This is a genomic window from Stenotrophomonas sp. AN71 (genome assembly GCF_050435725.1).
Lineage (GTDB): Bacteria > Pseudomonadota > Gammaproteobacteria > Xanthomonadales > Xanthomonadaceae > Stenotrophomonas.
Genome location: NZ_JBNDKU010000001.1, coordinates 169,622 through 227,292, shown reverse-complemented (window position 1 = coordinate 227,292; position 57,671 = coordinate 169,622). Strand labels below are relative to the sequence as shown.

At 67.6% G+C, this 57,671-nt stretch carries 48 protein-coding genes (2 of these 48 running past the window's edge); 12 read left to right on the top strand and 36 right to left on the bottom strand.

All coding sequences use genetic code 11. The annotated features are described in order from the left end of the window. From ABH900_RS01005 to ABH900_RS00960, 10 genes are all read right to left on the bottom strand, one after another. Positions 1-396 carry the 5' portion of an AAA family ATPase gene (locus tag ABH900_RS01005; protein WP_429620429.1) on the bottom strand. Its footprint begins 231 nt before the window's first position, so the window shows 396 of its 627 coding nt (coding positions 1-396); the start codon lies at positions 394-396; its stop codon lies beyond the left edge, outside the window. 3 nt (positions 397-399) lie between these two features. Further along, a complete protein-coding gene (locus tag ABH900_RS01000; RefSeq protein WP_429620427.1) occupies positions 400-741 on the bottom strand; it encodes a type II toxin-antitoxin system prevent-host-death family antitoxin in 342 nt (113 codons plus the stop codon). Positions 742-810: 69 nt separating this feature from the next. Continuing rightward, positions 811-2,397, bottom strand: a complete 1,587-nt coding sequence (locus ABH900_RS00995) for a sensor histidine kinase (protein ID WP_429620426.1) — start codon at positions 2,395-2,397, stop codon at positions 811-813. A 9-nt stretch (positions 2,398-2,406) separates the two neighbouring features. Then, positions 2,407-2,811, bottom strand: coding sequence for a response regulator (locus ABH900_RS00990; protein ID WP_429620424.1), 405 nt, complete (start codon positions 2,809-2,811; stop codon positions 2,407-2,409). 136 nt (positions 2,812-2,947) lie between these two features. Continuing rightward, entirely contained in the window at positions 2,948-4,402 is a 1,455-nt protein-coding gene (locus tag ABH900_RS00985) for a surface lipoprotein assembly modifier (protein ID WP_429620422.1), read from the bottom strand. Positions 4,403-4,492: 90 nt separating this feature from the next. Next, entirely contained in the window at positions 4,493-5,257 is a 765-nt protein-coding gene (locus ABH900_RS00980; protein ID WP_429620420.1) for a Slam-dependent surface lipoprotein, read from the bottom strand. A 54-nt stretch (positions 5,258-5,311) separates the two neighbouring features. Continuing rightward, positions 5,312-8,434: a TonB-dependent receptor domain-containing protein gene (locus ABH900_RS00975; RefSeq protein ID WP_429620418.1), complete on the bottom strand. Its 3,123-nt coding sequence runs from the start codon at positions 8,432-8,434 to the stop codon at positions 5,312-5,314. 183 nt (positions 8,435-8,617) lie between these two features. Beyond that, positions 8,618-9,574, bottom strand: coding sequence for a FecR family protein (locus ABH900_RS00970; RefSeq protein ID WP_429620416.1), 957 nt, complete (start codon positions 9,572-9,574; stop codon positions 8,618-8,620). An 82-nt stretch (positions 9,575-9,656) separates the two neighbouring features. Then, positions 9,657-10,160, bottom strand: a complete 504-nt coding sequence (locus ABH900_RS00965; protein WP_429620413.1) for an RNA polymerase sigma factor — start codon at positions 10,158-10,160, stop codon at positions 9,657-9,659. A 210-nt stretch (positions 10,161-10,370) separates the two neighbouring features. After that, positions 10,371-11,297 (bottom strand): LysR family transcriptional regulator, encoded by a 927-nt coding sequence (locus ABH900_RS00960; RefSeq protein ID WP_429620411.1) that lies wholly within the window; start codon positions 11,295-11,297, stop codon positions 10,371-10,373. Between the two features lie 150 nt (positions 11,298-11,447). Here ABH900_RS00960 and ABH900_RS00955 point away from each other — a divergent pair, with 150 nt between their 5' ends. The 4 genes from ABH900_RS00955 to ABH900_RS00940 all read left to right on the top strand — a co-directional run bounded on the left by ABH900_RS00955 (position 11,448) and on the right by ABH900_RS00940 (position 14,241). Continuing rightward, positions 11,448-12,314, top strand: a complete 867-nt coding sequence (locus tag ABH900_RS00955; RefSeq protein ID WP_429620409.1) for a pirin family protein — start codon at positions 11,448-11,450, stop codon at positions 12,312-12,314. Between the two features lie 72 nt (positions 12,315-12,386). Next, positions 12,387-13,067, top strand: a complete 681-nt coding sequence (locus tag ABH900_RS00950) for a hydrolase (protein ID WP_429620405.1) — start codon at positions 12,387-12,389, stop codon at positions 13,065-13,067. A gap of 52 nt (positions 13,068-13,119) precedes the next feature. Beyond that, positions 13,120-13,761, top strand: a complete 642-nt coding sequence (locus ABH900_RS00945; protein ID WP_429620403.1) for a hydrolase — start codon at positions 13,120-13,122, stop codon at positions 13,759-13,761. Between the two features lie 81 nt (positions 13,762-13,842). Then, positions 13,843-14,241 (top strand): OsmC family protein, encoded by a 399-nt coding sequence (locus ABH900_RS00940; RefSeq protein WP_429620401.1) that lies wholly within the window; start codon positions 13,843-13,845, stop codon positions 14,239-14,241. 66 nt (positions 14,242-14,307) lie between these two features. Here the strand turns inward: ABH900_RS00940 and ABH900_RS00935 are convergent, their stop codons facing one another. From ABH900_RS00935 to ABH900_RS00910, 6 genes are all read right to left on the bottom strand, one after another. After that, on the bottom strand, positions 14,308-14,637 hold the full coding sequence (locus tag ABH900_RS00935) for a hypothetical protein (protein WP_429620399.1): 330 nt from the start codon (positions 14,635-14,637) through the stop codon (positions 14,308-14,310). 98 nt (positions 14,638-14,735) lie between these two features. Continuing rightward, positions 14,736-16,481 carry a putative porin gene (locus ABH900_RS00930; RefSeq protein ID WP_429620397.1) on the bottom strand — a complete coding sequence of 582 codons (1,746 nt, stop codon included), beginning with the start codon at positions 16,479-16,481 and terminating at the stop codon, positions 14,736-14,738. 42 nt (positions 16,482-16,523) lie between these two features. Next, positions 16,524-17,189, bottom strand: a complete 666-nt coding sequence (locus ABH900_RS00925; RefSeq protein WP_429620395.1) for a TonB family protein — start codon at positions 17,187-17,189, stop codon at positions 16,524-16,526. 39 nt (positions 17,190-17,228) lie between these two features. Further along, a complete protein-coding gene (locus tag ABH900_RS00920) occupies positions 17,229-17,642 on the bottom strand; it encodes an ExbD/TolR family protein (RefSeq protein ID WP_005409874.1) in 414 nt (137 codons plus the stop codon). 10 nt (positions 17,643-17,652) lie between these two features. Beyond that, positions 17,653-19,437 carry a DUF2341 domain-containing protein gene (locus ABH900_RS00915; protein WP_429620393.1) on the bottom strand — a complete coding sequence of 595 codons (1,785 nt, stop codon included), beginning with the start codon at positions 19,435-19,437 and terminating at the stop codon, positions 17,653-17,655. Positions 19,438-19,475: 38 nt separating this feature from the next. Further along, positions 19,476-21,092 (bottom strand): ShlB/FhaC/HecB family hemolysin secretion/activation protein, encoded by a 1,617-nt coding sequence (locus tag ABH900_RS00910; protein WP_429620391.1) that lies wholly within the window; start codon positions 21,090-21,092, stop codon positions 19,476-19,478. A 201-nt stretch (positions 21,093-21,293) separates the two neighbouring features. Between ABH900_RS00910 and ABH900_RS00905 the strand changes: the two genes are divergently transcribed. Then, positions 21,294-21,629 carry a hypothetical protein gene (locus ABH900_RS00905; RefSeq protein ID WP_429620389.1) on the top strand — a complete coding sequence of 112 codons (336 nt, stop codon included), beginning with the start codon at positions 21,294-21,296 and terminating at the stop codon, positions 21,627-21,629. Between the two features lie 36 nt (positions 21,630-21,665). On the opposite strand, the gene ABH900_RS00900 is transcribed toward ABH900_RS00905, so the two are convergent. Continuing rightward, positions 21,666-22,130 carry a hypothetical protein gene (locus tag ABH900_RS00900; RefSeq protein WP_429620387.1) on the bottom strand — a complete coding sequence of 155 codons (465 nt, stop codon included), beginning with the start codon at positions 22,128-22,130 and terminating at the stop codon, positions 21,666-21,668. Between the two features lie 115 nt (positions 22,131-22,245). Here ABH900_RS00900 and gspH point away from each other — a divergent pair, with 115 nt between their 5' ends. The 3 genes from gspH to ABH900_RS00885 are packed head-to-tail and all read left to right on the top strand — an operon-like array spanning position 22,246 to position 23,662. Next, a complete protein-coding gene (gene gspH, locus ABH900_RS00895) occupies positions 22,246-22,692 on the top strand; it encodes a type II secretion system minor pseudopilin GspH (RefSeq protein ID WP_429620385.1) in 447 nt (148 codons plus the stop codon). 8 nt (positions 22,693-22,700) lie between these two features. Further along, the gene (gspI, locus tag ABH900_RS00890) at positions 22,701-23,051 is read left to right on the top strand and encodes a type II secretion system minor pseudopilin GspI (protein ID WP_429620383.1); all 351 of its coding nucleotides are present in this window, start codon (positions 22,701-22,703) and stop codon (positions 23,049-23,051) included. After that, positions 23,048-23,662 carry a prepilin-type N-terminal cleavage/methylation domain-containing protein gene (locus tag ABH900_RS00885; protein ID WP_429620381.1) on the top strand — a complete coding sequence of 205 codons (615 nt, stop codon included), beginning with the start codon at positions 23,048-23,050 and terminating at the stop codon, positions 23,660-23,662. Before gspI ends, ABH900_RS00885 begins: the two co-directional genes overlap by 4 nt. A gap of 401 nt (positions 23,663-24,063) precedes the next feature. Here ABH900_RS00885 and ABH900_RS00880 read toward each other — a convergent pair whose 3' ends face one another. The 16 genes from ABH900_RS00880 to ABH900_RS00805 all read right to left on the bottom strand — a co-directional run bounded on the left by ABH900_RS00880 (position 24,064) and on the right by ABH900_RS00805 (position 50,808). Next, entirely contained in the window at positions 24,064-36,432 is a 12,369-nt protein-coding gene (locus tag ABH900_RS00880; RefSeq protein ID WP_429620379.1) for a filamentous haemagglutinin family protein, read from the bottom strand. Positions 36,433-36,622: 190 nt separating this feature from the next. Further along, on the bottom strand, positions 36,623-36,799 hold the full coding sequence (locus ABH900_RS00875; protein WP_429620377.1) for a hypothetical protein: 177 nt from the start codon (positions 36,797-36,799) through the stop codon (positions 36,623-36,625). Between the two features lie 108 nt (positions 36,800-36,907). After that, the gene (locus tag ABH900_RS00870; protein WP_429620375.1) at positions 36,908-38,092 is read right to left on the bottom strand and encodes a PstS family phosphate ABC transporter substrate-binding protein; all 1,185 of its coding nucleotides are present in this window, start codon (positions 38,090-38,092) and stop codon (positions 36,908-36,910) included. 355 nt (positions 38,093-38,447) lie between these two features. Next, a complete protein-coding gene (gene gspF, locus ABH900_RS00865) occupies positions 38,448-39,647 on the bottom strand; it encodes a type II secretion system inner membrane protein GspF (RefSeq protein ID WP_429620373.1) in 1,200 nt (399 codons plus the stop codon). A gap of 7 nt (positions 39,648-39,654) precedes the next feature. After that, positions 39,655-41,091, bottom strand: a complete 1,437-nt coding sequence (gspE, locus tag ABH900_RS00860; protein ID WP_429620371.1) for a type II secretion system ATPase GspE — start codon at positions 41,089-41,091, stop codon at positions 39,655-39,657. Next, complete coding sequence (gene gspD / locus ABH900_RS00855; RefSeq protein ID WP_429620369.1) at positions 41,088-43,469, bottom strand: type II secretion system secretin GspD; 2,382 nt, start codon at positions 43,467-43,469, stop codon at positions 41,088-41,090. Before gspD ends, gspE begins: the two co-directional genes overlap by 4 nt. Beyond that, positions 43,466-43,993 (bottom strand): type II secretion system protein GspM, encoded by a 528-nt coding sequence (gene gspM, locus ABH900_RS00850; RefSeq protein WP_429620366.1) that lies wholly within the window; start codon positions 43,991-43,993, stop codon positions 43,466-43,468. Before gspM ends, gspD begins: the two co-directional genes overlap by 4 nt. Beyond that, positions 43,990-45,153 carry a type II secretion system protein GspL gene (gene gspL, locus ABH900_RS00845; protein ID WP_429620364.1) on the bottom strand — a complete coding sequence of 388 codons (1,164 nt, stop codon included), beginning with the start codon at positions 45,151-45,153 and terminating at the stop codon, positions 43,990-43,992. Before gspL ends, gspM begins: the two co-directional genes overlap by 4 nt. Then, complete coding sequence (gspK, locus tag ABH900_RS00840; protein ID WP_429620362.1) at positions 45,150-46,055, bottom strand: type II secretion system minor pseudopilin GspK; 906 nt, start codon at positions 46,053-46,055, stop codon at positions 45,150-45,152. Before gspK ends, gspL begins: the two co-directional genes overlap by 4 nt. A gap of 9 nt (positions 46,056-46,064) precedes the next feature. Beyond that, the gene (gspG, locus tag ABH900_RS00835) at positions 46,065-46,502 is read right to left on the bottom strand and encodes a type II secretion system major pseudopilin GspG (RefSeq protein ID WP_429620360.1); all 438 of its coding nucleotides are present in this window, start codon (positions 46,500-46,502) and stop codon (positions 46,065-46,067) included. 57 nt (positions 46,503-46,559) lie between these two features. Then, entirely contained in the window at positions 46,560-47,144 is a 585-nt protein-coding gene (locus tag ABH900_RS00830; protein WP_429620358.1) for a hypothetical protein, read from the bottom strand. 120 nt (positions 47,145-47,264) lie between these two features. Continuing rightward, positions 47,265-47,816 (bottom strand): hypothetical protein, encoded by a 552-nt coding sequence (locus ABH900_RS00825; RefSeq protein ID WP_429620356.1) that lies wholly within the window; start codon positions 47,814-47,816, stop codon positions 47,265-47,267. 58 nt (positions 47,817-47,874) lie between these two features. After that, positions 47,875-48,855, bottom strand: coding sequence for a FecR family protein (locus ABH900_RS00820; protein WP_429620354.1), 981 nt, complete (start codon positions 48,853-48,855; stop codon positions 47,875-47,877). A 69-nt stretch (positions 48,856-48,924) separates the two neighbouring features. After that, on the bottom strand, positions 48,925-49,455 hold the full coding sequence (locus tag ABH900_RS00815; RefSeq protein ID WP_429620352.1) for an RNA polymerase sigma factor: 531 nt from the start codon (positions 49,453-49,455) through the stop codon (positions 48,925-48,927). Positions 49,456-49,471: 16 nt separating this feature from the next. Next, positions 49,472-50,158 carry a TonB C-terminal domain-containing protein gene (locus ABH900_RS00810; RefSeq protein ID WP_429620350.1) on the bottom strand — a complete coding sequence of 229 codons (687 nt, stop codon included), beginning with the start codon at positions 50,156-50,158 and terminating at the stop codon, positions 49,472-49,474. Positions 50,159-50,343: 185 nt separating this feature from the next. Then, the gene (locus tag ABH900_RS00805; protein WP_005409896.1) at positions 50,344-50,808 is read right to left on the bottom strand and encodes an Lrp/AsnC family transcriptional regulator; all 465 of its coding nucleotides are present in this window, start codon (positions 50,806-50,808) and stop codon (positions 50,344-50,346) included. A 125-nt stretch (positions 50,809-50,933) separates the two neighbouring features. Between ABH900_RS00805 and ABH900_RS00800 the strand changes: the two genes are divergently transcribed. The 4 genes from ABH900_RS00800 to ABH900_RS00785 all read left to right on the top strand — a co-directional run bounded on the left by ABH900_RS00800 (position 50,934) and on the right by ABH900_RS00785 (position 54,154). After that, entirely contained in the window at positions 50,934-51,668 is a 735-nt protein-coding gene (locus tag ABH900_RS00800) for an AzlC family ABC transporter permease (protein WP_429620348.1), read from the top strand. Then, on the top strand, positions 51,665-51,979 hold the full coding sequence (locus ABH900_RS00795; RefSeq protein ID WP_100440855.1) for an AzlD family protein: 315 nt from the start codon (positions 51,665-51,667) through the stop codon (positions 51,977-51,979). The genes ABH900_RS00800 and ABH900_RS00795 overlap by 4 nt, the downstream gene beginning before the upstream one ends. Positions 51,980-52,193: 214 nt before the next feature. After that, on the top strand, positions 52,194-52,622 hold the full coding sequence (locus tag ABH900_RS00790; RefSeq protein ID WP_053512135.1) for a PAS domain-containing protein: 429 nt from the start codon (positions 52,194-52,196) through the stop codon (positions 52,620-52,622). After that, positions 52,619-54,154: a diflavin oxidoreductase gene (locus ABH900_RS00785; protein WP_429620346.1), complete on the top strand. Its 1,536-nt coding sequence runs from the start codon at positions 52,619-52,621 to the stop codon at positions 54,152-54,154. The genes ABH900_RS00790 and ABH900_RS00785 overlap by 4 nt, the downstream gene beginning before the upstream one ends. 77 nt (positions 54,155-54,231) lie before the next feature. Here ABH900_RS00785 and ABH900_RS00780 read toward each other — a convergent pair whose 3' ends face one another. The 3 genes from ABH900_RS00780 to ABH900_RS00770 form a co-directional block, all read right to left on the bottom strand. Continuing rightward, positions 54,232-55,359, bottom strand: a complete 1,128-nt coding sequence (locus ABH900_RS00780; protein ID WP_429621389.1) for a serine hydrolase domain-containing protein — start codon at positions 55,357-55,359, stop codon at positions 54,232-54,234. 294 nt (positions 55,360-55,653) lie between these two features. After that, the gene (locus ABH900_RS00775; RefSeq protein WP_429620344.1) at positions 55,654-56,355 is read right to left on the bottom strand and encodes a LytR/AlgR family response regulator transcription factor; all 702 of its coding nucleotides are present in this window, start codon (positions 56,353-56,355) and stop codon (positions 55,654-55,656) included. Continuing rightward, positions 56,343-57,671, bottom strand: the 3' portion of a protein-coding gene (locus ABH900_RS00770) for a histidine kinase (RefSeq protein WP_429620342.1). Its footprint extends 381 nt past the window's final position; only the last 1,329 of its 1,710 coding nucleotides appear in the window; its start codon lies beyond the right edge, outside the window — the gene reads right to left on this strand; it ends in the stop codon at positions 56,343-56,345. Before ABH900_RS00770 ends, ABH900_RS00775 begins: the two co-directional genes overlap by 13 nt.

Below are 57,671 nucleotides of genomic sequence, written 5' to 3'. Positions count from 1 at the left end.
GCGGGCGTGGATCTTCTCGACCGGAATATCGTGGCCGCCTGCCGCCACCCGCGCGGCCACGCGGGCGATGTGCAGTTCAATCGAGGCCAGGCCGCAGAACCAGATCGCGACCTGCTGCCGCTCGCAGGCCTCGCGCAGCAGGCGCGGAATGGTGTTCCCGCCCAGCGTGGTCTCGAAGGCAAAGTCGGTGCCGTCGACCATCGCCTGGCGCAGGCGGCGTGTGCCCTCCTGCCACGCCTCGGCATTGGCCTCGGGCAGCGGCCAACCGGCCTCGACCAGCCGGCGGGTGAACGTATCGGGGTTGAACCAGGTCAGCCCCTCAGCTTCCAGCCAGGTGCCCAGCAGCGAACTCTTGCCGGCGCCATTGACGCCGGCCAGCACCAGGATGCGCCCCATCGGTCAGAGCGGACGGCCGAGGGTGACCTTGCGGCCGCGCCGGATCGGCTGGCCCAGCACCTTGCCCAGCCCCTCCCCGCGCTGCAACCCGGCCAGCGTCTGGTCGAACTCGCTGCGCAGGCGCAGCAGTTCCTCACTGCGTTCACCGGCGTCTCCGCCAGCGGCCCTGGCCAGCAGTTCCTGGTAGGTGCGGATGTCCACGATCACCGCTTCGGGGTGATTGTGGTTGGTGATCACCAGCGCCTGCTTCTCGCGCACGGTGCGCATCAGGCTCGGCCAGCCCCGGGTTTTCACCGACGAGGCCGGGGCCTTTTCAAGGCCAGGCAGATCCAGCGGCAGGGTCATGGCACGGCTCCAGGCAGGGCGGATGAGGCCACTATACCCAATTTGGCCAAATTGGGGATAAATACCCTTTCAGCCCCCTGTACCCGCCTGCGGCGCGTCGGTCTGCAGCAGGCTGTCGCGCTCGCGCAGCGGGAAACGGATCCACGCATCCAGGCCGGTGGGCCCGAAGCGCAGCTCGCCGCTGCCGGCCAGCTCATACGGCACGCGCTGCTCGATCAGGGCCCGGCCCAGGCCGCGCTGCTGCGGCAACTCCCAGCCCTCGATTTCGGCATGGCGCTCGCACCAATGCAGGCCCAGCCACGCCTGCCCGTCCTGCACCTGCAGGTGCCAGGAAACGTCGATGCGGCCGTCTTCATGGGTCAATGCACCGTGCCGCAGCGCATTGCTGGCCAACTCATGGATCGCCAGCGACAGCACTTCGGCCGCCTTCGGCGGCAGCAGCACGTCCTCGCCCTGCAGCCGATAGGCCGCTGCCGCGGGCGTCTGTGCCGCGATCTCCTCGTCAAGCATGCCGTGCAGGCAGACGCCGGCGTTGGCACCGCGGGTCAGCAGGCTCTGCGTGCGCGCCAGTGACATCAGCCGTGCGCACAGCCGTTCGGCATAGTCATCCACGCTGCCGACCGACTCGCGCGTCCGCCAGGCAATGGCATGGATGGTCGACATGATGTTGCGCACGCGGTGCTGCAGTTCGGCCAGCAACACCGACTGGCGCTCGGTGGCGCGCTTGAGGTCGTCGATGTCCACGGCAATGGCGAACACCCCGCTGACCTCACCGTCGCCATCGCGCAATGGCGCCGCAGCCACCCGCGTCCAGCGCGCCCGGCCATCGTCATGCAGGTACTGGAATTCCAGCCCCGGCACCAGCGTTTCGCCGCGCATGGCCCGTGCGATGGCGAAGTCCTGCGGTTCGATCAGCGTCCCATCGGCATGCCAGCCGCGCCAGCGATGCTGGTTCTCGGCGTCACCCGACGGCACCTTGCCGCTCGGAAGGTAGGCCCGCATCTGGTCGTTGCTGAGCAACATGCGCCCCTGCATGTCGACAATGCACAGGCCCACCGGCAACAGCTTGAAGGCCAGTTCCAGGCGCCGTTCACTCTCGCGCCGACGCTGCTCCTCACGTTCGCGGGCCACCAGCGCCAGATGCCCGGCGGTGGTTTCGAACATGGTTACCAGCACCCCGTTGATGCGGCCTTCTTCGCCACGGATGGGGCTGTAGCTGATGGTGAACCAGACGTCCTGCAGCCGGCCATGCCGGACCAGCGGGTACAGCTTGTCTTCAAAGGTGAGCGTCTCGCCCTGCCAGACGCGGGTATAGAGCGGGCCGTTGATGTGCCACACCTCGGGCCAGCACTCGCGGGTCGGCTGGCCGAGCCCGCCAGGATGCTTGTCGGCCAGGACTTCGGCATAGCCGTCGTTATACAGCTGCACCAGCTGCTCGCCCCACAGCACGATCATGGGGAAGCCGTGGGCCAGCATCAGGTCGACCGTGGCGCGCAGATGCGGCTGCCAGCGGTCGATGGCACCCAGTGGCGTGACCGCCCAATCATGGCGGGCGATGCGCGCGGCCATGCCTTCGTGACGCGCGTTCAGGCGCAATGGAGGGGGCGCCGCACCACGAAGGTCGGCGGCGTGCATGCCTTCGGTCGGCCGCGCCATGCCGCGCAATCAGGCGACGCCCGCAGAAGCCTGCGGCGTCGCCACCAGCCCAGCCAATTGCTGGACCAGCGCCTCGATGTGATACGGCTTGGTGCAACGCGGAGCCGCAGCGAAACGGCTGGGCAGATTGTCGTCGTAACCGGAAGTGAGCAGGAACGGCGTTCCCGCCGCGGCCAGTCGATCGGCCAGGGGATACACCTGCTCACCACCAAGATTGATGTCCAGCAGCGCCACGTCGATGGGGTTTGCATCCACCAGCTGCCCCAGCGCTTGCAGGTCACCGGCCGGCCCCACCACGTGTGCGCCCTTCAGTTGCAGGTAGTCGACCAGGAACATCGCGATGGCGAATTCATCTTCCGCCACCAGCACTCTCAGCCCGTTCAGTCCCTCTGGGTTGTTGCCTGCTTCCCGCACGACCCGCACTCCTCGATGCACGCGGCCCACTGCTGCCGCAATGCCTGCAGGATGCGCGATCCGGGCTACAAGGGCGCGTGATGATGGATGAAGGCAGCGGCCACGGCCCATTCACCCCGGCATTGCAGCGGCGTGTTCAGAACGCGCGCTCCCACTTGAGGCTGAGCAGGCTGCGGTCGTGGCTGTACAACCAGCCCACCGAGCTGTCGATGCGCGCATAGCGAAGGCTCAGGCTGGGCACCAGCCCGGCCACCGCCAGCCGCTCGCTGCGTACGATGGCGATCAGGTTCTGTTCGTCGTCCTGCCGGCGCGCCTCCAGCAGCGGGCTCCACGCGTCGTAGTCGCGGTGGCGCAAGGAAACGAACACGGTGGCCGTGGTGCCACTCCATTGCCGCGCCACGCCCAGCCGCAGCCCCCGCTGCCGGTAGCCGTTGGCTGCGTCGGCGGCGTTGCTGTCGGTCAGGTCCAGGCCAGCGAACACCGTCCAGCGCGGATTGAGCGCGCGGAACCAGGTGGCATACAAGGCCGCCAGTTCGCCGTCGTAGTTGTCGGCCAGCCCCGGTTGCCGGTAACGCTGCCGCTTCCAGTCTGCCTCCAGCTTGAGCAGGCTGCGCGCGTTCAACGTGTACTGCCATTCGGCGTGCACGCCACTGCCGCCCTGCAGCGCGTGATTGCCCAGCGCCTGGTAGTCGTAGCTGGGTGCAAGCAGCAGGGTCTGCCGTGCACTGCGCCAGCTGTAGCCGGCCTGCACGCTGGCATTGAGTTCGTTGTACGCGCTGTGCCCACGCCAGGCCTGGCCGAAGGCCAGCCCGCGCACATACAGGCCATGATGGCCGGCCAGTGCCCAGCGCCGCTCCAGGTTCGCATCGTAGTCCAGGCCCACGGCGCGCTGCGCATCGGGCAAGGTGCGTTCGATGATGCAGTTGTCGCCAACCCCGAACAGGCAGGTGCGGCTGGCCGAGCTGCGGTTGATGTTGTCGCTCCATGCAGGGCCGGCAGCGAGCGCACCCTTCCAGCGCCTTCGTGCCTGCAGCGCCTCCAGATAGCTGTCCACGCGGGCGCGCACCCCGGCGGTGGCCGGATCGGTACCATCGATGCCGTCCCTGATTGCGCCAAACAAGGTCATCGCCTCGCGGTCGCGCTGGTCTTCGGCATACACGCGCGCCAGTTCAAGGCGCGCCGGCAGGAAGTCCGGCTGCGCCGCCAGCAGCGCTTCGTATTCGCGTGCGGCACGGCGGTGGTCACCGGCGACCCGCGCCAGCGCCCCCTGTGCATAGTGGCGCAGCAGCGGGTCGTGGCCGGGCAGTTCGAGGTATTCATCGAGGAATGCAGCGGCGGCCTGCCATTGCTGGTGTTGCAGCGACAGGTACAGAGCCTGGCCGAGGTCGTCGACCGTGCGCTCCACGCGCATCGTCTGCCCGTCGATGGTAATGGTCGGCCGTTGCGATTCGGCCTGCTGCAGGCGCTGCTGGTCCTGCTGCTGGTGGCGCAGCTCGCTGCCCTGTTCGAGTACGCGGCGTAGATCGTCCTGCTGGGCGCGCACGTCGGCGGCGGCCAGCAGCAGGAACACAAGAAACATGGGATGGCGCATGGTCGATCCGTGGTGATGCATGCAGCGGGCCGAAGCAGGGACTGGCGGATCGCGGCTTGTCCCTGCCCTGCCCCGTCAGGGGCGTGGCGATCAGTTCTTGCTGCCGCCGAAGGCGGTGTCGTACTGGCTGTTGCCGGCGAAGGTAGCGATACCGGCCAGGGTGGCAGCATTGGCACCGAAGAACTGGCCCTGGGTGGTACCGGCAACGGTGCCGTTGGCAGTGGCGTTGCCGGCGAACGACGCGTTGGCGCTGTTGATGGTGGCGGCGACGGCCACAGTCAGGCCGGAACCGGCCAGCGCGCCATTGAGGCTGCCACTGCCGAAGTCGGCGCGGAAGGTACCGCTGAGCAGGTTGCTGCCACTGAACTTGTTCAGGCCAGCAACGCTGTAGGTGGCAACGCCGGCCGGCAGCGTGGTGCCGGTGCGGTCACCGACGAAGTAGACCTGGCGGTTGTTGAAACCACCGGCGGCACCATCCTTGGACCACTCACCAAACCACACATCGCCACTGCCGACCTTGACGAAGTTGAAGTGGCCCATGCCGGCGTGGCTGCCCGGCGCGCCGGTGATCGGCATGGCCAGCGTGCGCACGTTGGTGCCGTTGACGGTGGTGGTGCCGGAGTACAGGCTCAGCCCCTGGAAATCCACCGGCTTGGCGTTGGATACGGTACCCACACCGATACCGGCCTTGCCGGCCGAGTGCGGACCACCGTTGACCTGCGACTCGCCGACGGCGACGTACAGCTCGGCATCGGTCTTGGCGCTGGCCGCACCGACGATGTCCGCTGCGTGCGCAGCGCCCACCAGGGCGAAGGTGGCGGCAACGGCGAGAGCCGAACGGGAGATCATCTTCATGGTATTGCTCCTTGGATTGAGGAAACTACGGGTACAACACTTGAAACGGAACGCTTAGAAGCGTGCGGTGATGCCGAGCTTGAGGGTACGGCCCGGTGCCGGCAGCGTGGAGCGCGTGGCCGGGTCGACGTAGTAGCGGTTGCCCAGGTTGCTGCCGACCAGCTCGACGCTGGCGTGCTCGTTGAAGCGCCAGCGCGCATAGGCATCAACGGTGGTGATGTTTCCCCAGGTGAACGGCACGTTCTGCCAGAGCAGGCTGCTGCCACCGGCCAGCAGACGGTCGCGATAGGCCTGCAGATCGGGGTTGTCATGCCGCTGGTAATGCACGATGCGGCTGCCCAGTTCCAGCCGCTCGTCGAACAGGCGCGTACCCAGCGACACGTTCACCGACAGCTTGGGAATGGCCTGGGTCAGCAGGTAGCCGCCGACGAAGCCATCCTGCACGCAGTTGGGCACCAGCCCACGATTCGCGTCGAGCAGCACGGCGGTGCTCTCGTCGCACACTTCGTTTTCCAGCGTGCGCGCGATGCCCAGGTCGGTGAAGAAGCGCCGGTTGTCAAAACGTGCCTGCAGCTCGATGCCACGGATGGTCTGTTTGTCGATGTTGTCGAACAGGAAGTACGCATCGCGCTCGATCACATCGCGGGTCTTGTGCACGTAGTAGGACAGCTTCACGTCGGCGTCGGCGGTGTTGTCGAACAGCCCCGACAGGTTGTGCACGTAGGCCAGTTCGTAGTTGTAGGCATGCTCCGGCTTCAGCGCGTACAGCGGATTGAGGCTGCTGGAGAAGGCGATGGTGCTTTCGAACATGCTCGGGAAGCGCACCGCTTCGCTGTAACGCAGGTAGACGCGCGCGGCCGGCGACAGGTTCACCGTGGCCGAGAAGCTGGGCAGCCAGGCATGGTCGCGACGGCGCATGTTGCGCCCGTCCGCCGGCCTTGACTGCACGGTGTTGCCAATGTTGCAGACCAGGTCGCTGCCGGCATAGAGCGGCAGCGCGCCGGGAATGGCCGCCACCTCACCATTGAGGCACGGGTTGGTGGCGCGCGAATAGTTGCCGTTGGCATCAGGCAGCCACGCGATGCTGTGCTCCACCGGCTGCGGCGTCTGGTAGTTCTGCAGCAGGCCGCGGATCGCATCATCGACGAACCAGCCCATGCCGATGCTCTCCCAGAAGCCGCGCTCGGCCTCCAGCGAGTCGACCTGCGCCTGCACGTTGGCCGGGCGCTGCGGCAGTTCGTTGACCCGATAGGTGGCCTGCTTGCTGCCCACGCCGCGTGTCAGCAGTTCCGGATGCGCCTGCAGGAAGTCATCGAACGCCCAGTAGCGGCTGTAGCGCACGCCGGCGGCCAGGGTGAGGAACTCGAACGGACGCCATTCCAGGTTGAGATAGCCCTCGCCTTCCTGGCGGCGGCCGGCACGCGGGAACATGCGCCAGCCATCGCTGGTGCCGAAGTACGGGTCGCGCGAACCCAGCTTCTCGTACTGCCAGTTGCCGCCTACGGTCAGGTCAAGGCTGGAATGCAGGGCGAAACGGTTGCTCAGGATCAAGCCGGTGCGGTCGTTGCGCGCGTTGGCCAGCGCGGTGTTGCGCAGGATCGGATTGCGCTGCGGGTCCACCGCCGGATTGCCGGTGGCGAAGTTGGGGAAGCCGCCTGCAGTGTAGGTGTCGCTCTCGGTTTCGGTGCGCCACAGGTTGGCGTACAGGTCCAGCCAGCGGCTGCCGGCCGGCTGCCAGCGATATTCCAGGTTCCAGGCATCGGAATCGACGCGGCTCAGTGGCCACTGGATACGCCCGTAGTCCGGCGCGGACAGGATGCGCGACGGCATGATCTCGCCATAGTGCGACAGCGTGCGCCGCCAGGTGGCCTTGAGCTGCTGGTCGTCGTTGATCTGCCAGGTACCCTTCACCAGCCACGATTCCTGTTCGCTGGAGGTGTTGGGCACTTCATCGCCGGGCTTGAAGTAGCGTGCCAGCGTGGTGATGTAGTCGATGCCCTGGTACTCGTACTGCTCGCGCGGGTCCTGGTCGTAGTAAGCGCTGCCCTTGCTGCCGGAGAAGTAGTTGCCGCGCTTGCGCCAGGCATAGGCGGCCATCAGGTCGACGTTGTCACCGCGCACGCCCAGCGCCAGGCGCCAGGCCTGATCCTCGCCATCGAAGGGGTTGTTGCCGCTGCGCGACTTCACCGGCACCACCAGCGTGCGGTCATCATAGGGGGAGGCCGGCGATCCCTGCGGGAAGCCGTCCACAGTGCGGTAGTCCTGGCCGGTATGCAGGCCAGGCACGCGCGGCGCCACCGCATTGCTGCTGCCCTCGATCTTCAGCTCACCGCCGAAACGCTCGCCGGCGGCCACGATGTCATCGACGTCGATGGTCTTGATGACCAGTGCGCCACCGATCCCGCTGTGCACATCGCGCACCAGCCCTGGCCCCTTGATGACCTGGATGCCACCAATCAGGTTGGGATCGATGTAGTTGCGGTTGCTGACGCCGTTGTAGCCGCGCCAGACGGTCAGCGCCTGTTCGCCACCGTCGATGCTGACCGGCACCCGCCCCGGCCCCTGGATGCCGCGGATGTTGATGTCCAGCGCACCGCTGTTGCGCGCATCGCCACTGAACACGCCGACCAGATCCTTGACCACGTCGGCCGGGTTGGAGCCACGGTAGCGCTCCACCCGGTCGCGCCCCGAATACGCCGTGGTCAGGTCCAGCGCGAACACATCGTCGTAGCCGCGCCGATCGCGGGCCTCGCCCCCTTCCGATTGCAGACGACCGGCCACGTCCAGTGTTTCGGTCACCCGCACCCCTTCCCCTTCACCCGCCTGCGCGGCAGCCCGCAGGCTCCACGTGCCGTCCATGCCGCGCTGGGCACGCACACCACTATCGCGCAGCAGCTGCTGCAACGCCTGCATCTGGCTGTATTCGCCCTGCACCGCGCTGGAGCGGCGCCCTTCCACCAGGTCACTGCGGAACACCACCTGCACGTCGGCCTGGCGACCGAAGGCGCGCACGGCATCGGCCAGCGGTTGTTCCGGAATGGCGTACGAGCGCAATGGCGCAACGACCGCCGGCTGTGCCCGTACGGCCGGCACCCAGGCCAACGGCAGCAGTGCGGTGGAGATGGCCAGGGCCAGGACGGTGGCGCGGCGATGACAGGCAGATGCCGTGGACGGCATGGACAATAACTCCTCAAGCGGGGCGGAGCCACGGGCACATCCGGTACCGGTGGTGTGTCTGGCTTGAGGAGAAACGGTGTTTCGCTCTGGCTATATCTCTAAAGACAGCGGGCCGTGGTGGTTGCCCACGGTTTTTTCATGTTTTTTTCATCGAGCCCGATTCATCCACCTGTTGCGCGGAAATCACCACACCAGCATCGCGCCACCGGGCAGCCGCTGCACGCGTAATCCGGCCTGTGTGGCGACGGCATCAATGCCCGTTTCCGGCTGCTGCAGGTGGAACAGGCCGCTGACCCGTACGCGCGCGCCCTGCCCGCCCAGCACCCATACCGGCGCGCGGCGGTAGCGCGCCAGATCGGCGATGGCCTGTGCCGCGGGCACGTCGTCGATGGCGACCTCGCCACGCCGCCAGGGCGCCATCGCCTGCGGTTCGGCCTGCTGCACCGGCCACAACCAGCGGCCGTCACGGAACGCCCGTGCCTGTCCGGCATGCAGCCGCTGCACGCTGCCATCGCCGGGGCGCACTTCGACCACGCCCTCACTGACCTGGGTGGTGACGGTGGTGTCCTGCATCGACACACTGAAGGCGGTGCCGATATCGCGCACCTGGCCGCCAGCGGCCTCGACCTGGAACGGACGTTGTTCGTGGGCCACCTGGAACCAGGCCTGGCCGCGCAGCAGGCGCAGGCGGCGTTGCTGGCCGCCAAAGTCGAGCGCCAGCGCCGTGCCTGCATCCAGTATGGCCGTGCTGCCATCTTCCAGCTGCACCACGCGCGGCGCGGCGCCGCTGCGCAGGTCACTGCGCGCCAGCAGCAGCGCCTGCGGTGCGGCCGCGACCATCAGCACCACGGCCGCGGCACTGGCCAGCAGCCACGGCAGCCTGCGGCGCGGTGCGATGGGACGCAACCCTGCATGATCGGCAGTCAGCTCGGGCAACGCGGCCAGCACATCGGGCCCTGCCGCATCCAGCCCCTGCCAGAACGCCTGTTGCTGGCGCCAGGCCAGCGCATGGCGCGGATCGGCCCGCAGCCAACGCTGCAGGGCATGTTGCTGGCGTTCCGGCAGCGGGCCTGCACTGCACCGGATCACCCAGCGCAACGCCTGCCTGGCCTGACGCGGCGAGGGTTCGGACGTGGTCATGGTTGTGGCCTGCCGCACCGCGAACGGGTGCGCTTTCCAGTTGAGACAACGGCGGGCGCGATCTGCCCACGGCAATCGCCCTTCATCGGCGCATTCCCTGCTGGTGTTGCTGGACGAGCAGCGCCGCGCGCAGCACGTGCTTGCCGACCAGACTCTTGGAGATGCCCAGACGGGTGGCGATTTCGCGCTCGCTCAGCCCCAGGTAACGGTTGAGCACGAAGCACTCGCGCACCTGCGCCGGCAACGCAAGGATGGTCCGGGTGATCTCGCGCAGCTGCGCCTGGTCCAGCGCCTGCGCCTCCCCATCGCGACTGGCCTCGGCCACGTCGACCGCGTACTCGGCCATCGCACGCCGTTCGCGGGCGTCGGCCTGGCTGCGGTTGAGCGCATGGTGGTAGGCCATGCGGTACAGATAGCCGCGCGGCTCCAGGATGGGGGGATCGCCGGGCACGCTGCTGGCCTTCAGGTACAGGTTCTGCAGGGTGTCCTCGGTACTGGCCGGGTCGAGGTAGCGCGCGATGAAGCGTGACAACGCACGGCGCTCGCGGATCAGCAGCTCGACCAGCGCCAGGGCATTGGGAGACATAGGTGCCAAGGCCGGACCGGGGAATGATGGGCGTGATGGCGACGGTCCGGACGTGGATTGTGGGCTGCGCGGCCGCACGCGGCAAGCGGCGTCCCGAACATCATCCACGCATGGCGTGGATCTACTGTGGGCTTGCTTCATCCACGCATGGCGTGGATCTACTGGGCGGCGACAGGTTCAGTAGATCCACGCCATGCGTGGATGGCAGGCCTACGGTTCCTGCAACGCCTCGAAGCGTTCGGCGAGGTAGTCGATCAGCGCACGCACCGCCGGCAGCAGCCCGCGCCGCGAAGGGAACACCGCATGCACGATGCCCTGTTTCGGCTGCCACTCCGGCAACACTGGCACCAGCGCACCACTGGCCAGTTCGTCGCTGATCATCATCCTCGGCAGCATCAACAGGCCAACGCCTGCCACGGCCGCTGCGCGCAGCGCGATCATGTCATCACTGATCAGCCGTGGGCGGTGGTGCACGCTGGCCTGCACGTCGTCCGGCCCGGTGTATTCCCAGACATGCGGCTGGCTGGGCGATGCCAGATCGACGGTCGGCATCAGCGCCAGGTCGGCCGGCACCTGCGGTGTACCCAGATGCTGCAGCAATGCCGGGCTGGCACTGGTGCACCACGCGCGGCGGGCCAACACGCGCACCACCAGATCGCTGTCTTCCAGCGGCGGCGGCCGCACGCGGATCGCCACGTCCACGCCCTCGCCCACCACATCGACACGGCGGTTGGTGGCGTCCAGCTGCACCGTCACCTGCGGGTGCAGAGCCAGGAAGTCGGCCAGCATTACCCCGACGCGCGCGTGCAGGATCGCGATCGGGCATGCCAGGCGGATGGTCCCGCGCGGCGCGGCGCGCGACATCGCAATCGCTTCTTCGGCCGCTTCGGCTTCCACCAGCATTGCCTTGCAATGGCGGTAGTAGTCCTGGCCAACCTCGGTGACCGAGAAGCGCCGCGTCGAACGCTGGATCAGGCGCACGCCCAGCCGTTCCTCCAGCAGCGCGATGCGCCGGCTCAGCTTCGACTTCGGCATGGCCAGCGCCCGGCCGGCCTGCGAGAAGCCCCCGTGCTCGACCACCATCGCGAAGTAGAACAGGTCATTGAGGTCACAACGGCGGATATCAGCGATGAACACGGGGCGATCTCCTGTGGCCTGACGCCTGGTGCCATTGTTCACCAGATAGGACTATGACGGCAAATTTCACCATCTACTGGCCCCATTGTCGCGGCGATATCGTCTCCACACCGAACAACAGCGGCCGGCATCCCCGGCCAGGAGATCGCCATGAAGCGTGTCACCGGTACCTACAGCGCCCCGCGCCCGCACTGGGTCGGCGATGGATTCCCCGCCCGCTCGATGTTTTCCTACAACACCCATGGCCAGCACCTGAGCCCGTTCCTGCTGCTGGACTACGCTGGCCCGTACAGCTTCGCGCCCACCGATACACCGCGCGGAGTGGGCCAGCATCCACACCGCGGTTTCGAGACGGTCACCATCGTCTATGAGGGCGAGGTCGCCCATCGCGACTCGACCGGTGCCGGCGGCACCATCGGCCCGGGCGATGTGCAGTGGATGACAGCCGCCTCCGGCATCCTCCACGAGGAGTTCCACACCCCGGAGTTCAGCCGGCGTGGCGGCACGCTGGACATGGTCCAGTTGTGGGTGAACCTGCCGGCACAGGACAAGATGGGCGCACCGGGCTACCAGACCCTCCTCGACGCAGAGATTCCCTCGGTGGATCTGCCCGATGCCGCCGGCCGCGTCCGCGTCATCGCAGGCCGCTTCGATGGCCACGCGGGGCCAGCCCGCACCCACACACCGATGGATGTCTGGGACATCCGCCTGCAGCAGGGCCGCCCCGCCGAACTGCCGGTGGCCGACGGTCGCACCCTGGCGCTGGTGGTACTGAAGGGTTCGGTGCGGATCAACGGCGGCCAGCCGGTCGGCGAAGCGCAGCTGGTCACCTTCGACCGCAGCGGTGAGGACGTGTTCGTCGACGCCGACAGCGACGCCACCGTGCTGCTGCTCAGCGGCGAGCCGATCGACGAGCCGGTGGTGGGCTATGGCCCGTTCGTGATGAACAGCCAGGCCGAGATCGCACAGGCGGTCAATGACTTCAACAGCGGCCGCTTCGGCCAGATCGCGCACTGAGCACGACAACGCGGCGGGCCTTGACCCGCCGCAACCCTCGGGCCATCGCCCGCCCTCCCCAGGAGCCTGACCATGAGTACCCCCGCCCACTTCAACGGTGCCCGCCCGGTGATCGATCCGGACAATGCCGCGATGCTGCTGATCGACCACCAGAGCGGCCTGTTCCAGACCATCGGCGACATGCCGTTCACCGCGGTGCGTGCCCACGCCACTGCACTGGCGACGATGGCCACGCTGGCAAAGATGCCGGTGATCACCACGGCCTCGGTACCGCAGGGCCCGAACGGCCCGCTGATTCCCGAGATCCACGATGCCGCCCCGCATGCGCAGTACGTGGCGCGCAAGGGCGAGATCAACGCCTGGGACAACCCGGAGTTTGTGGCCGCGGTGAAGGCCACCGGCCGCCGGCAGCTGATCATCGCCGGCACCATCACCAGCGTGTGCATGGCGTTCCCGGCGATCGCCGCGGTGGCCGACGGCTACCAGGTGTTCGCGGTCGTCGATGCCTCTGGCACCTACTCGAAGATGGCCCAGGAGATCACCCTGGCCCGGGTGGTGCAGGCCGGCGTGGTACCGATGGACACCGCCGCGGTGGCCTCGGAGATCCAGCGCAGCTGGAACCGCGACGATGCCCAGCAGTGGGCCGAGATCTACACGAAGATCTTCCCGAACTACCAGCTGCTGATCGAAAGCTACCTGAAGGCGCAGGACGTGCAGAAGAACCACGAACAGCTGGATTCGCAGCGCAGCTGAGTTGCCCCGGTGCCGGCCGATCGCCGGCACTCCCCCGAACAGGAGACCCACCATGTCCAGTGAACCGATCCGCGACCCGGCCAGCGACCACCTGCTGACCCCGCAGAATTCCGCTTTCATCATCATCGACTACCAACCGGTGCAGGTGAACTCCATCGCTTCGATGGACCGCCAGCTGCTGGTCAACAACATCGTCGGCACCGCCAGGGCGGCCGTGGCCTACGGGCTTCCCATCGTGCATTCGACGGTGAACGTCAGGACCGGCCTGAACAAGCCGCCGATCCCGCAGCTGCGCAAGGTGCTGGGAGACCATCCCACGTACGACCGCACCACCATCAACTCGTGGGAGGACGTCGAGTTCCGCAAGGCGGTAGAGGCCACCGGCCGCCGCAAGCTGATCATGACCGCGCTGTGGACCGAGGCCTGCCTGACCTTCCCGGCGTTGGATGCCCTGAAGGAAGGCTATGAGGTATACGTGGTGGTGGATGCGGTGGGCGGCACCTCGCTGGCGGCGCACGATGCCGCGTTGCGTCGCATCGAACAGGCCGGCGGCCAGTTGATCAGCGTGCCGCAGCTGTTCTGCGAACTGCAGCGCGACTGGGCCCGTTCGGAGACGGTGCCGGCGTTCATGAACCTCTTCATCGAGACCGGTGGTACCGCCGGCATCCAGTTCTCGTACGATCGTACCGAGTGATTCCGTGGCGGCGTGGGCCTTGGCTGGCGCCGCTCTTTTCCGGTAGTCGAGCATGGCTCGACCCTACAGAGACGGACTGCGATGGCCTACGCCCGTATTGTTTCAACCGCCGACAACTACCTGCACCACATCAGCAATGGCCGCTTCGATGTGGACGCGGACGAACCGGCATCACTGGGTGGCCAGGGCGCCGGTTTCGCGCCGTTCGACCTTTACCTGGCCTCGCTGGCGGCGTGTACCGCCATCACCCTGCGCATGTATGCACAGCGCAAGGGCTGGGAGCTGGGCGAGTTCCATGCCGAGCTGCGCTCGGAGCGCGATGAGGATGGGCGTTTCCATGTGCATCGCGTGCTGCATGCCAGCGCCGGGCTGAGCGATGCGCAGTGGCAGCGGCTGCTGGAGGTGGTGGAGAAGACCCCGGTGACGCTGGTGATGCGCGAAGGTGCGCGGATCACCAGCGAGCGCGGGAGCGCAGCGTAACCCCATCCACGCATGGCGTGGATCTACCCGGGCCAAGCTCGCCGGGCATGGCCCGGCGCCCCTGGCTCAACGCCGTGAATGCAGCACGGTGCGCTGGCGCATCGCGTTGAACTCCTGCTCCACCTGCTGGATGTCCTCGACCTGGAATCCGGCCGCGTCCAGCACTTGATCGGCGGCCGCCGCCGCCAGCGGATCGTCGTCACGCTGGCGCCAGCAGCGCGCCGGCAGGAAGTAGCCCACTTCGCTGCGCCCACGCATGATCACCACCGGCCGACCGGCGTACAGCAGGAACTCCGCCAGATGCTGGCGCAGCCCCTCCACCGAAACGTAGGCCGGCCCGAGCCCCAGCAACTGGCTGGACGGCTCGGGACTCTCGAACAGTTTGCGACGGCTCATCCACTCCTCCTTTTGAACAACGCGTGGTCTCCTTTCCATAGACGGACGCATCGCAGCGCCCCCGCCACGCCTTGCGTGATCCAGATCACGCCCGCCACCTAGAAGCCGGTATTGAACTCCAGCTGGAACACATCGATGGACAGCGGCGAGCCGGACACTTCCTTGGCCGCCATCCACTTGCCGCTGATCCAGCTGCGCGCGTCCAGCGCGTAGGCGCCGCCCACGTAATAGCCACGCGCGTTGGTACCGCCCAGGTGGAAGTTCGGATCGTTGTAGGCATCGGGCAGCGCATCGGCCTCGATGTGCTTGTAGCCCAGCAGCGCCTGCCACTGGCCCTTCTCCTTCAGTTCGGCGGCACCGAAGGTGGCCTGGACCATCCATGCCGTGTCGCCACTGCGGAAGGTGTCGATGCTGGCGGCGCCACCGGCGCCGTAGTTGTTGACGATGCCGTTGTTGGCGCGGCTGAACATTGCCTGCTTGTCGTAGGCCAGGTTGCGGATGTAGTCACCGTCCAGGCGCAGGCCGATGCCTTGCGCCAGCTGCGTGTCCCAGCGCAGGTTCAGCGTGGCCAGGCGGAACGCCGAGGCCAGGCCGACGTACTGCGGGGTCGGCGTATTGGCCGGATCCAGCGGGTTGCGCGCGATGTCGCGGATCAGCATCAGGGTGTTGCCCTTCTGCATGAACGCCGGGCGTGACCAGTCGGTGTCGCAGCCCACGGCGCCGGCGTACAGCGCGCACGGCGAAGACAGGCGACCGCTGATGTTCTTGAAATCGTAGTAGCCCAGCGCCGCACGCAGCGCATTGTCATCGTTGAAGCGCCAGTTCACGCCCACCTGCGCGCCGGACAGCCATTTGTTCTCGTTCGGGGTCTTGACCCGGCTCTGGCTGGGCGAGCTGTCGGAGGTGTACTCCAGCGGCACCACCGCCAGGTTGCCAAACAGCTCAACACCACCATCATCGAGGTCGTACTTCAGGTTGGCCGCCAGGCCATCGAAGTTGAGGTCGTTGGAGAACAGCGTGTCACTGGTCCAGAACGGATTGCCGAAGCGGCCGCCACGCACGGTCACCCAGTCGGCCGGGCTGTAGGCCAGCCAGGCCTGGTCCAGCCACACGTCCTTCTTGCTCAGGCCGCCACCGAGCTGCTCGGTGGTCGACACAGGGCCGTTGCTGCTGCCGCTGGCCAGGCGCACCCCGGCCGTGGTGTGCTGCCCGATCATCGCCTCGATGCCCAGGCGGGCGCGGATCCGCCACAGGTTGCGGCGGTCCTGGCGGGAGTTCAGCAACGGCGGCAGCTGCAGGTTGGTATTGGTGTTGGTGTCAAAACCGTTGCCGGCGTTGATCGACGCCCAGTTGGTCTCGATGTCGCTGTTGCGCTCGGAGAAGAAACGCGACTCGCTGCGCACGCGCACATCGCCGGTGACCTTGATGCGCTTGGTCCACTCGGCCACTTCATTCGGCGCCGCCCAGCCTTCGGACTTGGCCTGCGCCATCACGTCCTGGCGCACCTCGTCACGGATGCCGTCGCGCACGCTCTGCGGCACATACGGCACGCGCACGTCGCCGGCTTCCAGCGCGATGCCTCCGCTGGCGGCGCCAGCACCGCTCACGGCCGTGCGCTGTGCAGCGGCCGCTTCGGCTTCTGCCTGCACCAGCAGCGCCTGGCCGTCTTCGGGTTTCAGTGCGCCGCTGGCGATCAGGCCCTTGATCAGCTTGACCATCGTGGTTTCGGCGGCCATCGCACCGGCCGGTGCGGCCAGGCTGAGCAGCACGGCGCAGCACAGCAGCGCCCGTCGGGCCGGCCGCGGGCGGCGGGAGTCGGTTCGTGCGCGGACGTGGTCGTTCATCACGGTTCTCATTGAAAGAAGGGAAATCACGGAAGTCGGGAATCAGGCACCGGGCCGACGGCCCTGGATCAGCACGCGGGCAGGAAAATCAAGCGACGGCGGCGGTGCCTGGTCGACCTTGCCGATGCGGCGCAACGCATCGAGCACGGCCGCATCGGCCTCCTCGTTGCCACTGCCGCGCACCAGCTCGACCTTTTCCAGGCGACCGTCGGTGGCCAGCCACACATTCACCTGCAGCTGGAACGCCAGGCGCTTGACCTTGTCATCGCGCGCAATCGCCTGCTGCATCAGGTAGCCCAGGTAGCGCCCATAGGTGGCATTGCCGGCGCCGCCACGGCCTACGCCGGACGAACCTCCACCACTGCCGGACTGGATGCCGAAGTTGTCACCACCGGCCTGCGCATCGGCATTCATCGTCACCGGGTCGGCGTTGTCCGGGGTCGGCGTCGGCTCTTCAGCCGGTGTCGGCTGATCCAGCGGCTCCGGTTCGGGCATCGTCTCTTCTGGCGGTGTTTCCGGCTCCGGCGGCTTCTCTGGGGGCGGCGGGGGCGGTGGTGGCGGTGGCGGCAACGCCAGCATCGGTGGTTGAACCACCGGCCGGCGGGTGCTGGCGGTGTCCTTGAACAGCAGCCACCACACCGCGATACCGAGCACCAGCAGCGCGGCCAGCACCAGCGCCACGGTCACCAGCAACTGGCGACCGCGCATGCCGGGCTCCGGCCGAGGGGGTTGATGGGCCGTCATGCCTCAGCCCTGCGCCTTGCCGGTGACCAGGCCGACCTGGGCCAGCTCCAGACGCCGCAGCAGGTCCAGCACTTCGACCACGCGGGCGTACTGCACCTGCGCATCACCGCGCACGATCACCGGGAAATCCGGTGTGGTCGCGCGTTCGGTGCGCAGGCGGTCTTCCAGCTCAGCCATCGTCACCGGGTAGGCATCCAGGAACACCTGGCCGCTGGGATCAATGGTGATCGCCTTGGTCTTCGGCTTCTCCAGCGCCACGCTGTTGCTGGCCTTCGGCAGGTTGACCTCGATGCCGGGAATGGAGGCGTTGCTGGTCAGGATGAAGATCACCAGCACCACCAGCAGCACATCGACGAAGGGCGTCACGTTGATGCCCTTCTCGCGCTTCTTGATGCCGAACTTCGCCTTCTGGCCCATGGCGCGCCCCTCAGCCCTGGACCGCGGCCGGGCCGCGCCCGTCCTGCTCTTCGGCCAGGCGCGCGGCGAACTCGTCGATGAACACGGCCATGTCTGCGCCGATCGCCTCGGCGCGCGCGCCCAGGTAGTTGTAGCCGAACAGCGCCGGAATCGCGACGCCCAGGCCGGCCGCCGTACACAGCAGCGCCGCCGCCATGCCCGGCGCCACCGAGTTGATGTCCACCGCGCCGGCCATCGCCGCCACCACGAACACCAGCATGATGCCGATCACCGTGCCGAACAGGCCCACATAGGGTGCACCTTCGATGGTGGTCGACAGCCAGTTCATGCGCCGTGCCATCGCCTCCTGCTCGCGCACCATCACCGCATCCATCGACGCGCGGATGGCGCCGATGGTGGCCCCGCTCAGATAGCCACTGTTGCCATCGCGCTGGTGGCGCTGCTGCATTTCATCGATGGCGACCTGGTAGATGCGCCACAACGAGCCATCGTGCATGGCGGTCGGTGCCTTGCCCTGGCGATCCATGTCGGACAGCGTGCGCAGCGGCACGCCGCCCAGCTTGCCGAAGCTCTCAGTGAACGCTGCATTGGCCTTGCTGGTGCGTCCGAAGTGGCGCCCCTTGGCGATCATGATCGCCCACGACAGCAGCATCATCAGGCCGAGGATGGCCACCACCACCCAGGCGTCGAACGGCATCGCCTTGAGGATGAAGGCGAAATGGCTCTGGCCGGCCGACTGCTCGTCGGCACCGTAGCTGATCAATCGCGAATCGGCACCCTGCGCGGTGGCGTCGGCCAGCAGCAGGGCGGCCGGGCGTGCGACCCGCGAGATGCGCAGCTCATCCAGCGCACCTTCGAAATTGGCCAGCGGCTGCGTCGCGCCAGGTGCATCGGCGCCCACCACCGGTGCGGTATTCAACGCGGGCAGCTCGCCACTCAGCTGGGCGACAACACGGCCATTGAGGTACAGCTGCAGTGCGCCCTTCTCTGCGGTCAACGCGAGGTGCGCCCACTGCCCTTCCGGAATCGGCTGCGCCGGGGTGCTGCGCTGGCCGTTGAGCTGCACGAACGGTACGCGGTTCTCGATGCCCAGCACCAGTTCGGCAGTGCCGTCGCGACGGGCATAGATCGCCTGCGCGGCGTTGTTGCTGCCGGGCTTGATCCAGGCCGAGATCGTCAGCGGCGAACCCGCTTCCTGCGCCAGCGAGGCGCTGGCCGGCAGCGGCAGCGGGCCCGCGCCCAGCTGCACACCGCGTCCGATCACCGAACCCTCGGACGGCGGCACCACGGCACCGGCATTATTGCCATAGGCGGTAGTGTCACGCGCCGGCGCATTGGCTTCGGCAAAGTGGTAGACCAAGGTGTAGTCCGGGTCGAACACCTGCTGGCCATTGCCGCTGGCCGGCGCCTTCTCGTTGCCGTAGTACATCCAGATCGTCTGCGGCGCGGCGGCACTGACCGCCGGCACGTCCACCCAGACCAGGGCCAGGCCCAGCTTGGGGTCGAACTGTTCGATCTGGTGGGCCAGCACGGTGCGGCCATCACCCGAGACGAAACGCAGGTCGTTGCCCGCATCCTGGGTGCCATCGAAACCGAAGTTGCCGGTGTGCAGGCGCAGCAGCAGCGGCGTCCGGCCCGGATCACCGGCCAGGCCCGCGCCCTGCGGGCCGGCGTCGACGGTGATCGGTTTGCGGTACTTCCATTCGGCCTGCCACCAATTGGCATCGGCCGCAGCAGCGGGCAACGCAACCAGCGCGGCCAGCAGCAGCAACACTCGGGAAAGCAAACGGTCCATGCGAAGGGTCTCCGGAGAACGCATGTTCAAGGGCAGGGTCAGTAACTGGTGCTGATGTTGAAATGCAGGCGCGGATCGTCCTTGCGCGTGACCGGGCCATCGGCATAGGGCCAGGCGTAGTCCAGGCGCAGTTGCAGGTGTTCACCCAGACGCAGCTGCGCGCCCAGGCCGACCGAGGCCAGGTTGTACTTGTCGCGCTGCTCGGGCAGCGGCCGGCGCAGGCGCAGGTAGGCCGCGTCGGCGAAGCTGTAGACACGCAGGTCGGTACCGCTCCACAGCGACCACGCCGGAGTACGCCATTCCAGGCTGGCCAGGCCGCCGTAGTCACCGATAGCCTCGGCCGACAGATAGCCGCGCACCGTGTACATGCCACCGGCGGCGAACTGTTCGGCCGACACCAGCGGTGCGTCGGTCACCTGCAGCGAGCCACGCGCGTACCACTGCCAGTCGCTGCCGAAGGTATGGGTGTTGGCCACATCGGCCTTGAATGCCACGAAACTCGGATCAGCCCAGTAGCGCTTCTGGCCGAAGGCGGTGGCATCGCTGCCATAGCCGAACAGGCGGCGGGTGCCGGCCACCAGCTGGGTGTTGATGCTCAGCTGGTCCTGCTCGCCCTGGCGTACGCCCACGAAGGCCAGCGTGATCGGCGCGTACTTCAACGGCGTCTTCAGGCTGTCCTTGCCCATCTGCGTGTCTTCCTCGGTGTCCTTGAAGTCCACACCGAGGCTGAGCTGGCGCCACCACTGGCTGCTGCCGGGCAGGCGATAATTGACCTTGAGCCCGATGGAATGACCGTTGCCGATCACATTGGTGCCACTGCCCGTGCCGACCTGCCCCCCCGCATTGAGTACGCGGCTGTCGGACTTGTAGCCGGACGCTTCCAGGCTCCACGGCGTGCCGTCGAACGGCATCGTGTACGAGGCCGAGAACACCTTGGCCTGCTTGGTGTCTTCCGGTGCCAGGTACACGCCGATGTTGGCGCTGTGCCCGCGCTTCCACAGGTTGTCATAGGCCAGCGACGCACTCAGGCGCAGCTTCTCGGTATCGGCGCTGTGGTCGTTGTTGAGCGCCGCACTGGCGCGCCACGGCGACTTCTCTTCGACCTGCAGGTCGACATCCATCGTGCCCGGCACCTGGCCTTCGCGTACCAGCGGCATCACCTGGCGGCGGCCACCTTCATTCAGCGCGGTCAGTTCCTTCTGCGCCTGGTCGAAGTCAGGCACCTTGCCTTCGGCCAGCGCCGGCACGCGCTCGCGGATGCGCTCGGGTGATTCATGCTTCGTGCCCACTACGCGCAGCTGGCCGATCGGGGTCTGCTGCACCTTCAGCAGCACCACACCGCCGCTGACCTGCTGCTCGGGCAACTCGACGTAGACCGACTGGTAACCGGCCTGCTGGTACAGCGCATTGACCGCATCGCGTGCCTTTTCCACATCGGCCAGGGTCTTGCCGGGGCCGAGGAACGGCTCCACCGCGCGCTCAATCTGGCGCGGGTCGAGCACCGTGTTGCCGCGCACGATGTATTCATTGATGTTGACGCTGGGCGCGGGCGCTGCGTCCTGCGCCAGCAGGGGCAGCGGCAGCGCCGCCAGGGCCAGCACCAGCGGATGCAGGCGCAGCGGGAGGCGGACGGCTCGGCACGGAACAGGAGTCATCGAAGGCATCGCGTCGTATCGAAGGGAGTGGCCAGGGAGCGGCGCGTGGGTCTACCAACAGGACGTGTACGTCGCGTCAAAACCGCCAACAGTTTTGTGACAGCACTGTCATCTTTTGACGGCGCCGGAACAGCTGCGGGCGGAAGCTTCCTTCGCCACACGTCTACATTGCAAAGTGTCGATTGCCGCAGGAGATTCGCTATGCGAGAGCCATTGATGACGTGGGGCCGCCCTGCCCTCGCCCTTGCCTTGCTGCTGGCACTGCCATCGGTACGCGCGGTCGAGGCGAAGAAGCAGGAAGACGCTGCGCCCTGCATCGAAGTGCAGGTCAACGGGGAGCGCATTCCCGCCTGGGAGTGTCTGCAGCGCAAACTGGCGCCAGCACCGAGATCGGCGAAGTCGCCGGCGTTGCCTGACGCCGAGCGCTTGATGCGGCAGCCCGGCAACCAGCTGATGCAATACAACCTGGAAGGCACGCGACAGCGCATGGGCGATGCGTTCGGTCGCTCGGTGGTGCCACAGCGTCCGGCACGCTGAACCTGACCGCCTGTAGAGCCGAGCATGTGCCCGGCTCTACGGGGTGCCGTCCTGCGCGACAGCGGGCACGATGCCTTCGGCCGGCACCGGCGGCAGCGCCGGCACCGGCAGGCTGCGCGGCTGGCCCGCCTGTTGCAGTTCCACTGCACTGGCACTGATGCGGACGAGTACTGTCGATGGGCCCAGACGCTGGCCCGGCGCATACGCCTGGGCGGGCTGCCCGTCCACCGACAGCAATGCCAACGGCGCGTACTCACCGGCCATCACGCCCAGCACGGCGACGTCGGTCTGCACCGCGCCGGGCGACAGCAGCCGTACCAGTGGCACGCTGGCCGCCGCATCGAACCCGGGCAATGCTGGCTGCTGGGTGTGAGCCTCGCTGGCTGCGGCCGCAGATACCGGGCCGACCAGGGCCACGCCCCAATAGACCACCACCGCCAGCAGCAGCATCGCCGCCAGCAAGGTCATCATCCGATTGCGATCCCAGCGCCTGCCATCCATGTTCCGCACCATCGCCACGTTCGTGTCCGCCCACGCTAGCAGCCACCGCTGACGCTTTTGTTTCATCATGCAGGCCTACGCTGGCAGGCATCGACCAGGACAGGAGGCGACGTCGATGCAGCACATGCCGCGTGGCTTCACCCTGCTGGAACTGATGGTGGTACTGGTGATCATCGGCATCTGCACGGCTGGCATCGGCCTGGGCCTGGGCAGCCTGCTCGACCCCGGGCGGCAGCTGCGGCAGGAAGCCGAGCGCTTGGCACAGCGCCTGCAGGTGGCCCGCGACGAGGCCCGCATCGATGGCCGCACGCTGCGGTGGCAGGCCGACACTGGCGGCTATCGCTTCAGCCGCCGCGACGGCACCGGTTGGGCCGACGTGCAGCGCGACGACCTGTTGCGTCCGCAGCGTTGGCAACTGGCCGGCATTACGGTGCAGCCGACCACGCCCATCGAGCTGAGCCCGGAGTGGATCGGCGTTGCGTGGGAACTGAGGCTGTCGTTGGAGGGCCGTCAACTGCGTCTTCGTGATGATGGCAGCGGACAGTTGCAGGTCGTGCAGTGAAGCGAAGCATGCGCGGATTCACCTTGATCGAGGTGCTGATCGCTTTGGCGATCGTTTCAATTGCACTGGCAGCCGTGATGCGTTCGGTGGCGGTGGCCACCGACGATCAGTCGCGCCTGCGTGACCGCCGCCTGGCACTGCTGTGCGCGCAGGACCGCTGGCAGGAGCTGCGCCTGGCCGGTCAGTCGCCGCAGGAGACGCGGCAGCGCTGCACGCAGGGGCGTGGCAGTTTCCTTGTGCTCCAGCACCTGGGTACAGGTGCCGACGGGCAACCGCAGCTGGAACTGAGCGTGGTGGCCGAGGAAGCGCCACGCCAATCATTGGCGCGGATGCAGTTGCCATGGACCGCCTCCCCATGAAACGCCCCACGCGCGGCTTCACCCTGATCGAGGTGATGATCGCGATCACCATCATGGGGGTGCTGGCACTGATCTGCTGGCGTGCGCTGGACAGCGTGGCCAACAGCGACCAGCGATTGCGCAAGGCCGATGCCGAGACCACCACCGCACTGCGCATACTGCAGCAGTTCCAACGCGACATCGAGATGCGCGCAGACGACGCATTGATGAACGGTGCGGTGCGCCCGGCGGATCGACCACAGCGATTGCTGCCACCTTCGCTGGTGAGCGAGCGGCACCCGGATGGCACCTTTTCGCTGGAGATTACCCGCAGCGTCGGCAGTGATGGGCTGCGCTGGCAACGGGTGCGCTGGTGGCGCCAGGGAAGCACGCTGTGGCGGGCCAGCGGTGCAGCTGCGGACCGGTATCCACTGCCGGCGCCGGAGCAGGCGAAGGGCCTGATGGTCGCGCGCGATGTGCAGCAGTTCGAGGTGCGTGCCTGGGAGCCGGGTGCCGGTTGGGCGATGTTGCCGAGCGAGGGCGAGGTGTTGCCGGCCACCGGGTTGGAACTGCGACTGGGGCTGCGCGATGGGCGTGGACCGTTGAGTTACCGGCGGGTGCTGGAGCTTTAGGCCCGTCCCTTGTAACGCATCCACGCATGGCGTGGATCTACGATGGGTGCCGACCATGCCTGGGTGAGTTCCCACCATGCCTGGTTGGGTGCCGACCGTTGGTCGGCACTGTTGCTGGCCCCGGCATCCACGCATGGCGTGGATCTACTGCCGACCGAGGTCGGCATCTACCCGCGGCGCTACCGCTCCTGCCGCCGGGCGCTCTCCCGCACCCGGCGGCACCGTGTCGGTGATCCTCACCGCTGATGGCCGCTCCCTGCCCTCGGTGCCGTCCTGGCTGGGGCCGCCACCGTTCCGTGGCGGCTGGCCCGATGCTGTCCGTTCTTCCAGCTCCGTCGCATCCACGCATGGCGCGGATCTACGGTGGGTGCCGACCGTTGGTCGGCACTGTTGCAAGAGCCCTAACGGCGCTGCTTGCCTTCGTCGCGGCTGGCCTGCGGGAACTGGAAGGCGCTGTTGGCGTCGTAACCGCTGTTGGCGGTGTTGCCGCGCGCCGGTGGATTGATGCTGCTGGTGCCGCTGCCGAAGCCCAGGATCTGCACGCTGATCACCGACGGCTGGTTGCGCCGTGCGTCGTCCTGGCTCTTGCGCATCACATCCTGTGCGGCCTGGCTGGCACTGCTGGCCGCCGCACTGGCCGAGGCCAGCGCATTGACGTTCACCGTGGCCAGCACCGGCAGGCCCTTGCTCTCGCCCTGCACCTGGATGTTGGCAGCATTGAGTACCTGCAGTGCGGCCAGATTGATGTTGCCCGAGACGCGGATACCCGCCTCGCCCGCATCGATGGTGCCCAGCGGCGCGATCAGATCGACATCGCCCGGCGGCACTTCGGGAATCGGGTTCAGCGTCGCGAAGCCCGCGCCGGTGGCCGGTGCCTGCGGCGACAGCAACACATTGCCCCAGTTGTCGTAGATCCGGCGCGGCGGCGTGTACAGCAGCGTGGTACGCGAACCGCGGCCGGCATTGATGTCGCCCTGCTCGGTCCAGGCCAGGATGTCGCCACCGAACGCGGTCATGACACGCGACAGCCCCAGCAGCACGCTATCCTGGCTGAACAGACGGATATCACCTTGGCCCTGCGTGATCAGGCCGGAGCTGGCCGGCGGCACTTCACCGGCAACACCCAGCACGATCTGCCCTCCGGGCGCCATCAGCTCGATGTTGCCACCCGCCTCGGTGCGTACGCCGGAGCCACCGTACATCACGATATCGCCGGTGCGAACGAGGGTCGCTCCTGCTGCATCCTTGTCCGGCACCAGCGTCGCGATGGCTTCACGGCCGCGCAGGTAGGAACCAAAGCGCGGCCCGTTCCGATCGTTGTACTCACGGCCGCCTTCGCGCAGCTCCGCGTAGTAGACCTGGCGCAGGAAGATGCGCTGCTGTTCCTTCGGCAACCGATCGAACGCCGCCAGCGCTTCGGCGCCATCAACGGCCAGCCCGAAGCGCTGCTGCAGCCACTGCTTCAGCTCCTTGTCATAGATCTTGGCTGCCTTGCCAGGCTGCGATGCCAGCGACTGCGCCGGATCGGCCAGGTTGGACGGATCCAGGTAACGCGCGCGCACGGCATCGAACGCGATGTGTGCGTTGCCGGCGGTCACCGCGATGCTCGCTCCAGGACGGGTGTCACCCTGGATCAGGCCACCGCGGCTGACGATGCTGCCGCTGTCTTCCTGGCGAAGCTGGCGGCCCGCACTGACGTCGACATCACCCGGGCCGAACACCGTCACGTTGGTGTGCACGATGTCACGGTCTGCCTGTACCACCGTAAGATCCGTGCTGGCATTGTTCAGCGCCATCACCGTGCTGCCGAGGATGTCCGTGCCCGCGCGGAGCTGTACCGGAGCCGACACGTCGTACCAGGTGCCGACGGTGCGCGTCATGCCGGGGCTGGCGCCCAGCACCCATTCACCGCCGGTGCGCAGCCCGATGATGTCGCCGCTACCGGCATAGAAGCGGTTCGGCTGCCCGCCGCCGGAACGCGGCGTCGACAACATGGGCCGATTCGGACCGAAGGCAAACAACGGGGTTGCGTCCGCGCTGCCAGCCTGGTTCGGCACCACGGTGCCATCCTGCGAAAGATTGGTCAGCAGCAGCGCACCGCTGGGGGTAAAGGCGCTGAATGCCGGATCAAAGGGCGATGGCAGGCGGGTGTCCGCGCCGGAACTGCTGATCGTCGGCGCATCGCTGGCAGCCAGGATCGAGCGTCCGGCGAGCATCTGCAGATTGCCGTTGGCGCCTGGCGCCGTCAGCAGCACGCTGGACGGCTCGGCGCGCGACAGCTTGATGTCACCGCTGGCCGCAATCACCTGCAGGCGCGATGGGTAGATCCAGTACGCCGCCCCGCCGATCGTCCGTTCCGTGTTGCCGTCACCCATGATTTCCGTTGTTCGCTGCGCGATCGGCACCACATCGCCGCCCGCCGAGAACAGGTTGATCGCCGTCGACGGTGTCCAGAGCGAGAAGCCGCCGACGCCCAGCAATCGCGCGCCATCCTCTGCTGTCACCACATTTGCATTGAACAGCCTTACCCGGCCGGCATCGGCCGCCGAGGAAAGGACCACGTCGCCGCGTGCCTTCAGGTCCGCAACCGAATCTCCCAGTACCAGGACCGGCCCACCCATGGCTGCACTGGTGGTCGCACGATAGGGATCCATCGTGCGCAGGCCGTTGGCGATGGCCTGATAGTTGTTCGGTCCCACGACACTGCCGCCGATGCGGGCAGCGTCGACGCTGAGATGTCCACGCAGATTCACCAGCACGCCGTTGAGCTCAAGATTCTGCTGGTTCTCAACCTGCGAATAGGAGGTCGCCGCCACCAGCGGATTCAGCGCACCGGCGCTGCGCAGCTGCAGATCACCGCCACCGGTCTGTACCAGGCGGCCATCGTCGACACGACCGGTCGACGCCACCGCCGCGTTGATCGCCGTCGAATAGCGCCCGCCTCCGAGCACCGCTTGTGCATCGCCCTTGGCGGACGTGACGCCAGCGTTCCGCCCCGCCTCGATCTCCACATTGCCGCCGCCCAGAGTGCCGATTCCGGTGAATCCGACCATGCGTGGCGTCGACGTCGCCGTCGTTCCCGTGATCGCATAGGTACCGAAGTTGACCCACCAGCTGCTCGCCACCGGTTCCACGCCGGCCACATTGCCGGTGCCTTGCCGCCACAACCATCCGCCGACAGCGCTGCTGGCGCTGTCGGCTTTGTCGCGCTCGGTACCTGCGGACGAAGACGTCGCCCACGTTGCCCCGGTCACGTCGCGGCCGGCAATCACGCTCAGGTTGCCGCCGTGGTCGGGATACCACGCACGATAGGCAGCCAGCGCCGCATCGTAGTCACCTGTGGCCTGCTGCAGGCCCAGCAGTGCGCTGCGCCCGTTCAACGGGCTGCGCTCGGACTGGAAGCGCTCGTCGTGGCCGTTGCCCAATGACACCGGCGTGCCCGCCGTGTAGACACCGAATACCGAGCGCATCTGCACATCACGTGCCGCCAGCAGCTGCAGATCGCCGGTGCCAGTACGCAGCACACTCCACATCGGCGTGCCGTGTCGCGGCGGGTCCATCGTGGTGACCTCGCGCGTCTCGCCCGGCATCAGGCAATACCCTTCGCTGAGCTGCCCGCAGATGGCCTCCTCGGTCATGCCGATCATCTCGCCAAATTCCCTGACGCTGGTTCCGGCAAGCGACGGATCGCCTGCAAGTTCCTCCGCGCCGAACTCGGTGAAGATGTATGGCGACGTGATGCAGCTTGCAGCCACGCTGCACAGTGCGTCTTCGTCACGGCCAAGGTGCGCGGCCAGGTCCTTGATGGTCCGGCCCACCCAGGAACCGTCAACCCCCAGGCGTTGCGCGCCGTCGGGGGTCAGCAAGCGATCGCGGATGAACTTCATCTGCTTGCTGGCATCACGGATCGCGCCGTAATGGGTATCGGACAGCGTCAGGTCACCGCTGGCACCGAAGCGGCGCGTACGCGGGTCCGCGGCATCGGTGTCGGCGCCGGCGACGAGCGACAGGTCCCAGGAGGTTGTGCCTTCAGGCAGCATCTGCGCCAATGCCCAGTTGCGACCCTGGCGCCCATCGCTGCCGGTCGGTCGCAGCTTGATCGGCGTGCCCCCTGGCAATTTGACCGTGGCCATCGATGGAATGAGTGCACCGCGTGCCAACGGCGTGCGCGCGGCCAGGCGCAGCTCGATCGGCAACGGCACGCCGGCCGGCCAGGTGTGCGCGGCAACGCTGGCCTCGCCACGAAGCTGGAAACCTGCAGACAGCCTCGCTCCGGCCGGTACCGACAGCGCCTGCGCCAGCACGCTGCCAGCCGGATGCACCTGTCCATCAACGAGGGTGACCGCCGCCGGCAGCACCGTGCCTGCGGGCAGTACCAAGGGCCCGGTCAGGGTCATGTCGACCGGCAGCGTGGTGCCTGCCGGAAGCTTCACAGCCTGAACCTGGATCGCGTAATTCAGCACCGCATTGGCCGGGAACCGCGTGCCGATGTCCAGCACGACACCATCGCCGGGGACCACAAGATCAGCGCCGAAGGGAGTGACGCCCAGGCCGAACACAGCGCCCTCGACCAGTTGCCAGCCGGCATCGTCCGGACTGGCCGGCGGGGGCGCAAAGCCATCGTTGATGCTGCCGTAGACATTCAGGTCACCGGCCGCACGCAGCCGCAGTGCGCCGGATTCACCGAAGCCGCGGCGTGCCGGGTCCAGGCGGTTGGACTGCGGGCCATAGCGATAGCCGGACAGATCCAGGTCACCACCAACGGTCAGGTCACCCTCGGGATTGGCCGCCGACGCCACACCCACGACATCCACCCCGGGTCGCAGGCGCACGCTGCCCAGCGCGGCCAGACGCGCCGACAGGTCGGCGTTTCCCAGCGCAGCATTCATCCAGGCCGTGCTGTCCGGATCCACCACGCTGTCCAGCCAGGCCTGCGTCACCATCTGCGATCGATGGCCGTTCACATCCGGTGTGGTCGCCAGCGGTGCATCCTCATAGCGGCGTACCGCGGTGACGAACACATCGCGTGCGCCCACGACCTGCACGCCTGCATCGCTGCGGATCGCTGCATCCGATCCGCCACTGCGCGGCACGTTCAGCGCGAGCGTACCGCGCGCCCGGCCATCGTTCTGGCCAGGCGCCGTACCCACCGCTACGCCGGTGCCGCTGCGCACGTCGATCTGGGCGGTAGAGCCCAGAGCCAGTGTCCCCGTGCGGCTCTCCAGCTCGACCATGGCGCGGTTGGGGCTGTCGATGATGCCGCCGTAGCTGTCCACGCGCAGTGCGGTGCCGTGCGCATCCAGGGTGCCATCCACCTGCAGGCCATCACGCGCCGCCAGGCGGATGCTGCCCACCTGCTCACCACTGGCGTCGATCCGACCGCGAACCCGCAGCGCACCTCCATCAACACTGATATCGACCTTGCGCGCCTTCACTTCGTCGCCGATCAGAAGGTCGCCCTGCTTGAGCTGGAAGCTGCGTGCTCCGGTCACGCCGTCGTGGGTCAGGCGCTGGTTCAGCCCGCTGAAATCCTGCAACTGCTGTGCGCGAACCACCAGTTCGCCGCCGTCGTAAGGCACCGTGCTGCCGCCCACGTCCTGGCGGCCCGAGGCCTGGCCGAGTATCTGGCCGGCAAGATCGACACGCCCGTCACCGGCGCCCAGCGCGGTGACGGTGAGGCGACCGGCGCGATTGTTGCGAGCAGACAGATCGATGCGCGAGGCCGCGTCAGTCTGCACACTGCCGTCGCCTGCGGTGAGTTCCGCGTCGCCGCCCCAACTGTAATTGTCGACGTCATACAGGCTGACCTTGCGCCCCGAAAGATCCAGGTCGGCCCTGCTGCCCAGGCGCAGTGAATGGTCGGCGTTGGCCGACAACCTGCCAGAGGCAAGTGCGAACCGTGTATCGAGCACGATGTTGCCGGCGCGAAGATCGAGCTCGGCCCCGAGCGCGTCGGCGCTGCCACCGGCAGCGGTACTGCGCGCGGACAGTGTGCCGCCTGTCTTCACCGCCAGCTTGGCGCCGGCTTCGCCGGTGATCAGCGGCGCCTCGATGTCCAGATTGCCGCCACTGAAGGCCCAGCCCTTGCCCGCCACGTAGTCGCCTTGGCGCTGGTAAACCGTCAGGTCACCGCTACCGGCAAACACCAACTGGCGCGCGGCCTGCAGGTTCACTCCGGCAAAGCCCAGCACCTGGCGCCCGGCATTGGCTTCCGATGAGGGGCGCGAGCGCGTCGACGGTGCCAACCGCAGCGTGTCGGTGATGATGTCCAGCTGCCCGCTTCCCAACCGGCCGGCGATTGCTGGCCCCACCGGCTGCGTCTTCGCATCCCCCAGTGCCGACGTAGCGCCCTGCTGGCCCGACCAGGTCAGCTCCGCTGCAAAGATGCGCGCGCGGTCGTTGCTGTCACCGTAGCCATGGATCGCCGGTGCACCCAGCACCAGACTGCGCAGGCTCGGCTTGCCCGTTGCGGCATCCCGCGTATCCAGATCCACGCTGCCGAACACGTTGATCGCCTCGGCGGCATTCAGGCGCAGGGTTTCCAGCGCAGGCGCGCCGACAGCGGTATTGCCACGCAGGAGATCGCGCAGGACCTGCTGGTTCAGCATCAGGCCCGGTGGCAGCGCCGAGGCGCCAGCCGCCCGCGCGATGGCTTCGGCCGTGCCCAGGTTGATGTTGCCCATGCCCAGCGCCAGTTCGCGTGTGCCGTACACGGCGCCCTCGCGCAACTGCAACTGACCACTGGAGGCCACGTTGATGCTGCCCTCCGACACCAGGCGAGCCTGGCCGGCACAGGTCGCCCCCGGGTCACAGGCGCCGATGTCGATGTTGACGCTGGTACCAGCACTTCCCGTTGCCGGTGCCAATACTTCGGGGAGATCGTTGGATACCGCCAACAGCCCGCCGCCGACCTGGTAGACATAACCCAGGCTGGAAGGCAGCCCGGCGGCGCCCAGACCGACCGTGTCGATTCCCGCCCCGGCCTCGATCACGATGCCGCGACCACCATCGACCGCACCGATCAGGACTTCAGGCGCACGCAGCATGGCGCCGCTGCGCACCACCACGTCCTGGCCAATCCCCATGACATCGATGATGGACGGCGCAACCGAACGCACGCGCGCATTGACGACCAGGCGCGACGGTTGCAGTGCATTGAGCGCATCGGCTTCGATGGTCGACCCCTGCAGGTCTGTGCTGGCCTTGCCCCCCGCAGCGATGATCTCCAACGAGCCAATGGTGCTGATGCGTGCAACTTCCACGCTGCCCCCCATTCCGCCGCTGCCGGCGGTGGGCTGGAAGCGTGCCTCGCCCTGGAAGCGAAGCGCGGACGTGCCCTGACGGCCGGCACCATCGCCCAGCTCAAGCCGCAACGTGCCGGCATCGACCGTCTGCCAGCCGCGCGGCAGGCCCAGTCGCTGCGCACTGGCCGCGACGAAGGCGTTGTAACTGGTCTCGTTGTATCCCGAGTGTCGCCGCACAGTCGCAGCAGGGGTCAGCAGCAGGTCGGTCAGTAGCGGCGACACGGCACCGCCCAGTCCATTGGCCCGATGCCCAGCGACCCGCCATGAGCCGGTGCCGGTGGACAACGCTGTCGTGGCACCGGTCGGGCCACTGGCACCCAGTTCGACACGGAACGCGCCGGGTTGCAGCGCGAAGCTGGCTGGCAGCAGCGTGTAGGTGCCGGCTGCAAGCCCTGGAACTCCCGCGGGCACCACGACCTGCTGGCCCACGACCGGGTCGGCCGAGCCATCGGACAAGCCCAGCGGGGCAGCGCTGCCCGCATATCCCGGCACGATGGCGTAGACCTCATTGCCGGACTGGCTGAAGCCATAGCGCGGATTGGCATCGGCCAATGCGTGGCGCAGGATGTCCACCGAACCGCCGCGACCGCCGACAAAGGCGGCGCCGGTCAGTTCTCCTCCTCCGGACATGTCCAGCACCGCGCCGGGTGCCACGTCGGTCTGGCTGCTGACGAGGCGGATGCCGATGGGCACTGCGCCTCCCCCCACATTCCTTGGGGTAACGGCAGCCCCGTCCAGCTGCCATTGAATACCATCCAGCGTGCCGCCGTAGGGCAGGCTCACGCCTGCACCGCTGGTCGAGGTCAGGCTTCCCGGCAGCAGCGAGACGCTCGAGGCCGCGATGCTGTTGGTGTCGGTACCGCCGAGCACAATGCTGCCCATCGGCGCGCGCACCACGCCCGCCTGCTCGACGGTCGCCGCGGTGAGCATCAGGCTGCCCAGCGCCGACGATGGCGTCGCCGGTGCGACGCTCCCCAGCCCATTGATGCGCAGCACCCCGGCCGCATCCTTCCAGCGCGCGTCGGCCGACGCGGCGACCGGATCCAGGCCGGCGCCAAGGCGACCCGACGCGCCGGCCACCGGATACACCTGAGCGGCGGTAACTTCCAGGCGTCGCGCTGCAAGCAGCTCGGCATCGATCGCGCCTGCGCGCGGGTTACCCTTCAGCAGCCGCACGTCACCGCTGCTGCGCAGGGCGATGTCATCAAAACCATTCAGCAGCACCGTATCGCGCACGTCGATCAGCTGAGCGTCGGCCTGCAATCGATGCTGTTGTCCGGAAGCCAGTGGCGCTTCGCCGCTGACCACGGTGGTTTCACCGGGAATCACCGCCCAGCTGGGGCGGGACAGCTTCAGATACGGCGCATGCAGGGTGATGGTTCGACCTGCCGCGGCACCCGGCAACAGCCCGATGGAGCCGGCCAGGCGCAGGCTCTGGCCCAGCTGCAGATCGATGTCGCCCTCACTGCGGACCGCAGTGAACAACGACAGGTTGTCGAACCCACCCTCGCGGATCTGCTGCACCGACAGATTCGCATGGCCGTATATGGGTGCAGCCGGCGCCGACTCCATCTCGCGCTGCTGGCCAAGGGCGAGGAATCTGGGTACCCGCACGTCATCGCCCGCGGTAGGTGCGTAGACCCCGCCGCCAAAGGCGATGCCCAGGGTACCGCCACGCGCACCGCTGCCGCCCGCGGCGGCATGCATATCACCCTGCAGATAGAGTGCATTGGCCGAGCGCAGCACAATCTGCCCACCGTCACTGTCCACCTGCTGCGTGCCTTGGCCGTCGATATGCAGCGCCGTTGAACTGCCGTCGGCACGCAGCCGTGCGCCGCGCTCGACCACGATGAAGGCATCCACCGGGCGATCGCTGACGTCGCCGGCACCTTCCCAATCCAGGGCGCCGCCGATCTCGATGCTGCCGCCTTCGCGCACCAGCCCGCGCAGCCGCTGGGCCGAATCCTTCTCGCTGAAGGCATCGCCACTGACATCCAGTTCCGCCCCCGCCGCGATGCGGTAGGTGCGGCTGTTGGCCTGCCCGTCAAACAGATCAATCGCCGTGCGCACGTCATCCAGCCGGATCCGCCCGCCAGCCGCATGCAGGCGCCCTTCCACGGCGATATTGCCCGCACCCCGCAGTTCAATGGACTGTGCCGGATCAACCTGCACGCTGGCACCCTTGCCGATGCGCAGATCACCGCCGCGGTTGCCGAACTGCGAGCGCAGCAACAGGCCTGCACCGGCCCGTTGGCTGATGCGGCCACTCAACGGATCGGCGCTGTAGAGCGGGGCCAGCCATGCCTGCACGGCATCCTCGCGGGTGACGGCCTTCAGCGCGTCGCTGGCCAGGCGCAGGCCCGGCATGACCACCTCCACCTGCGCGCCATCGGCCACTTCCAGGCCGTTGTGCGCATTGATGTCGTACTGGCTGAAGCCACTGCCGAACAGCGCGCTGCGCAACGTCAGCACGTCGTTGGCCTGACCGTCGCCACCGATGCGGATATGCCCGCCATCGGTCAGTGACAGGCTGCCACTGCCCTGGCCCAGCGCGCTGATGCGTGCGTCTTCGGCCAACGTCAGTCGGCCAACATCCCCTCTGCCGGTGTCCAGATTGCTGGCCTGCAGGCTGACGCTGCCGCCTTTGCCAATACGCGCCTTGCCGGCACTGTCGACCCGGCCGCCGGCGTCAACGCTCAGTTCGCTGCCACGCCCGACCACCACGTCATGGCTGTTCTCCAGCAGCAGGCGACCGCCATCGCTCCACGCCTGGCCCTGCGCCGCAGTGGGGTCCAGCAGCAGATTGCTCCAGCGGCCGGCAAGGTCGATGCGTGCATGATCGACGATCTCTACCCGTCCACGCCCGGCCTGCAGCAGCGGAACCACCGGACTACCGGCCACAGCCAGCAGATTGCCGGCCTGCAGCTGGCCGCCAGCAATGCCGATATCACCGCCGAGGCGGATGTCACTGGCGGTGAGCACCAGCTGCCCGCCATCCTGCAGGCGCAGCTTTCCATCGATGGCGATGCTGCCGGCGGTGGCCAGGTCCAGGCGTCCCCATTGCTGCTCGCTCAGGCGGCCCGCGTCCAGCCACAGGGTGTTGCGCTGCGGCGCCGATAGGGGCGTCTGCAGCGTCCAGTCCGCGACGGGCAGCGCGCCCTCCCCGATGCGCACCTGGGTATCGAACACCGCATTGCGTCCTGCGCTGTCATAGCGCCCCAACCACAGTTGCGCGTTACGTGCCACCGCCGTCTGGGCCTGCGCATAGCCATCCTTGCCCTGGTCAGGCGTCCTGGCCTGCTGCGCGCCCTGGAACACCTGGGTATTGATATCGCCCTGCAGCACCGCAGTCGGCGCGGAAATCACCAGCCGGCCAGCATCACGCCCCACCGTGTAACCGTTGTCGACCCGTTCGCCGGATGCCACCAACGGATTGCGGAAGGCCTCGCTGACGCCCCAGCGCTGGTGATCGACCTCAAATCCTTTGTACAGACCGGCGTACTGCATCTCTGCCGGCGCGTCGTCCAGGCGATACAACTGCCCGTCGGTGCCGCGCAGCCAACTCTGCTTGATCACGCCGGACTGCACATCCAGGCTGCCGCCGGCCAGATTGATCTTCGACCCGCCATGGGTCACCACCTCGCTGCCAGACAGCTGCACGGTGCCGCCCTGGGCCGCCCATTCGCCAATCGAGTGACGCTGGTTGTCCAGATAGCCTCCCACTTCGAGCAGGCCGCCACCGGCATACCAGCGCTCTGCGGCATGACCGCCGGTACCGGCCGCCACGCGCTGCAGCTCGCGACGATCGATCCAGACCTCGCTGCTGATCAGCGTGCCGCTGTCACGGTTGTCGGGTGAATCGCGCAGCTCGTTGCCCTGCACCTTCACCTGCACGTTGTTGCTTTCCATCGCGATCCGCACGCCCACCGCGCCGGAGACATCGACCTGGGCACCATTGCCCACGTAGCTGCGCCGTGCCGCGTCGCCCACTACCTGGCCTCCGGTAGCCACGGTCAGCGAGCCGTCCTTGAAGTTGATATCGCCTCCCGAGACGATCTCCACGCGCGACTGGTCACGGCGGTCCTGCAGCCGCGAGAGGTTGTCGAACGTGCCTGCGCTGCTTGCCGCGCGTAGCGCATCCTGCTCCGTCGATGCCTTGATCAACGCGTCGCGCTGGCTGTCCAGCACAGCACTCTTGCCATCGTCCTCGATCAGCACCGCAGTGGTCGCGCCGGAGTGCAGCGTCACCTGGCCCTGGCGGTCGCTGATCGCGTTGAGCAGATGGATGGTGCCGCGTTGGCTCAACGTGGTGGTGGCGACGACAACACCGGCCTGCTCGACCTTGCGACCGGCCAGAGTGATGTCGCCCTCGCGCGCCTGGATCAAGCCGCTGTTGCGCACGTCGCCCGCGCTGCTGCCCTGTACGAAGCGCGGCGCGATTTCGTTGCCGGCCGTGGTCGAGGCCGTGTTCTGCGCGGTGCCGACGCCGCGACGGATCACGAAACTATCGCCCGCTGCCAGCTGCGTCTGGCCCTTGTGCGTTTCGATCTGCCCGGCATTCTCCACGCTGTTGCCGGCCAGCAGCACGTAGCCGCCGCCACGGGTGGCGCTTGAAGGTTCGTGGGTGGCGATGCGCGCGCCCTGCTCGACCATCACCTTGCCGAAGGCTTCGGTCAGCGCGGCGGTGTTGCTGTCGGCGCTGAACAGGCCATTGTCACGGAACTGGCCATCACTGATGCGGGCAGCGGCGGCGACCAGGTTGCGGACGTTGACCTGGCTGTTGTTGCCGAACACCACACCATTGCGGTTGGCCACGAACACCGTGCCAGTGGCCTTCAGCTGGCCGAGAATCTGGCTGGGCCGGGCACTGGGGTCGTTGACTCGGTTCAACACTGCCCAATCCGGATTCTGCTGGAAGGTCAGCGTGGTGTTGCCACCGATGTTGAAGGTCTCCCAGTTCAGGATCGCCTTGTCGGCGGTCTGCTCGATGCTGACCTGGACCCGGCCATCGCCGCCTTGTGACTGGATGGCGTCACGCGCGTTCAACCAACCACGGGTCAGTGGGTTCTCATCGACCTTCAGGCCGTCCCTGCCCAGGCCGTCGGCCACGACGAAGCCGGCCTCCCGGCGTGCCTGCCGGGCCTGCTCCTGCAGCCGCTGCTGCAGTGCGATGGCCTGTGCGGCGGTGCCGAGGTTGTCGATCGACTGCTGCAGCTTCTGGCGTGCGGCGTCCTGCTGTTGCGCCGGCAACTGGAACTGGATCGGCACCCCGTTGGGCATGCGCCCGCTCTGCGCCGCCGCGCCCTGAGCCGCGCCGCGATCCGCGAACCATCCTGGGCTGAAGGCCTGCTGGGCCTGACTGGCGGGCGCGATCACCGTACCCAGCGCGACCGCGACGGCCCATGCCATCGGGTGACTGCGGCGCAGCATGGACGGACGGGAAACGGTCGTGAGCGGATGCGACATCTGGACCTCGTCAACCTGATTGGGCGGCCGCAGCCGCATCACTGTCTGATGGATGGGGCGATGGGTGCCCTGCCCCTGTTAGACGGGGCTGAGGGCGTGAAGCCGACATCAAGAAGGCGTGCACCACAATGAACAAGACGCCGGCAATCGCGCCGGCGACTGTTCATTCCATTGCGGCACCACGGTCGGCTCAGCGACGCCCGATACCCGCGCAGGTACCGGGGTTGTTCAAGCCCGTCGCCACACCCGCCACGGCGAACCGGCTGCGGATCGCTTCGACCCAGGTACTGCCGAGCGGAACGAACCGGTGCGCGCTGAGCGCCGCTTGATTCGTTTCGTACGCCAGAAGCTCAGCGTTGGTCAGCACCGATTCGGTCGCGACGAAACAGGGATGCCACGTCCTTCCCGACCGGGAGCACATACGCAAGAAGGCGCCGACCTCGCGGCCGGCGCCCGTTTCAGCGATACCGCTGGATCAGCGGCCGACGCCGGTGGTGCAGGTGTTGGCGTTGCTCAGGCCAGTGGTGGCCGAGGAGGACACCAGATTGTTGGCAACCGCTTCACGCCAGTCCTGGGTCAGCGGGATGAAACCATGCGCGCGCACGGCGGCATCGTTGTTGCCCGCGGCGCCCAGGTTGTAGTGGTTCTGCAGGAAGTCGCGGATCGCATTGCGAGCCAGGGCGACGCGGTAGCACTGGCCGAACACGAAGTTGGTGTAGCCGGCGATCGGATAGCCCGTCGACGGGTTGGTGAACACCGGGACCCACTTGGCCGGATTGGCGATATCGGCAGCCGTGGACGGCGGAGCGATGGTGTTCAGGGTGGCAGCAACGCTCACCTCATCCGGCGAGTAGCCCTTCAGCTTGGCAACCTTGGTGGCGTCCTGCAGGTTCGGGATCACGTCCGGACCCACGTAGCCGATGCGGCCGTCAGCGGCGTACACGGCGTTGTAGAGCGAGGTGCCACCGGTGGCCGGTGCAGCGATGAAGTTCGACGGCACGGTGGTGAACAGGTTGGCGAAGGTCGACTGCACCGAGAAGGCCGGCGCGCCGTTGGTCAGCTTCAGGTTGGTACCGGCAACGTCGGCCGGCTGGCAGGCGCTGGTCAGGAAGCGGGTCAGCAGCTCGCTGGTGCCGCTGCTCTCGCCACGGTAGACGACCTGGATCGGGCCGGTACGGCCGGTGCCGGTGGCGGACCAGTCGCTGATCTTGCCCGAGAAGATGCCGCAGGCCTGGGCCACAGTCAGGTCAACCGCCGAACCGGCCTTGTTGAACGGAATGGTGACCGAGGTGGCGACCGACGGCAGCTGCAGCAGCGGGCCGAACTTGGTGGTCGAGGTCGCGGTGTTGTAGGTGGCGTTGTAGGTGTCGATTTCGGTCTGGCTCAGCACCGAGTCGCTGCCGGCGAAGTGGACGTTGCCGGTACCGTTCGGAATGAACAGCGCGATCTTGTTTTCCAGGAACGCCTTCTTGCCGGTGCCCGAACCGGTCACGGCGTAGCTGAAGTTCGACGGCAGGATGCTATCGGCCTGGCCCTTGTACAGATCGGCCGGCAGCGAAGCGCCACCACCGTTGACGAGCGACTGCTGGGCCGAAGCGGCGCCAGCAGTGGCAAGCAGCGCGGTAGCAACCAGCGCGGCCAGGGTCTTGTACTTGTTCATGATCTTCTCCTGAAGGGTTTACTGCGAAGGGAAACGCCAAGGGAGGAACGGTCACTACACGCCTGCTGTCGCTGAGGGCCTCCCAGCCCGCTCTGCGACGACGTGGCTATGCTGGTCCGCGCCGATGACAGGCCGCTTAAGAAACCTGTGGAAGATCGAGAAAAGGTGTGGAGGATTGTGTGGAGAATCGAAGGTGCGCCGCGCTGCGCGCTTGCCGGGCATGGCCCGGCGCTACCCGTGATGCGCTTTGCGCATCACTGCACCATAGGTGTTGAGGATGTCAGTAGATCCACGCCATGCGTGGATGGATCACCCGCCACGCGCCATGTACGGCGTATCCACGCATGGCGTGGACCTACCCCACCAACTGGTTCATTTCCATGATCGGCATCAGCACGGCCAGCACGATGGTCAGCACCACACCGCCCATCACCAGGATCATGGTCGGTTCCAGCTGTGCGGTCAGTGCCATCGCACGGCGTTCGATCTCGCGCGAGATCGTCTGCGCGGCGCGATCCAGCAATGGTGCCAGCGAGCCGGTTTTCTCGCCGCTGGCCACCAGGTGTACCAGGATCGGCGGATACACCTTCTGTATTTTCAAAGCGGAACCCAACGCGGCGCCTTCGCGTACGCGCGCGGATACGTCATCGGCGCACCGCGCCAGCAGCGCATTGCCCAGGGTCTGCCGTGCCGCTTCCAGTGCGCGCAGCAGCGGCACGCCGGCATCCAGCAGGATCGCCAGCGTGGAGGCGAAGCGCGCACTGTTCACGCCCAGCACGAAGCGCCCGACCATCGGCACCCTCAGCAGCAGCGCATCCCAGCGCAGGCGAAGCTCGGGCTTGCGTAGTGCCAACCGCCACGCCACCACCAACGCAGCGATGCCCAACCCCACCCACACGCCCCAGCTGCGCACGAACGCGCTGGCGGCCAGCATCACCTGCGTGAGCATCGGCAACGTCTGCCGCGCCTGAACGAACGCGGTCACCACCTGCGGCACCACGTAGCTGAGCAGGAAGATCACGATCGCCACCGACACCAGGCTGATCGCCGCCGGGTAGATGAAGGCGGTCAGCACCTTGGCCTGCAGCGCATTGCGCTCTTCGATGTAGTCGGCCAAACGCTCCATCACCCGTGCCAGATCACCGGAGTCCTCACCGGCGCCCACCAGCGCACGGTAGATCGGCGGAAAATCACGTTGTCGCGCCGCCAAGGCCACCGTCAAGCGCTGGCCGGCACGCACGTCGGCGCGCACCGCGGTGAGTGCCTGGGCAACGTGCGGGCGCTCGGCCTGCTCGATCACCGCACTCAATGCGCCTTCCAGCGGCAAGCTGGCGGCCAACAGGCTGGCCAGCTGGCGGGTGGCCCAGGCCAGCTCGCTGGCCGACAATCTGCGTGCCCCCCAGCCGTTACCGGTGCTGCGTGCCGCGCTTACCTGCACGGGCGTCAGCCCACGCCCGCGCAGCAGCTGGCGCGCACCACGCTCACTGTCGGCGTCCAGCTGCCCCTTCTCGATGCGGCCCTGCGCGGTGGCGGCCTGGTAATCGAACAGTGCCATCGTCGCCTCAATCGTCGCCGGTGACGCGCAGGATCTCTTCCAGCGTGGTCACCCCGCTGTCGACCCAGCGCTGGCCGTCCTGCCGCAAGGTCCGCATACCGGCACGCCGTGCCGCCTCGCGCAGCGCGGGCTCGCCCTGCCCTTCATGGATCAACGCCCGCACACGGTCATCGACCACGAACAGCTCATGGATGCCGGTGCGCCCGCGGTAGCCGCTGTTCGCACAGGCCGGGCACCCCACTGCACGCCACACGGTACGGCCCTCGCCATCCATCTCCGCGCGCCGGCACTGCGTGCACAGCCGCCGTACCAGTCGCTGCGCCAGCACGCCGCGCAGCGACGAGGCCAGCAGGAAGGGCTCTACGCCCATGTCGGCCAGCCGGGTCACTGCCGAGATCGCATCGTTGGTATGCAGCGAGGCCAGCACACCATGGCCGGTCAGCGATGACTGCACCGCAATCTGCGCGGTTTCCAGATCACGGATCTCGCCGATCATGATGGTGTCCGGATCCTGGCGCAGGATCGCACGCAGCGCGGTGCCGAAGCTCATGCCGATGCGCGCGTTGACCTGGATCTGGCCGATGCCGGCGAAGTCGTACTCCACCGGGTCCTCCACGGTGAGGATGTTGCTGGTGCTGCTGTCGAGCTGGCCCAATGCCGCGTACAGCGAGGTGGTCTTGCCGCTGCCGGTCGGCCCGGTCACCAGCACGATGCCGTGCGGCTGCCGGATCAAGCCGGTGAAGGTGGCCAGGGTATCGTCCGCCATGCCCAGCCTTCGCAGCTGCAGGCGACCGGCATCCTTCTCCAGCAGGCGCAGCACGGCACGCTCACCATGCCCGGTCGGCACCGTGGATACACGGATGTCCAGCGGCCGGCCGCCGACCCGGATCGCGATGCGCCCATCCTGCGGCAGGCGCTTTTCGGCGATGTCCAGGTGCGCCATGATCTTGATGCGCGACACCAGGGCCGCATGCAGGGCACGCCGTGGCTGCACCATGTCGCGCAATGTGCCATCCACCCGATAGCGCACCACCGAGTGGGTCTCGAACGGTTCGATGTGCAGGTCGCTGGCGCCATCGCGCGCGGCCTGGGCCAGCAGTGCATTGATCATGCGGATCACCGGCGCATCATCCTGCGCGTCCAGCAGGTCGGTGACCTCGGGCATGTCCTGCATCAACCGGTCGAGATCCACTTCGCTTTCAGCCGCACCGACCACGGCGGCGGCGTCGCCCCCATCACGATACTGTTCGCCCAGTCGCTGTTGCCACGCATCCGCCTCCAGCGTCTGGAACGGCAGCGGACCGTGGCGCCGGCGCAGCTCGGCTACCGCCCATGCGGCGGTGCCGGTGGTACCCAGCAGCACTGGCTCGCCGCCGACGTCTGCCAGCATCACGCCATGGTTGCGCACCCAGGCATAAGGCAGTGGCAACGGAACTGCAGTCATGGCCCGATCACCAGTTCGGGCGTATAGCCCAGTCCGCGCAGCCGTTGCAGTGCCGGGTCCAGCGTTGCCGGATCACGTGGCAACCGTACCCGCAGGCGCTGCCCACTTTCGCCCGGCGTTGCCTCGGCATAGGCCTGCAGGCCCAGCGCCCGCACCTGTGCCACGCCCTGGCTGGCACGCGCCGGATCCAGCCCCTGCGCGAACTGCACCAGCTGTGCATCACCCTCGCCGGCCGGGTACAGCGCGGCCAGGCTGGTGTTCTGCAACGGCTGGCCATGGCCATCGCGTGCATTGCCCTGGCCCAGCACGGACAGGTCCTGTGGTGGCAGCTGCGGCGCCGACAGCGCCGGAAGGGCCCAACTCTGTACCGGCTGCGCACCGGCCTGCGCGTTGCGCATGTAGTCGTAGCGGTCACGGGTCAAACGCTGGCCGGCGGCCGGGTCACGCACCACATGCGGGCGCAGGAACACCATCAGGTTGGTCTTGGCGCGCTTGCGCGTATCGCTGCGGAACAGCGCGCCGAGCACCGGCAGCCTGCCCAGTCCGGGCACAGCATCACGGCCGTGGCTGACGCTGTCTTCCAGCAGGCCGCCCAGCACCATGATCTGGCCATCGTCCAGCAGCACACTGGTATCCAGGGCGCGCTTGTTGGTGATGATGCCGGCCGTGCTGTTCGCGCTCTGCGCGTCGATGCTGCTCACTTCCTGGTAGATGTCCAGCTTCACCGTGCCACCCTCGGAGATCTGCGGGCGCACCCGCAGCTTCAGGCCCACGTCCTCACGCACGATGGTCTGGAAGGGGTTGTTGCTGCCACCGCCACCGTCGGTCACGTAACGGCCGCTGACGAACGGCACGGTCTGCCCGACCATGATGCTGGCCGCCTCGTTGTCCAGCGTCATCAGGTTCGGCGTGGACAGGATGTTGGCGCCACCCTTGCTCTGCAGCGCATTGGCCAACGCCTTCATGTTGAGGATCTGGCCGACGCCGGGCAGGTTGATGGTGCCGTCGATCACGCCGATCTTCAGTCCATCCTTTGGCAGCACGTCCAGCGTGGTACGCGCCGTGGTGTTCAGTCCACTGCCGCCGGTAGTGCCACCGAAATGGGTGCCGCCGAAGGTACGGCCATTGCCCAGCATCCACTGCACGCCCAGTTCGGCCGCGTCGGTCTGGTTGACCTCCACGATCAGGCTCTCCACCAGCACCTGCGCACGGCGCTGGTCGAGCTGGTCGATCACCCGCCGCAGGTTGCGGTACACCGGTTCCGGCGCCGAGATCAGCAGCGTGTTGGTGGCCACGTCGGCCTGCACCGAGATGCCGTTCTGGCTGAACCCGGTGCTGCCGGCGTCGATCGGGTCACGGCGGCCCGGGTCCAGCCGCTGCGATTCCAGCGCATTGCCGCCGGGCTTGGCCTGCTGCGGTTGCGCCGACTGTGCGGGCGTTGTGCGGCCGGTTTCGCCGGGCAGTGGCGTGACCCCTTCGTTGCTGCCCATCGCCGGCGCATCGCTTTGCCCGGCCACCACCCCGCGCAGCACGCCAGCCAGTTGATTGGCCTGGGCGTTGCGCAGGTAGACCACGTGCAGATTGCCGGACTCGTCCTGGGCGCGGTCCAGTTTTTCCACCAGCTGCCGTGCCAGGCGGGTGCGGCCAGGGCTGCTGGAACGCAGCAGCACGCTGTTGCTGCGCGGGTCGGCCATCACCACCACCTTCTGGCTGGGTTCGGCGCCCTGCGCATCGAGCAGCGGCGCGACCATCGCCGCCACGTCTACCGCAATGCCCTGCTGCAGCTTGACCACATCGGCGTCCATTCCCGCCGGCGTATCCACGCTGGCGATTACCCTCGCGATGCGCTCCAGGTTGTCCGCGTAGTCGGTAATCACCAGGGTGTTGTTGCCTGGGTTGGCGGTGATCGGGTTGTCCGGGCTGATCATCGGCCGCAGCACGGCGACCAGTGCGGCGGCATTTTCGTAGCGCAGCGCGAAGGTACGCGTGGTCACCTCGCCGCCTGCACCACCCGCACCGACACGGCCACCGAGCAGCTTGGCATCGGCCTGCGGCACCACCCGGCTGACGCCGCCGGTGTCGACCACGGCAAAGCCGCGCATGCGCAGCGCCCCCAACAGCAACTGGTAGGCCTGGGTACGGCTGACCGGGCCATCGGAAACCACGGTCATCTTGCCGGTCACCCGCGGGTCGACCAGGAACTGGCGGCCTGTGAAACGCGCGGCCATGCGCAGTACACCGCCGATATCGGTATCCACCAGATTCAACTGCACCGGCTCATCGCGGGCGTCCTGCGCCAGCACCGGTGCTGGAACGTGGGCCATGCCTACGATCAGAGCCAATGCCGTGCTGCAGGCGAGGCTGCGCATCGCCCTCATGAATGACCACCTGCGGGGGCCGCCATCACGATGTTTCCGGAAATCCGTGCCGCTGGCATGTTCGCGTCCCCTGTGCGTGTCAGTTGCAGCTGCTGAAGCTCGATGGCCGGGTCGGCCAGCAGCGGCAGCAGCCAGTTCCATAGCGCGTCGGCCGGCACAGCCTGCACCTGCAGGTGCCAGCGTCCATCGCGCAGTTCGATATGCAGCCCGTCGGCCAGTCCGGCCGCCTTGATCTGCTCGCGTAGCCCAGCCAGCGTCGGTCGTTGCCCCTGTGCTTGTTGCTGGCGCTCGCGCGCTCGCAGCAGCGGCGCCAATGCATGGGCCTGCGCCTGCAATCGAGGCAACTCGGCCTGCCAGTGGCTGCGCTGCTTCAGCAGCGGTTCCAGCCAGAACGACCACAGGCCCGCTGCCAGCAGCGCCATCACCATCACCAGCAGCATCAGCCGGTCACGCGGTGGTAGGCGTTGCCAACGTTGCTGGAGGGCAGCCATTCCCTGGTCCAGTTGCAGGGTACGGGTGGTCACTGCCCGGCCCCACTCACCCGCAGGCGCCCACCAGCTTCGCGTGCCAGCTGCAGGCCCCGTGCCTGCACCGCCTGCTGCCAGTGCTCCAAACGTTGTGGATCATCGGCCAACGCCTGTGCATCGGCGTCCAGCTCCAGCTCCAGCTGGCCCGGCTGGTAAAGCAGACTGCGCACCTGCCCGCCCAGCTCTGGAACCGCCTGCAGTGTGCCGGCCACCTGCAGCTGCAGTGGCGGCAACGGCGGCGCCGGCAATGGCACCGCCAGTGCACGCCGGGCCTGCAGCACCGGGTCCACCACATCGGTGATCTCCGGGAAGTGCGCGCCGAACTGCCGTGCCATGTCCTGCTGCAGCGCTTCGCCTTCGCTGCGCCAGCGCGAGACCTGCAGCTGCAGGCCCAGTGCCGCCAGCAGCACCGCCGCCAGTGCCAACCCGATCGCCAGCCGCGGTGCCTGACGAGCGTGGCCCGGCAGCGGCAGTGACCACCCCGGCAATGGCCCGCACACCTGCAGTTCGTGTGCCAGTGCTGCCGCAGGCAGCTGCTCAGGCCATGCCGACGGCACGCTGTCGATCCACTGCACAACCTGCACACCGGACTGCTGAAGACGTGCCGCCAAGGCCGGCATCACGCTGCCCGCGTCGCGTCCACCGCACCACTGTACGAAGCCTCGATCGCGCCCGCTGCGCACCAGCAGGTGTTCGCCGCTGGCCTGCAGCGTCGCATGGCCCTGCTTCCACGGCAGCAGCAATGGCGTCGGGTACAGCGCCTGCAGCTGCAATCCGCACGAGGCCAGCGCCTGCGCTGCCTGCGCAATCGCACGCTGGCCCAGCCACGCCACCGGCACGGTGCCGTCGGCAGACTGGGCGCCATGGGCCAGCGCCACCTCCTGCAGATCATCCAGCAGCATCGCCTCCACTTCGCCCTGCAGCGCGGCCTGCAGGCGACGCCCGGACAGCGGCGGCAACGGCAGCTCCAGCAGGATCAGGTCATGCGGATCGAGGCAGGCCAGCACGGCGGCCTGCGGATAGCGCTGGCCGAGTACCGCCAGCGCGTCACAGCCGTGGGCGAGCACGTCGCCCTTGTGCAACTGCGCCCACTCCACCGTGCTCTCGGCACGCAGGGACTCCAACACTGGCAGGCGCACCCGCAGTTGCACGTTCATGCGCCGATCCTCGTCCACACCCGTTGCACGCGCACGCCGTCGTCGCGGTACTCGCGCCAGATCAGCGCGCGGAAATCAACCTCGCTGCCATCGGCCTGGACCCGGCCGACGGCGAGGAACCACTCACTATGGATACCCAGGGGAAGCACGGCCATCTGCTCGTTGTTCAGTTGAAGTCGGTTGGCGATGTCACTGCGGTTGAGCAGCCAGTGACCACCGTCGCGTTCGCTGAGCAGCGCCTGCAACCGGCCACGTTCGATGCCCGGGGCAACGGCCTGCAGCACGCTGAGATCGCCGGTGTTGGCATTGACCAGGGTCTGCGCCGGGAGCACCACGGTGCGCTGCGAAAGCGCCTGCACCGCCACCGGATCGGCCCCGGCCAGCGCCTGCTCGATCAGCGATTCGCGCGGCAACGGTGCCTGTGCCTGGATATCGCCCTCGCGCAGCCGCGCCTGGATGTGGTCGGCTGCCGCCACACACGCGCCCGGCGCCAGGCCCTGTACGCCACACAGCGCCATGAACGCGCGTCGCGCATCGGTGTCGGGCCGTCCATGTGCCAGCAGGTTGCGCAGGTTGAACAACGACTGTGCGTCCACCAGCTGCAGTTGCACCGGCAGCGGTGCCTGCAGTCGCAGCGGCCGCGCCCAGCGTCCGTTGCGCACCGTGGTCAGCTGCTCGCGGGCGTCCTCGCGCAGCTGCAGCGCCGCCCGTGCCAGCGTGGCATCCACCGCCATGCGCACCTGCGCGCGCAGCTGCTCACCGCGCAGCGCCCGCAGCTGCGCCGACTGCCGGGTCAGCAGGGCGGTGGCGATCACCGCCACCAGCGCCACCACCAGCATCGCCACGATCACCGCCATGCCTTGTTGGCGGGCGCGCGGAACCGAACGCCTCCGGGTTGCCATCGAACGTCCTCACAGTTGCCAGGAGCCGATGTCCGCATTGCCGGCATCGCCGCCGGGTTTGCTGTCGGCGCCCAGCGAGAACACATCGATGTCGCCATGGGTGCCGGGAATCTGATACTGGTAAGGATGCCCCCAGGGATCATTCGGAAGCCGATCAAGATACGGCGTGACCGGTAGCGCGCCGCCGCCCTGCGGCGGCTTCACCAGCGCCTGCAGACCCTGCTCCGCGCCGGGATAGCGACCGTTGTCCAGCTTGTAGAGCTTCAACGCCTGCATCAGCGCAGCAATGTCCTGCCGTGCGGCGACCACGCGTGCCTGGTCCGGACGATCCATCAACCGCGGCACGATCAGCGCGGCAAGGATGCCGATGATCACCACCACCACCATGATCTCGATCAGGCTGAAACCCTGCTGCCGAGCCCTGCGACCACGTACCTGCCTTGCCATTGTTCCGCCCTCGTCATCCTGGAAGAGACCGCTGCGCCATGGTCAGCGGTGCATGTGTCAGTACGATAAACATCCGCCTGCAATCCGCTGCGGCTGCGCCTGTAGATGCGCGACGCGTGCAGCTGGCACATACGCCGCGTCGAGCAACGCCGGCGGAAGCTCGCACAGCGTGTCTTCGATGCAACCCAGAAGCAGTGGCTGCGCGCAGGCCTGCAGCAGGCGCACGCATTGCATCGGCGCCCACGCTGCACCATGGCCGAGGCCGATGAACTGCCGATAGGCCTGGTGATAGCGCAGATCGTCGTATACGCGCTGCGCGCTGTTCAGGCCGCGCAATACCACCAGCACTGCTGCGCGCTGCAGCATGCGCGCATCACCGGCTTCCGGCGGCAGCAGGCTCATCACTGCGTCGGGCCAGGGGCTGAGCTGCGGATCGAGCACCCTGCGCAAGGCCAGCAGGGGATGGGTACTACTGTCCAGCGTGGCCCAGCGCGCGGCATCGGCCCAGGCATCGCTGGACAACACCCAGACCCAGGGATGCCCATAGCGCTGCACGCTCACCGGCGCATGCCGTGCCTGCTCCAATGACTGGCTCAGGTGGCGATCCAGCTCCAGCATGCTGATCCTGCGACTGTCTGCCATCGGCGTCGCCTGTGCTCCGCGACGCGTGGTGCGTCGTACTCTGGAGAAGACGTCGGCGAGGCCATCGAAGCGACAGTGCGAATGCAGACCTGTGCACTGCGTGGCGCTCCATCGGCTGCGTCATCGCAACGTCATCCGCCTGCAGGCTTCATGGTCCAGCAGAGGTGCTTCGCCACCGCAACGACGGGCCAGCACGGCCACATCGCTGCGGGCAGCAAATGCCGCCAGTGCATCGGCCATGTCCATGTCATCGAGCCATGACGCCATGGCGGCGCGCAGCGCGGGCAGCCGCCATCCCTCCATCACGCCATGGGTGCCCGCCACGAACCAATGCCACAAGCGGTGATGCAGTACCTGTTCATGCAGCTGTGCGAGTTCATCCATGCCGTGCATCCCCATCAGCAGCAGCGCGCGCGCCATCGACGCCGGGGGCAATGCGCCGCCCTCGGGGAGCGGCAAGGCCTGCTGCTGCAGGCGCAGCAGCATCGACAGCGGGTGTGACTGCGGATCGAACTCCAGCAGCACCGCCTGCTGTTGCCACTGCGCGTCGGACACAACGCACACCCAGGGCGATCCATAGCGATGCACCATCAACGGCCGTCGTTGCGTGGTTTCCAGCAACGCCGACAGATTGCGGCGCAGATCCAGCACACCGATGGTCTCGTTGCGCATCCTTGGCCTCTCCTTGCTTGCAACGGCCCTGCGCGGCGCGCACGGCCAGCCCGTTCATCTATCCAAGGACGGCGATGCCACCCGGAAAGCGACGCAGATCCAGCGACATCGTCAACCGCAGCTGCTCCAGTGCGGCGTCCGGATCATCGATGCGGAAACGGCCACTGACCGGCGCGCGCGCCAGCGCCGATTCGCCCAGCAGCACCTTGCCCCGACGGTAGCGGTTGATCTCGTCCACCACCTCGCGCAGCGGCGCACGACGGAACACCAGCATGCCTTCGGTCCAGGCACTGACTTCCGCTGCCACGGCCTCGGCGACCACGCCGCTCAGGCGTTCGTCATAACGGGTCTGCTGCCCGGCCTGCAGCTGCAACCGGCCCTGCGGATGTTCGATGCGGGCGCTCCCATGCAGACAGGTCACCCGCACCTGGCCGTTGGTGTTGCGCACGTCCAGGCGCACCGCACCTTCATCGGCGATCACACAGCCCGGGCCGGCGAACAACGCCAGGCGCAAGCCGGCCTGGGTCTCGATGGCCGCCTGGCCCTGCATCAGCTCGAAGCCCTCGCCCTGCGCGTCGACGCGGCGACGCAGACTGCTCTGGGTATCCAGCTCGATCCTCAGCCGCGGCAGGGGCGTGATCTGCAGGCGCTCACCGGTGCCGGTATGGAAATCGGCCGCCATCGCCGTGACCGACGGCCACAGCCCCAGCGGCGGGCGGATGGCCGCCACCACGACCAGGCTGGCCGGCGCGGCAACAGCGGCGCCAAGGAAAGCACGGCGGCTCCAGCGCTGCACGGGCGTCGGCGCCACCGGCTGGCGCGCGGCGGCCGGTAGCTGCTCACCGGCCAGCCGCACCTGTTCCCACTGTCGGCGCGCGCGCCCGAAGGCCTCGCGGTGGCGCGGATCAGCCTCGCACCATGTGCGGAACGTGCGTGCATCGGCGGCGGTGGCCTCACCCGAGGTCAGCCGCACCACCCACGCGTGGGCCTGACGCTCAACGGCATCCAGCGGGCGGTGCGGGCGATCGTCAGGATCCATGGGAGCTCATGCCGGACCCGCGGGCTACGGGGTTCTGCTCGGCGTCAAAGTGTAGACGGATGCCGTCGCTCAGAACCGCACCTGGCGCCCCTGCCCGCTGCGCTCGGCCAGGTAGTCCTGGGCCGCCTTCAGTTCACGCTGCACCAGCCGCAGCGATACCCCCAGCTGTTCGGCCACCTCGCGCTGCTGCAGGCCATCGACACGGATCGCCAGCAGGATGCGGCGACGGCGCTCGGGCATCCGCTGCAACAGCCCGACCATGTCCTCCAGTGCGAACTCCAGCTCGGCCGCCTGCGCAGGACCCGGCGACGGATCGGCCATGTCCATCAGCGTGTCCACTTCTTCCAGGCTAAGCAGGCGATGGTCGGCACGCTGGCGGTCGATCACGGTGTTCATCGCCATGCGCAGCAGGTAGGCCGCAGGGTTCTGCACCGCGTCCAGGCGGTCACGGCGCGCGCTCAGTCGCATCCAGGTGTCCTGCAGGGCATCGCCGGCCAACTCCTCCGAACCCAGCTTGCGCACCAGGCGGCGTTTCAGCTCGTCGTAGGCGCCCAGTAGATGGTCCATCAGGTCAACTGCCCCAGCCGTACTGTTGCTCATGTTCGAATCCTTGAAATCATGGAAGGGGCACGCGCCGGCCACAGTCGTGGTCGGTGCGGGAAGGACGGATCTGCAGCGTGACCGGCTGCGGCAGCGCAGCGGCCTCGGCGGCCAGCACCAGGCCCTGCACTGCCTGCAGCAGGCGCGCATCGCGGTGAGTGCTGCCACTGCCGGATAGGAGTTCGGGTTCGCGTACCTGGCCATCGCGGTCAACACGGAAGCGCAGCGATGCGGCGTAGCCGCCCGGGGCAAGATCGGGGTCGTCACAGAAGGCCGCGCGCAGGCGCTGCTGCAGGCCGCCATAGCGACGGCGGCGCTCGGCTTCGGGCAGTTCGGCGTCCCCCACCGTTTCGACCGCAGCCTGCGTGCCCCGGCGCAACACCACCCGCTGCTCGCCGATCACCTCGGCCTCGATGCCGGTGTCCTGCAGCAGCATCTGCAACGCGGGCAACGGTGGCAGGCTGGCACGAAGCTGATGACTGCTGCGCCCGGCGGCAAGCTCACCCGGGTACATCACCGACCACCCGCTGATGACGCTGAAGCGCTCGACCGCCTGTTCCAGCGGCTGCGCCGGGATGTCGTAGGCATGAACATCGTCCCCCGCAGCGGCGACGGCAGCGCAGGACAGCAGGAGCCAGGCGGCGATGGCCAGCTTCCAATTACTGACTGCATGGTGTCCATTCAGCCCCCTGACGTAGAACACATGACCCTCGGCAGCGACAGCGGCTGCAAGCGGGTCAAACCGTACCGGGACCACATGTCATTGCGATGACCACCGCCGAAGGCCGCTCCGGGTGGGGTCAGAGCCCGTCGCCCAGCAACGGGATCCGACCCCATCGGGCATCGGAATCTGTCGGGGGGCGGGTACAACCCGCCCCAACCCGTCCCTCAAAGCGGCAGCTGGGTGGTCTGCTTGATCCGCTGCATCGGAATCTCGGTCTTGGTGTTCTGCACCCCGGCGATCCGGTTCAGGTGCTGCATCTGGAACTGGCGGTAGGCATCCAGATCGGCCACCGCGACCCGCAGCAGGAAGTCGCAGTCACCCGCCATCAGATGACATTCAAGCACTTCCGGAAAAGACTTGATGCTGTTGATGAAGTGATTGGTGGTGTCTTCGTCCTGCCCACGCAGCCACACGCGCACGAACACGGTGAAGCCACGGCCAACCTTTGCCTCGTTCAGCAGGGCGACGTAGCGGTCGATATAGCCACCCTCTTCCAGCAGCCGTACCCGGCGCAGGCAGGCCGACGGCGAGAGTCCCACCTGGCGGGCCAGCTCCAGATTCTGCAGGCGGCCGTCGCGCTGCAGCGCGTCGAGGATGCGCCGGTCAAGGTTGTCAAGCTGGTACTGCATCCGATTTCATCCTTTACGCTTCTGGCCGCATGGAATCTCAATATTCCCGAATCGAATGGCATCAACGCAACCCGATTTCGCCATTGGCCCGCTAGCATGGGCCACCCCCACCTCGTTGTCGCTCCATGGACGCTCGTACCACCCTCCCCCTGCCTGACGCCGCCTGCGATACCGCCCCGCGTGCCGAATTCCTGCGCGGTCTGCGCGCCGCCGTGCCGGTGATGATCGGCTTCATTCCCTTTGCGCTGGTGCTGGGCGCGCAGGCCGCACAGAAGGGACTGACCGCGCTGGAAGTGCCGCTGATGACCGGCCTCAATTTCGCCGGCGGCTCCGAATTTGCCGCCGTTGAGCTGTGGGCCTCGCCGCCGCACATCGCGCTGATCGTGGCGATCACCGCACTGGTCAACAGCCGCCACCTGCTGATGGGCGCAAGCCTGGCCCCGTTGCTGCAGCACCTGCCGCGCCGCCGTGTGCTGCCGGCACTGTTCTTCATGTGTGACGAGAGCTGGGCGCTGGGCGTGGCCGACGCGCGCCGGCGCGCCCTCGGCTTCAGCCTGGCCTACTACCTGGGCGTTTCGGCTGGACTGTATACGGTCTGGGTGGCGTGCACCGCGCTGGGGGCGATCATCGGCCCGATGCTGGGCGACATCCACGCCTATGGCTTCGACATGGCCTTCCCGGCCGTGTTCCTGGTGCTGCTGCGCGGCATGTGGCAGGGCATGAAGGCCGCGCGGCCATGGCTGGTCAGCCTGGTGGTGGCCGCTGCCACCTACCTGCTGATTCCCGGCGCCTGGTATGTGGCCAGCGGGGCCCTGGCCGGCCTGGCCGCGGCCTGGCTGCTGGCGGAGGAGGCGGCATGATCTTCAACGGACTGATCCACTGGACCTCGGTGCTGACCATCGTGCTGATGGCCGCCGCCACCTACCTGACCCGTATCGTCGGCTTCCTCGCACTGCGCAACCGCACGCTGAGCAAACGTGCGGTGACAGTGATGGAGGCCGCGCCGGGCTGCGTGCTGATCTCGGTGATCGCCCCGGACTTCGTTGCCGACAAGCCGGCCGACCTGGCCGCGCTGGCAATCACGCTGCTGGCCGCCACCCGTTTGTCGATGCTGCCGACCGTGCTGATCGGCGTGGTTTCTGCCGGTGCGCTGCGTTACCTGATGGGCTGATGCTCATCCGCCGGGCATGGCCCGGCGCAACCCACATGCCGACACACCGGTAGCGCCGGGCCCTACCCGGCGGAGCGCGCTCCGCTGCGACACCCGGTCGCACGCACGCGTGCCCGCCCGCTTGACCAATATCAAACCGCCCGCCGCCGTGCGGGCGTATCTCTATGCAGGACCCGAACACGCCGGCGCTGCCGGCCTCCAAAAGGACCCTGCGATGAGCTACACCCCCGACAACGCCCAGCTGCTGAACGCCCTGCAGAACGTCATGGTGATCTCCACCACCGACCTGCAGGGCAACATCACCTACGCCAACGACCTGTTCTGCACCCTCACCGGCTTCGCCCGCGAAGAGCTGATCGGCCAGCCGCACAGCATCGTGCGCCACCCGGACGTACCCAAGGCCGTCTACAAGGACATGTGGGACACCATCAAGGCCGGCAAGACCTGGACCGGCATCGTGCCCAACCTCGGCAAGGGTGGCGTGCTCTACGTGGTCGACACCACCGTGCAGCCGCTGTTCGACGCCGAAGGCAACATCACCTCCTACATCAGCATCCGCCGCGTGGTGAACGACCTGATGCAGAACTACGACCTGGTCGAGTTCAGCAAGGAAAAGTTCGACGACTTCTACGAGGCGGCGTGAACGCCGTCCCCGCACGCCTGCCCATCGGTCGCCTGCTGGTAGGCTTTGCCTCCGAGTCGGGCAATGCCCGCGCCCTGGCCCAGCGCCTGGGCGCGGACCCGGATCTGCAGCCGCACCAGCCGCAGGTGCTCGCGTTCAACGATATCGACGTTGCCAGTCTCGGCCAGGGCGACGTGCTGCTGGCCATTTCCAGTTCGTTCGGCGATGGCGAGCCGCCGGCCAATGGCGAGCAGTTCTTCGAAACGCTGCGCCAGGCTCCGGCCCTGCCCGGCCTGCGCTACGCGGTGTTCGGCCTCGGCGATACCGGCTACCCCCGCTTCTGTGGCTTCACCAAAGCGCTGGACGCGGCGCTGAGCGAGCGCCAGGCGCAGCCGCTGCTGCATCGCGTGGATGCAGACCTCGGCTACGAACACTTCTTCCGGCAATGGCGGCCCGTCCTCGGCCAGGTGCTGGGCGGCGATGCGAGTGCAGGCCAGCAGTTGCGCCTGCAGGTCACCGCCTATGGCGAGGACAACGCCTTTGCCGCACCCATCCTCGAACGCCGCCGCTTGAACAGCAGTGATCCGGCCGCGTGGCATCTGCAGTTGGACATCAGCGGCAGCGGCATGGCCTACCGCGCCGGCGACACCCTGCACGTGGTACCGGAAAACGATCCTGCGCTGCTGCAGGCGCTGGCCACCTGGTATGGCGACAACGCCGCCGTGGCCGCCCTGCATGACCGCGAGCTGCGCCTGCTGGGCAAAGGCGTGCTGCGCGAGCTGGCCAGGCTCGGCGGCAGCGAGGCACTGAAGGGCCTGCTCAGGGTCAGCCAGAAGCGCGAACTGGACGCCTATCTGTACGGGCTGGATCTGCTGGACGTGCTGCAGGACCACGCCACCCCGGACAGTGTTCCTGTGGCACGCCTGCGCGACCTGCTGTCACCGCGGTTGCCGCGCGCCTACTCGATCGCCTCGCACCCGCACAACGGACAGCTGAGCCTGTGCGTGCGCGAGGTGCGCTACACCCTGCGCGGCCGCGAGCGCTTCGGCACCGCCACCGGCAGCCTGTTGCGCGGTGGTGCCAACGCCCGCGTGTACTGCCGCTCCAATCCCGGCTTCCACCTGCCCGATGCGGATGCAGCGCCGTTGCTGCTGGTGGGCACCGGCACCGGCATTGCACCATTGATGGGCCTGATGCAGGAACTGCAGGCCAGCAGCGGAACACGCGAGGTGCGCCTGGTGTTCGGCGAGAAGCATCGCGCACACGACTACCTCTACCGTGAGCAGCTGCAGGCGTGGCAGGCGCGTGGCGCGCTGGCCGGTCTGCATACCGCGTTCTCGCGCGACGGCGCCGACAAGGTCTACGTGCAGCATGTGCTGCTGCAACGTGCCGATGACGTGCGCGGTGTACTGTCACGCGGCGGCCATCTGTACCTGTGCGGCAACAAGCGTCACCTGGAGGGTGCCGTGCGCGGGGCGATCGATGCGATCGGGGGTGAGGGTCACTGGGATGCGCTACGCAGCGAAGGCCGCATCCACTGCGAGCTGTACTGACCCACCGATCCTGTAGAGCCGAGCCCATGCCCGGCGTGGCTGCACTTCACAGTTCCCGTTTCGGCGCACTCCGGAATTCACGACCTGCACGTGCTGGCTGGATCGGCGTCAGCCAGCGCGGCGCCCCACAGGCAGACAATGCGATCCAGCGCCAGGCCACTGCGCGAATTGCTGAAGAACACGATACCGTCGGCCGATGCCGGCCGCATCAGGAATCGGGCGCGGAACCCGGCCTGGTTGCGTCCATCATGACCGACAGCGACGCTGCCATCGGGCAGGTGCTCGATGAAGTGACCCAGCCCATAGACCATTTCATCCGGTTGCCGCGGCGTGCCCAGTTCCGCAGGCGAATACAGTTGCGAGAGCCGCGCTTGCCCCAGCGGATGCACGCCGGGACTCCCCTGCATGCCCGCGATCATCCAGCGGCTGAAGTCGCGAACGGTCGTTGTCAGCGTTGAAGGTGCCTGCTCGACGTAGTAGCGCATCGGTACCGGGGCGCCATCGTCGCCGTGCCCTTCCGCAGCGCCCGCCAGCACCGCCGGCGTCATTGCCACGCTGCTGCGGGTCATGCCCAGTGGATCGAACACCAGCTGGCTTGCCAGATCCTGGTACCGCTGCCGGGTCGTTCGCTCGATGGCCAGCTGCATCAGGGTGTAGCCACCACCGGAGTACTGGAATCTGCTGCCGGCAGGGGCGATCAGTTCAACCGCGCCGCGCCCGTTCGTCTTTCCTGCCAACGATTGCTCCAGCGTCGGCAGCTGGGTGAAATCGAGCCAGCCTTCGTAGCCTCCCAGGCTGGTTCCGGCGGTGTGTGAGAGCAGATGCCGGTAGGTGATCCTGCGGTAGTCGTAGGGCCCATCTGCCAATGGCCAGGGCACCACGGCATCGGCCACGGGCGCATCCAGGTCGATACGTCCCTGGTCGGCCAGCCGCATCGTCACCCAACTGGCGATCGGCTTGGACAGTGAGGCCGCAACGAACACCGTGTCGGGGGTCACCGGCACCTTGCCGGCGTGATCGGCGTAGCCGAATCCCCGTGCGTAGACCAGGTTGCCGCCGACGATCAACCCCACGGCTGCCCCCTGGATGCGCGCCTTCTTCATGATGGCGGGGACCTCGCGTTCGATGACACGCGCGAAGGGAGGGCTGCGTTCTTCCGGCTGCGGGGGTACCGCGTGGACACTCGTGCAGAACGCTCCGAGCAGAACAAGGGCCGGCCATCGGCGGGTGCGGGGGCTGGCCAGTGGGCGTTTCGAGTGTCGAACAAATGGGATGTGCATGGTGCGCTGCGCTGCCTGGAGTCTGCGAACTGCGGAGGAAATGCCCGGGTGCCGGCAAGGGCATGGCATGGCGCGGATCTCCTCGATGCAGGACCACCCGCCTGCGCAAGCATCTCCCGTGCAACGCAGGTCGCGGCAAGTCCGTCCGCCGAACCGCTCCAGACAACAGCTCAACGCCTCAACGCCATCGCCGCGTCACGCATCCACGCGTTGCTTCGGTCATGACAGCCCGAGTGCATGCCGCAAGGCCGCCACATGGGCGCGTCCCACCGGCAGCTCCGCGCCGTCGCTCAGCACCAGCCAGTAGCGGCTGCCCGAGGCCGCATGCAGCGTGCGCACATGGCGCAGATTGACCAGGTAGGAACGATGGCACCGTACGAAGTCCGGCGGTAGCACGCCGCTCAGGCCGGCAAGCGATTTGTCGTGCAGCTCGCTGCGGCCGTCGAGCAGGCGCAGCTCGCTGTAGTCACCGTCCGCACGGATCCACAGCACCTGCGCCAGCTCGACCAGCGCTGTGCCCTGCGCGCGCCATATCCCGAGATAGCGGGCGCACCCGGCGCGGTAGTGCCCGGCATCGAGCAGGCGCTCCAGCGCCTGGCTGAGGCGTTCGCGCGAGAAGGGCTTGGGCACGAAGTCCAGCACGCCATGTTCGAAAGCCTGCAACGCGCGCTCGCGATGGGCGGACACCACAACGCAGTGATAGCGCCCGCACACCGCGCGCCGCAGCAGCTCGAAGCCATCGTCCCCCGCCAGATTCAGATCCAGCAACAGGCCATCGTAGACATTGCGCTGAAGCCTGTCGCCCGCCGATTCGAGGTCTTCGACGGCATCGAAGCGCGCGCGGGTGCCGGCCAGCTCGGTGCACAGCCGCAGCAGGCGCTGGCGCACCAGCGGTTCGTCCTCCACGATCAGGATGCGCATGTCATCTCGATCCGGCCACGCCAGTCGTCACCCTCGATTCCCTGGATGAACTGCCAGCCGCCAGGGCAGGCCGCTGCCAGGCTGGCTTCGATGTAGCGCGTGCCGGTGCCACGGCCACGGTGCGGCGACGAACCACGGGCGCTGCGCAGCTCAAGTACCCAGCGATCCCGCTCGCGATGCACGCGCAGCCGGAACGGGCGCTGAGCGCAGGCGATGGCGCCGGCGTGGGTCAGCGCATTCTCGATCTGCGCATGCAGAACGCCGGGAGGCAATGACAACCGCATGTCAGCGGCATCGATCTCCAGCACCATCGCCCGATCCAGCGCCAGGCCGACGATATCCAGATGACTGCGGCACAGGGCCAGCTCGTCCTGCAGTGGAACGCTCTGGCGGGCGCTGCTGTCGCGCAGGCGGTCGAACTGTTCGGCCAGCGATTCGACCATCCGGCTGGCCCGTGGCGGCGCCTGTTCGATCAGCTCCTGCAGGCAGGTCAACGTGTTCATCAGCCAGTGCGGCTGGATGCCCCGCTGCAGCAGCTGCAGCGACAGCTGGGCACGTTCTTCGCGCAGGCGCGCGTTGTGGTGGTCCAGGGCGCGCAGCTGCGCCGCATGGCGCAGCAGCAGAAAGCCCATCAGCACCGACAGCAGCAGGAAATACGGACCATCAAGGAAGGCACCGCGCTCGACCGCCAGCGCCAGCGCACCGGCCAGCACCAGCGCCAGGATCGGCCAACGCTCCTCCGGTGCATCACCGATACGCAGCAGCAATCCTGCCGAGGCGAGCAGGCTCGCCAACAGGATCCCCGTGGACCGGCCGTCGAAGCCCGGCAGGAACACGGCCGCCGCTGCCAGCATCAGCAGGAAAGCGCTGCGCGCCCACCCGGGGACCGCCACGGCGAAGCGCCGCGCAAGATAGGCCGGCAGCAGGACCGCCGCAGCGGTATGCAGTGCCAGCAGCGCCAGCAGGCGCGGGCCATGCCACGGGTAGGCATACCCCAGCAGCGGGCGCCAGGCCTCAACCACCGGCAACGCCAGCCCGACCGCGCACAATGCCAGCAGCAGGCGTGCATCCGGCGTGCGCCGGCGTCCGCGCTGCACCGCCAGAAAATAGAGGCACGCGGCCGCGAGTGCTCCGGTGGCGAAGGCAGCGATCAGCCAGGGCCGGATGACGCCGCCGTACAGCATCTCCGCTGGCGCCACCATCGCATTCGCATCTGCACTGTGCAGGGGAACGCGCTGGTGTTGGCTGGACGCGAGCACCACCAACTCGTCCTTGGCGCCGGCAGCCGAGGGCGGCAGTTCGCGCACGATGTCGAC

Bases quoted from the DNA above. Each gene is read 5' to 3' on its own strand.
- ABH900_RS01000 (WP_429620427.1), bottom strand. From the start codon at position 741: ATGACCCTGCCGCTGGATCTGCCTGGCCTTGAAAAGGCCCCGGCCTCG.
- ABH900_RS00995 (WP_429620426.1), bottom strand. From the start codon at position 2,397: ATGGCGCGGCCGACCGAAGGCATGCACGCCGCCGACCTTCGTGGTGCG.
- ABH900_RS00985 (WP_429620422.1), bottom strand. From the start codon at position 4,402: ATGCGCCATCCCATGTTTCTTGTGTTCCTGCTGCTGGCCGCCGCCGAC.
- ABH900_RS00980 (WP_429620420.1), bottom strand. From the start codon at position 5,257: ATGAAGATGATCTCCCGTTCGGCTCTCGCCGTTGCCGCCACCTTCGCC.
- ABH900_RS00975 (WP_429620418.1), bottom strand. From the start codon at position 8,434: ATGCCGTCCACGGCATCTGCCTGTCATCGCCGCGCCACCGTCCTGGCC.
- ABH900_RS00970 (WP_429620416.1), bottom strand. From the start codon at position 9,574: ATGACCACGTCCGAACCCTCGCCGCGTCAGGCCAGGCAGGCGTTGCGC.
- ABH900_RS00965 (WP_429620413.1), bottom strand. From the start codon at position 10,160: ATGTCTCCCAATGCCCTGGCGCTGGTCGAGCTGCTGATCCGCGAGCGC.
- ABH900_RS00955 (WP_429620409.1), top strand. From the start codon at position 11,448: ATGAAGCGTGTCACCGGTACCTACAGCGCCCCGCGCCCGCACTGGGTC.
- ABH900_RS00950 (WP_429620405.1), top strand. From the start codon at position 12,387: ATGAGTACCCCCGCCCACTTCAACGGTGCCCGCCCGGTGATCGATCCG.
- ABH900_RS00945 (WP_429620403.1), top strand. From the start codon at position 13,120: ATGTCCAGTGAACCGATCCGCGACCCGGCCAGCGACCACCTGCTGACC.
- ABH900_RS00940 (WP_429620401.1), top strand. From the start codon at position 13,843: ATGGCCTACGCCCGTATTGTTTCAACCGCCGACAACTACCTGCACCAC.
- ABH900_RS00935 (WP_429620399.1), bottom strand. From the start codon at position 14,637: ATGAGCCGTCGCAAACTGTTCGAGAGTCCCGAGCCGTCCAGCCAGTTG.
- ABH900_RS00930 (WP_429620397.1), bottom strand. From the start codon at position 16,481: ATGAACGACCACGTCCGCGCACGAACCGACTCCCGCCGCCCGCGGCCG.
- ABH900_RS00925 (WP_429620395.1), bottom strand. From the start codon at position 17,189: ATGCGCGGTCGCCAGTTGCTGGTGACCGTGGCGCTGGTGCTGGCCGCG.
- ABH900_RS00920 (WP_005409874.1), bottom strand. From the start codon at position 17,642: ATGGGCCAGAAGGCGAAGTTCGGCATCAAGAAGCGCGAGAAGGGCATC.
- ABH900_RS00915 (WP_429620393.1), bottom strand. From the start codon at position 19,437: ATGGACCGTTTGCTTTCCCGAGTGTTGCTGCTGCTGGCCGCGCTGGTT.
- ABH900_RS00910 (WP_429620391.1), bottom strand. From the start codon at position 21,092: ATGACTCCTGTTCCGTGCCGAGCCGTCCGCCTCCCGCTGCGCCTGCAT.
- ABH900_RS00905 (WP_429620389.1), top strand. From the start codon at position 21,294: ATGCGAGAGCCATTGATGACGTGGGGCCGCCCTGCCCTCGCCCTTGCC.
- ABH900_RS00900 (WP_429620387.1), bottom strand. From the start codon at position 22,130: ATGGATGGCAGGCGCTGGGATCGCAATCGGATGATGACCTTGCTGGCG.
- gspH (WP_429620385.1), top strand. From the start codon at position 22,246: ATGCAGCACATGCCGCGTGGCTTCACCCTGCTGGAACTGATGGTGGTA.
- gspI (WP_429620383.1), top strand. From the start codon at position 22,701: ATGCGCGGATTCACCTTGATCGAGGTGCTGATCGCTTTGGCGATCGTT.
- ABH900_RS00885 (WP_429620381.1), top strand. From the start codon at position 23,048: ATGAAACGCCCCACGCGCGGCTTCACCCTGATCGAGGTGATGATCGCG.
- ABH900_RS00880 (WP_429620379.1), bottom strand. From the start codon at position 36,432: ATGTCGCATCCGCTCACGACCGTTTCCCGTCCGTCCATGCTGCGCCGC.
- ABH900_RS00870 (WP_429620375.1), bottom strand. From the start codon at position 38,092: ATGAACAAGTACAAGACCCTGGCCGCGCTGGTTGCTACCGCGCTGCTT.
- gspF (WP_429620373.1), bottom strand. From the start codon at position 39,647: ATGGCACTGTTCGATTACCAGGCCGCCACCGCGCAGGGCCGCATCGAG.
- gspE (WP_429620371.1), bottom strand. From the start codon at position 41,091: ATGACTGCAGTTCCGTTGCCACTGCCTTATGCCTGGGTGCGCAACCAT.
- gspD (WP_429620369.1), bottom strand. From the start codon at position 43,469: ATGAGGGCGATGCGCAGCCTCGCCTGCAGCACGGCATTGGCTCTGATC.
- gspL (WP_429620364.1), bottom strand. From the start codon at position 45,153: ATGAACGTGCAACTGCGGGTGCGCCTGCCAGTGTTGGAGTCCCTGCGT.
- gspK (WP_429620362.1), bottom strand. From the start codon at position 46,055: ATGGCAACCCGGAGGCGTTCGGTTCCGCGCGCCCGCCAACAAGGCATG.
- gspG (WP_429620360.1), bottom strand. From the start codon at position 46,502: ATGGCAAGGCAGGTACGTGGTCGCAGGGCTCGGCAGCAGGGTTTCAGC.
- ABH900_RS00830 (WP_429620358.1), bottom strand. From the start codon at position 47,144: ATGGCAGACAGTCGCAGGATCAGCATGCTGGAGCTGGATCGCCACCTG.
- ABH900_RS00825 (WP_429620356.1), bottom strand. From the start codon at position 47,816: ATGCGCAACGAGACCATCGGTGTGCTGGATCTGCGCCGCAATCTGTCG.
- ABH900_RS00820 (WP_429620354.1), bottom strand. From the start codon at position 48,855: ATGGATCCTGACGATCGCCCGCACCGCCCGCTGGATGCCGTTGAGCGT.
- ABH900_RS00815 (WP_429620352.1), bottom strand. From the start codon at position 49,455: ATGAGCAACAGTACGGCTGGGGCAGTTGACCTGATGGACCATCTACTG.
- ABH900_RS00805 (WP_005409896.1), bottom strand. From the start codon at position 50,808: ATGCAGTACCAGCTTGACAACCTTGACCGGCGCATCCTCGACGCGCTG.
- ABH900_RS00800 (WP_429620348.1), top strand. From the start codon at position 50,934: ATGGACGCTCGTACCACCCTCCCCCTGCCTGACGCCGCCTGCGATACC.
- ABH900_RS00795 (WP_100440855.1), top strand. From the start codon at position 51,665: ATGATCTTCAACGGACTGATCCACTGGACCTCGGTGCTGACCATCGTG.
- ABH900_RS00790 (WP_053512135.1), top strand. From the start codon at position 52,194: ATGAGCTACACCCCCGACAACGCCCAGCTGCTGAACGCCCTGCAGAAC.
- ABH900_RS00775 (WP_429620344.1), bottom strand. From the start codon at position 56,355: ATGCGCATCCTGATCGTGGAGGACGAACCGCTGGTGCGCCAGCGCCTG.